The following is a 57,035-nucleotide window of genomic DNA, read 5'->3' as shown; positions in this document are numbered from 1 at the left end:
GACGTTGACGTGTCATAGTAGCACGCTCCTTTTTTTAATAGTCTAAGTTTACAACCCCTTATTTTATCTGTCCAACTTAGTGTAGCCTATCCAGATAGTATTTATAATAGATGCAAGCTTTACAAATATCTCAATTGAAACGAAAAATAATTCCAAAGAATTTATCCATGAATGAGAACCTAATAATGATTTAGAAAATTATATTGTCTCAACTATTATTCAAGGTTTTAAATAAGGTTTAATTAACTGCAGATCCCAATATAGAAGGGAAAATATTAGCCGTTACGAGTAGTACGATTGAATTGTCATTTGCTACGGGGATTAAGCAGTTTTTGACGGATACATGGTTACAGCAAGGATATTTAGAAACGATGGAAGATTAAATGAAGCGTATTCGGGATTTTTTCGAATACGCTTTTATAGTAGTGCTATTTTGTAGGGGGACAGGATCCTCTTGGCCAATGCCACTCTGCATAATCATTAAGTTGTAACTGGTATTATGATTTTAACTTTTATAATCAAAGTTTAGATATTATTTTAAATCATTGAAAACGTTTCAAACAGGAGTACTCATTATTATATTTTATGATAAACAAAGGTTTAAACATGTAATTACCATATGTTATACATTAAAGTGTAAATTACCATATGTTATACATTAAAGTGTAATAGTGGTATTGTATAAAAAGATAGACTTTTCGCTCAATTTAAAAAAGGAAGGAGTTTTCATTATGTTATCTTTTTCTAAACCAGATGTAGAACAGTTTTTACGAACATTTTCGATTGGTGATTTTGCGGTTAGTCCAGATGAAAAACAACTAGTTTTCAGTACAAATTTAAGTGGCAAGTATAATTTATGGGCCATGAATTTACCCAATACGTTCCCGACGCCGCTTACTTTTATTGACCAGAGCTGTCAAGGCCTTCTCTATGATAAACAAGGACGGTTCATCATTGCCGGTTTTGACCAAAACGGGAACGAAAATACGCAATTTTATGGACTTCCACTTCAAGGTGGGACAATGAAGAAAATTATTTATGAAGAAGGAACTCGCAATTCCGGGCCAATTTTATCCGAAGATGGGAACAAGCTTTATTATACATCTTCGAAAGGAAATCCAACGTATTTAAATGCATATGTCTATGACTTGGTGACTGGTGAGGAAGAAACAGTTCTTGAGGGAAAAGATGCGCCCACTTTTTTAATCGATTTTAGCCCAAATGAAGAGGTAGCCCTCTACTATAAACATTTTGCTAATACGTATACACTCCTATACGCCAAACGAGGAGAGGAACATATTCTTCTGACACCGACAACAGATCAGCAACATACGGTCAGTGACGCAGTTTTTGTATCCGATGAGCTCATCTATTTATTAACGAATTACGATGCTGATTTTACCTATTTGGCTTCGTATAATTTAGAGACAAATGAGTTTGTAAAATTGAAAGATTTAGAGAATGAAAGCTTTACTACGTTGAAATATAACAAAGAAAAGCAGTGCCTGTATGTAATTAGTGAAAAAGGTGTAGAAGATCATTTATACATGCTTGATTTGCTATCGAATAATTGGGAAGAACTAGATTCACCGTGCAGTGTCATCGAAAAGCTTATAGTCACAAAATCCGGTAGTTTATATTTATTAGGAAGAAGTGCTACGAAGCCGATTAATATTTATCAATTTAAGGAAAATGGATGGACATCTTTAACGGAATACACAGTTCCAGGTGTAGATCAAAGCGAATTAGTTGAGCCGGATGTGATTACTTATTCTTCTTTTGACGGACTTGAAATTGAGTCCTTATTTTTCAAAGCTAAAAAGGAAAATGATAATGGTGAAATCATCTTTTGGCCGCATGGTGGTCCGCAAGCTGCAGAGCGTAAATTTTTTAGAGCTTCCTTCCAATTCTTTTTAAATCATGGGTATAGCATCTTTGCTCCGAATTTCCGTGGTTCAACAGGATATGGATTGGCATTCACGAAAATGGTAGAAGGAGATTGGGGACACGGTCCACGCCTTGATAATGTAGCTGGTCTCGACTGGCTCATTGATAGTAACTACGCGGAAAAAGGCAATATTTTATTGATGGGCGGAAGTTATGGAGGATACATGGCCTTATTGCTTCACGGTAAACATGCTGATTATTTCAAAGCAGTAGTGGATATATTTGGTCCATCTGATTTGTTCTCATTTATCAACTCGGTTCCTGAAGACTGGAAGCCAATTATGGATCAATGGGTAGGAAACCCTGAAAGAGACAAGCAAAAACTCATTGAATACTCACCATTAACATATCTAGAAACCATGGTCAAACCAATGCTAGTTATCCAAGGAGCGAATGACCCACGTGTTGTGAAAGAGGAATCTGATCAAATCGTACAAGCTTTAAAAGATAAAGGTCGTGATGTCGAGTACATGCTTCTTGAAGACGAAGGACATGGGTTCTCTAAAAAAGAAAATGAAATTGCTGTTTATCAAAAAATCCTCTCATTTTTGAATCAATTCGTTGGATCTAAAGTGAAAGCATAACGGAAATACTGTTTGAAGTTAAATGAAAAAACTGGGTTCTACGATGGTAGGACCTAGTCAATTGTTAATGCTTATCAATATAAAAAATACAAAATTTGACATCGTCACTACTACCTTTATTATTTTCTTTTAGATGACTTCCCATAATAACATTCTTGTTTTATTCGATTTATGCACTATCCAGACGATGGACAAATAGCACTTTCGATAGTGAAAAACGAACATCCGTATTTATTTCTTGTGGAAAGTTCGTTTTTAATCCTCTGATAGGATTTTAGCAAACAATCGTCGCTAACTATATCAGGGTGAATCAAATGCTTTATGATTTTCATAAATGTTCAGATAGAAAAACGAGATTGGTCGCGTTCTAAATAGAAAATAGCTAATGTAGATCCGTTAATGTCATATAAACTGGGAAATTATCATCAGTCTTTGATGATTCAATCCCGTGCGTAAAATCATTAGCAAGGCAGTGTTCTTTTAGATATTATTTAGTAAATGATTTTAGGAAGAAATTTTTCAGTTCACCGAGCGAGTTTTTTCTTTTAATGATCCTAATGGATATTGGAAAAAGCAAAGTATTTGGGTCTTGGTGGTATCGTTTAAACAGGTTGAACAGCCATGATCCGTTAAAAAGTTAAGAAAAGTTGTAAATCGTATTCAAAACTAGTGACTTTATTAACCGAGAAGTTTTTTTCAATCTCGACATACAATACAAATTCATCGATGGGCTGCGTTGTAAATGCAAGTATAAAACCTCTCAATAATTAGGATCTGTACAAAATCATTCTATTATCGAATCGTAAAAGAGGAATGTTATCGTTTACATGAAAAGTAAAAGTATATGGATCTTCACAAGTGCAAGTTGAAAAGTTCTATGGGGAAATGAAATATCCAAGTCCCCCTCCACGCCAAATAATTTTAGTTTACATAATATAAATACCTTGGTCACAACTTATTAATTATCGGATGCTTCTTATAATTTATCGTACAAAAGGGGATTATTCGTTTAAATAATGCTAATTATCGTTTAATGTAGATTTGTCCAATATTCATAAGAATTATTCATAAGAGTGAACAAATAACAAAGTGAAACCGAGATACGGATAGTATTATATATTGCTTATGAGTTATTTAATACATACAAATATTGAAGGAATAAGGAAAAGCTGTAGTCTATAGTTGTAGAAAATCATTGAGGTGTTCACCCTATATTATGTAAAATAAAGAACGCTAAATACTTTTATTGTGCGCTGTGAGAGCGATCGAGATGGGCAACGGTACGTGTTACTGAATCTCGATACGTTTCACAGCGTTAAAGAACAGTAAAGTAAAGAACCTGTTAAGGATTTGGAAATAGCTGAGAAAGAATCTCCTAGAGTAGATAATCAATGCGAGATTGAAACAAGTGATGGTATGCTAGCTATTGGTGATTCTTTAATGATAGCTATTACTTCAAGCTTACAAGAAATATATCCTAACATTACAATTGATGCAAAAATTGAGCGCTGTTATGATATTAGATGGAGGCACTACTGAATTAACGTGTTCAGTAGGTTTACCGAAGAATGTAAAAATTGATGATACTTTGATTCAACATATAGTTGATGATTCTATTAGGAATGTTTCTGAAACAGAAAACGTAACAATTGAAAATACAAAAATAATAATTGAGAACTAACAACATAATAGTCGCTATATGGATTAATGAGGTGGTAATGAGGAAAAAAATCTGCTGAACATTATTGGATCGATGATGGTATCTTCTGGTGTTGGCATCATTAATTCGACCATCATATTAATGATGTAACGTGGCGTACTGAACCAAGCCCACCAACACCAATGTGTTGCTCACTGTTGGTAAAGAAAGTTTAATAGTTGAGATGCATTAGTAAAAATTCTTTTACCTGATGAACTATCGTGCCTGTTAGCGTAAGACTACATGCCATTATTACATAATAGGCAACCATGACAAGATAGAAGAACTTTATGGTTCGAACATTTTGGGAAACCAATAGGTATTGTAGGTTCCTCATCTGACTCGTCTGTAACCCAGTAAGTGTAATAACTCTCATCTACAAATTCTTCATGAAAATTAGTTATTAATAAACATAAATGATTTAAATTCCTTACTACCATGTACTCATTTGGAGTGTAATTTAAATCTTCCCATCTGCATTTATTAATTGCACCATCAATAACAGACAACAAAAATCTTTTTAGCTCGATAAAATCCATTTTCGTCCAAGGCATCTCACTAATGCTAAAACCCACAGTTCCAATACCTACAACTGATTGATCTCTTTGATTCAACCAAACGATAAACTCTTTCTCTCTGGTTGTTACTGCTAAGTCTGACCCACTTAATGCTAGTACATCGAGAAACACATTAGTGGCGCCATTGGACATAGAGAGTGACTCAACAATTTTTTCATCGCAATTGTCACATAAAGTTATTGTGTTTCCCATGTAAATGATCACCTCGTCACTATTACGTACAAATTATATCACGTTATACTGCCCGTTAGAGTCATATGAATCATATTCCTAATTGGAGTCACGGATACTGTCATATGCGTAATTACTCTAAATCTTTCTCGCCGAGAGGAGGAAAAAAACACGAATGTTTAAACGACCTTTTACTTTATCTTGGATTACCAAAAGCGTAATACCCATCTTCTTTATAGTCATTTTCCCAAAACGGTTGCATAAGTGTAACCTCTTTTCTGTAAACTCTCTTAGCAAAGAAATTATAACATGGTAGAATATAGATTGATATATATGGTAAATGGTGTAATGAACTATATTCAATAATCTAATGTAAGGAGCGAAAATACATATGGCGAGGAAGAGAAAAACGTTACCGAAAAATTTTAATGAACTAATTGAAGCAGGTGATATTGCGGCATTACAAGAGGTATTTACAAAGTGCGAGCTAGATGCATATGGTGGTTATAGTAAAACAACAGCCTTAAGTTTTTTTAATGTACCGGATGAATTGGTTCGCTGGCTCGTGGAACAGGGGGCAAATATAAATGCGAGAGACAATTACAAAAGATCGGCTTTACATAATCAGGCAATAAGTTGGCGGGGGAATATTGAATTGCTTCTTGAGTTAGATGCAGATATAGAAGCCTTGGATTATCAAAACGAAACACCTTTATTTGCTGCGGCTGCTTTTTTTAAACCAAATGCGGTGCGCACATTGGTTTCTAAAGGCGCAAATATTAGCGCGATAAATATGATGAATGAGACGCCTTTGGACAAAGCTTTAGCAGTATGTAGAAATATAAATATTGTTGATCTAGTAGAAGTTTCTGAGATTTTTCTGAGCGCGGGTATAGCTGTAACGCCGGAAATGAAAAATTCTATTAAGCGAATTGGAAAAGACTTTGAATTTCACAGAGAAGGTTTTAATAAAGAATATTTGAACGAAACGGATGAGGCACTTTCCCGTCTTTATGAGCTATTTGATGTTCCACCAGTAGAGAAGCGAAAAACGCATGATGGTACGTCTCCAATAACAGTATTTACAAAGGGCTGGCAGGCTCAACATAATGAACTTTGGAATTTATTAATTCCTTCGCAAGGACATGCGCAAACTGTACAAGGAGAGGTTATTCGTATTACTGGTAAAGTCTCATACGAAATTTTAGATAACGGCGGCATCAACTGGGATAATGATTTTCGTAAAATGCTCAAAAGTTTGAACCATTACTTTAGCTTAGGTACGCCATTACATCCCGCTGTACTTCAGGAGTCTATCACATTAGCGAAAGAACTTCACAAAGGCGATGGAGATGAGGAACCTGCGAGACTATGCGAGTTGGCAGTGCAATGGGTACTTAGCAATCCGAATCCGATTATTTTAGAACAGCCCGAATATAAGCGCTAACATATTTAACGAATCCAATAAACATTTTTATAAACAATAATATCCACTTTTCTAAGCACTTAACGGCTAAGAAAAGTGGATATTATGTCGTATGTGATGCAACGTGAAGCGGGTAGGTGGGAGGCCTGCCTTTTTCAACACATCTTTAAAGATGACATGTAAACCCCGCGGATCTAATGCTTTATGATTTTTATTTAGAAAAACAGGTTCTAATGGATAAATTTGATATGATCTTAAAGAAGCTTTATAGGATGCCAGAAGCGGAATTAAGTGTGGATGAAGGGGCAATATACGTTCTTTTTTCCCTTTTCCATCTATTCGAATCGTTTCATTAATCAAACCAATTTGTTCCCATGTTAATGAAACAAGCTCAGAACGTCTCAGAACTGTTGTTGCTAACAAATTAAACATTATTCCGCGTCGAAAAACGTGGTTGGTCGCGTTCTAAATAGCCAAATAGCTGCTTTAGATCCGTTAATGTCATATAGAATAGGAAGTTTATCATCGGTTTTCGGTGATTCAATTCCATGAGTAAAATCATTCGTCAGGTAGTGTTCTTTTAGACAATATTTGGTGAACTATTTTAAGGAAGAAATTTTTCGGTTGACCGAACGAGGTTTTTGTTTTAATGATCCTAATAGATATTGGATAAAGCGACGTACTTGGGTCTTGGTAATCTCATTTAAACAGGTTGAACAGCCATGATCCGTTAAAAAGCTTAAGAAGAGTTGTAAATCTTATTCATAACTAGTGACTGTACTAACCGAGTAATTTTTTTCAATCTCAATATACAATACAAATTCATCAATGGCTGCGTGTAGTTGCAAGTATAAAACCTCCAGATATCGTATTAAACAATAATTATTTTCTATAGAAAATCATCCCATTATCATAAAAGAGGAGCGTTATCGTTCACATGAAAATTATAATGAACTTCAGAATTACAAGTCGAAAAGTACAGATATTATGGGTAGTCGACGTATCCAAGCCCTCCTCCATGCCAAATAATTTTAGTTTACATAATATAAATACCTTGGTCACAACTTTCTAGTTATCGGAAGTTTCCTATAATTTATCGTTCAAAAGGGGATTATTCGTTTAAATAATGCTAATTATCGTTCAATGTAGATTTGTCCAATATTCATAAAAATTATTCAAAGAGTGATGAACATAGCTGGGTGTTTCAGAATCACAATATATGTTCTTTGAGGATCAAAATAATTAAAACCTTTCATTCTACAAAAAACCAATTTAAAAAATTCAAAGTAAAAATTCGATGTTCAGGAATTTAATTAAAATCTAAGAATATGTTAATGAGGTATTCAAAATAATGATGAAAATAGTACCCTCCAAGCTTTTACGGGAGTGTTAGGTAAAAATCAATGAACTGCAATGTATAATCTGAATTTTGTTAAGAGGAATAGAGAATCACTATTAAAGTAACTTGGATAATGTAGGTTTCTTCAATGCTAATGAAGGGAGTGATTATTTGGAAAACGACTGGGACAAAGCTATTGGCTCTCTTTCTAAAATTAAAGTATTTTCAAATCCAAATAACGATCCAGTAACCATAAGTGGTGAAGCTAATGATTTGAAGTGTATAGGTGTTGGGACAGATGCGGCTGTTTTTCAGTCTCTTTCTGCCCCAGCCTATGCATTTAAAATATATGCCAAGGACAAATTACACAAAGTAAAAGTTGAAGCAAATGTTTATCAATTATTAGAAGATTCACCTTTCTTTTCAACATGTTTTGCTTCATATGACGAATATCTTGTTTTAGGCTATGAAGAAGGAACGACTCTCTTTGACTGCATTCTACAAGGTATTCACATTCCAGAACAGGTTGTAAATGAAGTGGAGGATGCAAGAGAATATGTTCGGAATAAGGGCCTCAACCCCCGTGATATCCATTTGAAAAATATTTTACTACAAAATGGAAGAGCAAAAATAATTGATGTCTCTGAATACACATTACAAGGTAATGATTTTCGATGGGAGCATTTAAAAAAAGGATATGAGCAATACTATCATTTAATAGATGGAAATTCTGTGCCGTTTTGGTTAGTAGAAACGATTCGAAAGTGGTATAACCAGCGGGGAAAGAATTCTTCATATGAGGAGTTTACAAAGAATATTTTAAAACTTCTGTTTAAAAAATAATTGAACTAACCGGGGCTTTACTTCATCTATGGAGGAAAAGCCTTTTCTACTTAAACAAACGAAGCAAGTTAGTTGAAGAATATGCTTGTTTAAACATTTAACAATAGGGATCAATGTAAAGCATTAAAAGCTTTACATTGACGTTGAATGGATAGGATATTGTTATGGCATCAAGAGATGTTAGGGATAGGATTTTGAGTCCTAGAAAATCTTGTGTATGGACAAGAATCTACAGACATTAAATATTTTACATATTAATTGATATAGTGAAGAATTGCAAGCCATCCCAAACAGTTTTGGGGTTCAGTTCAACTTTGTTCAAAATGAGATTCATTTTTAGCAGTAAAATCAATTAAAGTATAGCCTTTTTGATTAATTTTTTTATTAAACTAACAAAAATACTTGCAACACCTATTATAGTACTGTACAGTACTAATTATGACAAGGGTAAAACTAATGAATCAAAAACGTGTGATTGAAGTAGCTGCAACATTATTTTTAGAAAAAGGGTTTGCTTATACAAGCATGGATGAATTAGTTCGTGTAAGCAAAGTTTCAAAGTCTAATGTGTATTATCACTTCTCTAATAAGGAAGAATTGTTGGAAGGGGTCGTTGATTATTGGATTGAAATGTATCAATCTGCAATTGATGGCATACTATCTCAAAACCAATTATTAGTTGAAGATCGTATCCAACTGTTTTTAAAGCAATTATCACAAGGAGTTCAGACGAGAGAATATAAGGGGAGCTGTCCATTTATTACGCTTTATATTCAAAGCCCTATAAATGCCACAAAAGTAAAAGAAAAAATAGCTCTTTTTTTTCAAGGATTACAAACGAAAGTTTCTCTATTACTTAAACAAGGGGTAGAGAATGGTGAATTTAGAAAGACAATTAATATTGACGAGGTTGCATCTCTTTTTATTACAAATCTTGAAGGAGCGCTATTTATTTCAGAAACACTGGAGGATGCAACTGTAATCATGAAAACAGTAGATCATTTTTTTAACTTGCTTCGATAAAAGAAGCATTTTTTTTACATCAAATTAGTACTGAATAGTACTAAAAGGAGGATTTATATGAGAACAGTATTTTTAACTGGTGGAACAGGTTTTATTGGAAAGCAATTAGTGAAGGAATTGGCCAAAGAGCATGTTACAATTCTTCTATTAGTGAGATCGAAAAGTAAAGCAACACGCATTTATCAAGAAAGAGGCATCTTAAAAGAGGCAGTTATGCACTTTATTGAAGGTGATTTGACGAAAATAGACTTAGGTCTAAGTGCTGAAGATAAGGAGTTGGTATTGAAAACGGATGTGATTATTCACGCAGGAGGCCCCATGGATATTCAAGCGACAAGCAAAGAGGCAGCTTCCGTATTTTTGAATGGTGCCCAGCATATTAGTGAATTCGCAAAAAATATTCATCAATTGAAGGGATTGCAACAATTTATTCATGTTGTAGGCTATATGAGTCCCTTTGATGATAAAAATAGCAAGATTGCGATAGATGTGTTTAAAGAAGGAAACAATTATTTGAAAATAAAAAATCCATATGAGAGAACAAAGTTTTTAGCAGATCTTTATATCCGTCAACAGGCATCCACAGTAGGTTATCCGCTTTCAGTAATTAATCCACCAACTGTAGTTGGTAGTAGTAAAACAGGGAGTACGGAGCAAACAGGAGGCTTAGGCTTGCTTGTGAGGAGTATGCGAAAAGGGCTCATGCCAGTGATCCCTGGAGGTAAGGAATATAGATTACCACTTATTGCAAACGATGAACTAGCAAAGTTTATTGTGCAGGTTTTCAGATTGGAGCAACCAACTATACAAACATATACACTTGTTGAAGATAAACAACATGATCAGAATATTTCAGAATTATTGGATGCTATGTCTGAAAGTATGAATATGACTGCACCTAAAATTTCTGCCCCAATGCCATTTATGAAAGCACTTATGAATAGTGGCGTAAGCAAAATAACCCAAATTCCTGCTGATGGGCTAAACTTTATTACAAATCGAACATTTTCAAATGGTTCTGCGAAAAAGATTATGGGAGAAAATTGGTTTAAGGAGACAAATGTAATGAAATTTTTCCCAGCCGTAATAGCTGATCTGGATTATCGCATGATGTATCAAAATGGCCAGTACAGTCATTTATTTAAACGAACATTATGTAATAATACTACCATTTACCAATCACAAGGAGAGGGTAAACCGTTTATTTTATTACATGGTTTATTAAGTGATGGAGAGGATTTATTTCCTTTAGGGAAAGAGCTTTATGAAAAAACGGGTCGACCTGTATGGATCATGGACCTTCCAGGTTTGGGACGTTCTCCTTTTAAACGAGAGAAAAATCTTTTAAATATCTATTTGAATGTAGTGAAAAAGTTATTAGAGAAAGCTACTAATGGTGCCCATCTAATTGGCCATTCATTTGGTGCGTATATTCTTTTGGAAGCATTAGTACAAAAGTATATAGATAAGAAGTATACAATTACTTTACTTCAGCCACCTGTTGCTAAAAAAAATGCTAAATCGATAAATGTTCCTCAATTTATGAACAAATGGACATTGAAATTGGCAACTACTAATTTGATCGAGCGTTATTTATTAAGTAATGGTTTATTTGAAAGTACGGAGAGCATCCCTAAACATTATATTGAAAAAATAAGTAACAGTTTTACTTCTCCTAGAATTTTAAATACTACGGTTCAGCTTAACAGTTTACTATTGAAAAACGTTCAAGGTGATTTCAATGAAGTAACAAAGTATAATCTTCGCATTATTTGGGGGGATTGTGACAGAGGCTATTCTGCTCCTTCGCATCTGGGTAAGGTTGATTTTGTTCCATATGGTCATCATTTTCCTCTTAACCATCCGAGTGAAACGGCTAATTTGGTAATAAAAAATAGTAGTACTAGCAGATGAGAGTGTAGGATAAATAAAAAGCGTGTAGTAAAATCGTTGTGTCTTTGAAATAAAGTCGTACTGTTTGAAAAAAAAGATTGTCTACTTGAACGCTGGATATATTTACTTAAGAATCTAAAAGCTAATCAATTACAGCGTACATATGAGTATCCTGAGGTAGTAAAATGCGAATTGAACAAAGTATTGCTCCTTACGCATGGCATGTAATCACCTTGTGAAAGTGGAGAAGAATGCAATAAGATTTTGTATTATTTAAAAGTAAGCGCTAAATACAACACACCTTCTACTAAAAGTCTGGGCATGAGATAAACTAGTCATTTTAGGACTTTTTTTAGTAGATAAGAAAGGAAGAAAGGACATCATTTCGCTCTAAAATGGGCGAGATGTGTCCTTTTAATCTTCTACATTACCGAACGGGCTAAATACATTAACATGTGGAACTTTTCATCCTTAACATGATAATCAAAAAAAGGTCCAGGATCTGTACAATAACCGATATTATCGCTTTGTGTTATTTGAAAGTCATTGACTAGTAAATTCTCCTCTATGTAATTTGGATATAAAATGTGTTGGTGAGAATCTGGATATATGGATGAAATATTTTTCAATGAATTGGACGAACTTTCGTAATAAGAGTAACCCCCAACGATAATTGAATCGCTGTGGAAACGGTCTTTTAGAATAGGTATAGGAAACTGTGGATTGAGTAATGAAAAATCATTGGTTGTAAAACTGTCCACAAAAACATCGATACTAAGTGGTTTTAATGGCAGGTTTAAATCGGAATTCAAAATATAAAGTACGTTAAGTAAAGGATTGATACATTCAATCCTTTTTCTAACCTTCTTGAGCATCTCAAGTGAGTAGCCACTGAATACATAGGATGCACTCAAGTCAAAATTATCACTATATTTGGGAAGTGTCACAAAAGCATCGATGTTGGTTTCCACAATTAATTTGTTTTTCAAATCTATATTTTGCAGTGTTTTTTGAAACCAAAAGTTACTTTTTTCAAACAAATTTATCATCCCGTGATTCATCTCTTTAATTGTTTGTATGTCGTAAAAATAGGACGGGTATGGAGAAATCTCATACAAGTTAGCGGTGATGATAATACCTTCTTCAATAACTGCTTCGTAATCACAAGTACAAGTTAAATAACCTTTTTGAATGGAATTATTACTAATCGACACATCTTTCATTTCAAGTGGGATGTGGCACTTTGGACAATAGAGAATATTTACAAAGGATAGCGGGACACCTTTTAAATATTCCTTTTCGGACGCAGAATTTTTAGTGTGAATCGATTTATCAATTAGTTGGATTGCCTTTGATAACTCGTCTTTTTTCTGGATTAACTGGTCCTTTTTATCGATTAGCAAGGTATTGTAGTAGACGAGATCTTCAGGGTCCATGAAATTTGTAACACGCTGATACGATAGAATTTGTTGTATTTCTAGCAGTGAAAAATGGAGCTTTTTTAGCTTAGCAATAAAAATCATATCATCGTGGCTCGATTGATTCATTTGATATTGAGTGTTTTTTTTGTCTGGAAGTAACAAACCAAGTTCGATGTAATAACGAACAGTATCGATTGAAACATTGTAAATCTTTGCAAATGTACCGATTTTCATAGATTCCCCCCAGTAAAAAAGTGGAGTAACTCCACTTTTTTTTTGAAATGTGTCTAAAAAGTGAAAAAAAGACTATTGACCTTGAGTCAGCTCCAAATATTATGATAGCTCTAATAAGTTTAAATAATCAGAATATTGTTAGGGTAATTTTAACATATCAGTCAACAAAGGAGAATTACTATATGAATAAAATGGATCGAATGGATACGCTTTCATTGTGGAAAGCAACTGAAAACAGCTATAAAAAAGAGAATTCTCTTGAAGGAAATCAAGAGGCAGATGTCGTTATTATTGGCGCAGGATTTACAGGTCTTTCTTCTGCGTATCATTTACAAAAATTAGGGCGAAGCGTTATTGTGCTTGAACAAGAATCGATTGGATATGGTGCTAGCGGTCGTAACGGTGGAATGGTCTTACCAGGCTATAAACCAACAATGCAGGAGCTTTCTAAAAAATATGGGTCTGTCGAGGCGGAACAACTAAATAATCTTTCATTACTTAGTGTTGAGCTAGTAAAAGAAATTATAGAAGAGCATCAAATTAACTGTGATTTTAGAAGGACAGGTCATATTGTAACAGCTTTCAAGGCGAAACATTTTGAAGGATTGAAAGTTGAAAGCGAATACTTAAATAAAAATTTCGGTTATGAATCAAGTGTACTTGATAAAAGTCAGTTACATGAAGAGATTGATTCTCCAATTTATCATGGTTGCTTAGTTGACAATTCAAGCTACTCATTCCATCCGTTGAACTATGCAATTGGTTTGGCAGAAGCCGCTAAATCAGTTGGTGCAAAAATCTTTGAGTTTTCGAAAGCGCTATCAATTGAATATGACCAATCAAGTGTGAAAGTTGTAACAGCAAATGGGGTTGTTACTGCGAGGGATATTATTGTGGCTACAGATGGATACTCCGGGAAAATCGTAAATGAGTTAAACAAAGGTGTACTCCCTATTTCAGCACGTATTATTGCTACAGAACAGCTTCCGGAAGCACTGTTAAATGCCGTTATTCCTAAAGATCGTATGGTTTTCGATACAAGCAATTTTTTATACTATTTCCGTCGTACACCTGATAATCGAATGATTTTTGGAGGGGGGGATATCCGACCCAACTTAGGAGATAGCGTCTACCAGAGTGTTTATAATGCTATGGTTACAACTATGCCAAAATTGGCTGGAAGCAAGATCGATTACCAATGGGGTGGATTTATTGGAGTAACTATGGACACTTTTCCGGTTATAGGTAGATCTAAAGAAGGTGCCTATTTTGCAACAGGTTATTCTGGACATGGAGCATCGCTTAGCACTTTGTTCGGTAAGTTATTGGCTCAATGGATTGTTACGGGAGATGCAGGAGGATATCGTTTTGAAAAGGAACGTTTAAAAACAATCCCATTTTATAATCAAAAAACGATGTTGGTAAACCTCGCACATATCGGATTCAAAGTGCTAGATAAAATTAGATAAGGGAGAGATACAAATGAAAATTGATATGTTTATTGATGGGAAATGGAGAGAATCGTTATCAGGTGGAAGAAAAGACATTTTAAATCCAGCAACTGGAGAGGTAATGGCTTCGGCTGCTAGTGGAACAGTAGAAGATACAAAATTGGCAATCAAGGCAGCTCGTGTAGCGTTTGATAGTGGCATCTGGTCAAATTTATCAGCAGATGAAAGAGCGAATTATCTTTATAAGATAGCAGATCGTCTTGAAGAAAAGGCGGCAGAAATAGCACTCTTGGAAACGGAAAATAACGGTAAGGTTATCCGTGCAACGACAAATGTGGATATTCCCGCTACTATTCAAATCTTCCGCTATTATGGAGACCAGATCAAACTTATTAAAGAGAAATCCTATAACCGCGAGGATTCTTCGGAAACGATTATTACTCAGGAGCCGATAGGTGTTTGTGGTTTAATTGTCCCATGGAATTTTCCACTTATGATAGCTGCTCAGTCTATTGCTCCGGCCCTTGCTGCAGGAAATACAGTTGTGCTTAAGCCTGCTGAAGTCACTCCTGTAAGCGCATACAAATTATTTGAAATTTTCGAAGAGGTCGGTCTTCCAGCAGGTGTGGCCAATTTGATTTTAGGACCTGGATCCAAAATGGGGAACGAGCTTGCTGAGAGTTTTGAAGTTGACCAGGTAACCCTTACCGGCGGAACAACAGCGGGACAAAGCATATTGCGAGCTGCTGCTGGCAATATGAAAAATGTCACGCTTGAGCTGGGGGGGAAATCACCTCTGATAGTATTTAATGATGTGGATTTTGAAACGGCAGTCGAAAATGCAATGTTCGGCATATTCCACAATGCAGGTCAAGTTTGTACAGCCGCTTCACGTTTACTAGTACATGAGACTATTTATGGTAGGTTTGTAGAGAGATTGGCAGAACGTGCAAACAAAATTGTAATTGGCAATGGGGAAAGTGAGGTCATTGAAATGGGGGCACTTACAAGTGAGGCCCATATGAATGAGGTTTTACAATACATTAAAGTTGGGATTGAAGAAGGCGCAAGATTAGTATGCGGTGGTAATCGCATAACGGAAAATGGGCTTGATAAAGGATTTTTTGTCGCTCCAACGATCTTTGCAGATGTAAATTCGAACATGCGTATTGTTAAGGAGGAAATTTTTGGCCCAGTTCTTGTAGTAGAGAAATTTAAAGATGAGGAAGAGGCCGTCCAAAAAGCGAATGATTCCATTTATGGATTAGCGGCTGCTGTATTTACGGAAGATATGGATCGCGCAAGACGTGTGGTTAGTAAATTGCGGGCAGGAATTACTTGGATAAATAGTTATCACTTAGCTTATATTGATAGCCCTTGGGGAGGGTATAAGCAAAGTGGAATTGGCAGATCATTGGGTGTTGCTGGACTAGAACACTTTATGGAATTGAAGCAGATTAATATTCATCAGAAAGCTAAGCCTGTAGGTTGGTATGAAAATTAGAGTTAACTTGCTAATAAAATTGAATATTAGGGGGATATGCCTATGGGGGATAAAGAAAATCGCCCTTCTCTAAAGAAAGATCAAGGAGAAGTATTAAATAACTTGGAAAAGGATTCAATACTAGGAACAAAAAGTATTCCTTCACTGTATTTTCGGTTTGCTTTAGCGGGGATCATGGCTAACTTGATTCTGGGGGTTTTTGCCCTTATTGATGGTCATTTCGTCGGCTATTTTTCGGTTTTAGAAATTGAAGGGATCGGAATTGGTTTCACAGTCATGGTTATTACTCGTATGGTAGGGATTCTTTTTGGAGTAGGAGCAGGAGCAGTTATTTCTCTCCGACTAGGTAAAGGGAAGGTAGAAGAAGGTAGATCAATAATGGGTCAAACCCTATGGTTCACACTATTCGTCTCTACTTTGATAGCTGTATTAGGATTGATCTTTGAAAAAGAATTGATGCTATTATTTGGTGCGAGCAGTGAGTCTCTTCCTTATGCGATAGAATACAGCCGCCTATTATGGATTTCACTGCCATTAACGATATTAGCTGTTGTACTTAGTATTTTAACTACTATCGATGAAAAACCTATATTATCCATGAACAGTTGGTTAGTGGCTGCTGTTGTTGCAGTAGTTGTAGAATGGGTAATGGTTACGAAACTTGACATGGGAATGATGGGGTCATCATGGGGCAACACAATTGCTCAATCAATTCCCGCCCTACTAATATTATATTTTTGGTTTGGTAAAACAAAACTGAAGCCAAAAATGAAAGATATTAAGATTCAACTCAAAAAAATCGGTGAAGTGGCTTGGACGGGATTTGCCTCTTTCTCGGGTCTAGTTATGATGTTTTTTGTCATAATATTCACGAATAATTTACTTCAAGAACACGGTGGTGGGTTGCACGTAGCCGCTTTCACTATTCAAAACGGCTATATTACAAACCTGCTTGCCTTAGCAGCGCTCGGTGGAATGACAGGACTTCAACCAATCATTAGTTATAATTACGGTGCCGGTAATTTTGATCGTGTTAAAGAGGCCATCAAGTTCGGACTCATTTTTACGACAATATTCTTTGTAATTTCTACTACTATGCTTATCATTTTTGCGGATCCAATAGTGGCGTTTTTCGCCAGCGGAGATCCAGAATTACATCAACTAGGTGTTTGGACAACTATCGTCTTTAATTTATTGTTTACATTTAATGCGATTAATACGCTTATTTCTGGCTATTACGAAGCACAGGAGCGAAACTGGACGGCAACATTTATTGTAGCAAGTAAAATGCTAGTGTTTATGATCCCGTTAATGTTTATACTTCCGAAATTCTGGGGTGTTGAAGGTGTTTGGTACTCAGCCCCTGTTGCAGAAATACCTGGTGTACTCATCGCCCTTTATTTTATAAGAAAAGAATTTAAATATTTAAATGGAATGAGTGCGAATAAAGAATTCAAATATTTAAATGAAATGAATACGAATAAGCTAAGTTTATAGAACTCTGCTAATCTATCAAATGAAAGAGGGATGTTAAAAATGTTTTTTGCGAAAGAAGTAACAGAGGAAGAAGCTAAACAACTACGTGTTGATACGTGGGAACCATGGGTAGGTGAAACGGATAAAGGAATGTGGCACCTAGAAGAACAAGAGGTTTTCTATGTAACAGATGGAGAAGTGTTCATTACCGTTGACGAAAAAAAATATCATCTTACGAAGGGATGGGTAGTTTCTTTAGCTAAAGATCTTGTCTGTGAATGGGATTGTCCTGTCCTTGTAAAAAAGAATTTTATATTAAACCAAGAAATTGATTTGAAATAAATATTGGAGGTGTACTATGGGAGTAACAAAAGTGGAAGCTGAAGTTGTATTTATTAATGGAGAAGTAATCACAGTAGATCAAAAGAATACAGTAACAGAGGCTGTAGCTGTTAAAGATAATCGCATTATCTTTGTAGGTTTAAATAGTGAGGTTAATAGTTTTATAGGAGAAAAAACGAGTGTCATCGATTTGCAAGGAAAAACACTTCTTCCTGGATTTATAGATTCTCATATTCACTTAACGTATTATGGATTGAATCAGTTGGCGATAAATTGTAAAGCTGAGCATATCGATTCCATTAAGGTTTTATTAGATGATTTGAAAAAGAAATCCTTAGAGACGCCTAAGGGTGAATGGATACGGGCTTTTGGATTCAATGAAACCGCTGTAAAGGAAATGAGGTATCCAACAATCGATGAACTGAATTCAATTTCAGTAGAACATCCAATTATGATATCGCGTACTTGTAACCATATCAGTGTTTTAAATAGTAAAGCACTTGAACTAGCGCAAATAAACGAAAATACACCAGATCCTGACGGGGGAGTTATTGAAAGAGATCTTGAAGGGAAATTGACAGGAAAATTAATTGAAGCAGCAAATATGGAAATGAGCGATGTTGCAAGACATACAGAAGATGAACAAAGACAGGCTGTAAAAATTGCTTCAGATCATTTCATTGCTTCGGGCTTAACAAGTGTACATGATGCTGGGGGACAAGGACCTGATAGTTTCCGCATACTGCAACAGGCTGTGAAAAGCAGGGATATTCGCGTCAGAGTATACGCAATGATATGTCAGATAAATAACTCCCAAGAATTTGTCCATAAAATGATGGAATCTGGTGTAGTAACTGGTACGGGAGATGAAAGATTTAAAGTAGGACCGGCAAAAATGTTTACAGATGGAAGTAGCACTGGGCCTACCATTGCGACCCGTAAGCCATACGACAGTGACCCAAACAATTATGGCATTCTATATCAAAGTGAGGAAGAAATTTATGAAGTTTTAGGAGAAGCACATAAAAAAGGATATCAACTCACTGTACATGCACAAGGTGATAAAGCCATTGAAATGTATTTAAATTGTGTGGAAAAGGCGATTGAGGAATCACCAAGAACAAACCATCGCCATCGAATTGAGCATGCAGGAATCTCATCGCCAGATTTACAAGAAAGAATGAAAAAACTTGGAATTATACCGATTCCAAATCCTCCATTTCCGTATGAATTCGGAGAGATTTATGTAAGGCATTACGGTGATCGCGTTCAACATATGTACGCTGCCCGTGATTATATTGATCAGGGGATCATAGCAGCAGGTGGATCAGATGCGCCAGTTACTGATATTAACCCTTTATTAGGAATTCATGTTGCTGTTAATAGAAAAAGCCAGTCGGGTATGGATATTGGTTCCAGTCAATGCATAAGTGTTATGGAGGCTATAAAACTATATACATGGAATGGTGCTTATGCGAGTTTTGAAGAAGATATAAAAGGGAGTATCGAGGTTGGTAAGTTAGCCGATTTAGTAGTCCTTAATGACAGCATTTTAAATGTCAGCCCAGACCAAATTAAAGATTTAAAAGTAGAAAAAACTATGATCGATGGTGAAATTATCTATTCTAAAGAAAATTTTGTGGAACTAAATCGAGTATAGATTATTAAATGATAGTATGCTGAATACTCCTATACGCCAGTTTGTATGTATAAAAATCTCGTGATTTATACCTATTAAATTATCACGGTGAACCTTACTATGAACGGAACCCCGAATGGTGGACCTATTCGGGGATTTTTGTGTTATTAAAAGGCAAAATCCCATTATACTTTCATTTGAGAATTTGTGGTTTGCGTCCTGATTTAGACCTTGTTTTTTTGATCTCCCTTAGTTTTCAGTGACATTTTATTAGTGGAAATTGAAGCCTACTTGATTCAGAATGTAGATTTATAAAAGAGTTTGATCATTTATAATAAAGATTGAAAATTTGTAATAAAGTTTGAAAAAAAACCTCACCTCATTTAATTTTCTATCGTTGAATTCTGCATAATCCATATCAGCTAAAATTGTTTGGAGTAGATCTAGTAATGCAATATCATGTTTGTCTAGTTTATAAATGTAATCGATGATATTCTCGTGTATTTTTGTAAATGTGTATCAACTAGTTGTCCTTGTACATAGAAGCAACAATGCAAACATTTTCACTAAATTTTATGAAAACGATACGTAATTTACTATCAGAACAACATAAAGTTCGATAATAAAAACAGCCTGTATAGAAATCACAATGAAAAGCAGCAAGAGTTAAAAATAATTTTGCTGCTTTTCATTGTGGTGATGTAGCAATTTAAAGACCTGAAGTTCTTGTAATGAATTCGAGATGTTTAGTACAAAAATGGGGTGACCCGAGGTTCATGTAATAACAGACCAGAAGTTCTCGTAAGTTTACAGTTGTCTATTATGGGGAGCGTATACAAGCCCTCCTCTACGCCAAATAATTTTAGTTTACATAATATAAATTATAGGAAGTTATGTTTCATTGAAAAGTATACTAATAATATTGAGACGGAATGATAAAAATTGGTGGAATATTAAACAGTTTTGGATCTCGAATTTTAACAGCATGTCAATCGATGAATCGACTCCATTAAATATACAATACATATTGGTCCATCGATAAGTCCTCATTCGTCTACATATTCTCATGGCAATTCATTGAAACATCTATATCCATTTTTTATCTAATCTCTGACTTATATAGATCTTTTTCTAAATCCATTAGTACACACCGAATTTCTCTTCGATTTCTAACGCAGTCTCAAGAACTGTTCCCAGTAAACTCTCTGTGCCTACGAAGCTGTTTCAATTCTCTAGAAGATCTTAACATATAGTTATCTAAAGCAGTTTTTATGTATTCTCCTAATAAATTGTGTTTCATTATTAATGCGTTACATCCTTAATCAGTAAAGAAATTACTAATATATAATGTTCGTGTTTTATTCATTTTATGAAGTCTCTAGCTGATGGACAAATAGCATTTTCACTAATAAAATACGAACATTATTAATTATTTATCAATAAATAGTTCGTTAATTATCTTTTCAGGATTGATTACGAACACTCGTCTCTAACAATTCATAGCTTCAATCCCCTTCTTTTCAATTGCCGCTTCCAGAATTTCCACATAGCTTCCATTACTGAAAGACGAGCATATGTTGATTACCCGTGGTTCCATCCAAATCCTCTCACACAAATACATCAGTAGCTCATTGAATGCAGATAACGCCTGTACACGTTGCTAGTTCCTTAGCACAGCTCAAATGTCATGAATCATTACGCTCAATTAGGAAACTTTCAACCGGCGATTTCCCTCCAATCAAATTTTCTCTGAAATGATCCGTGTTCTCTTCTTCGTTTTAAAATTTCTGAAACAACAATTATTATGGTGTTAAAAAAAGCATCGGTTTTTACACCGATGCTTTATCCATTTAACGAATGTTTATAGTTTTTGTTGCAACTGTTTGTTGAAATGCCTGATCATGTTCAACAATCACCATTGTGGGATTAAATCTTTGAATAAGCTCTTCAATTTGCATCCGTGAATAAATATCAATAAAATTTAAAGGTTCATCCCAAATATATAAATGGGCTTTTTCACATAAACTTTTGGCTATAAGCAGCTTTTTCTTTTGTCCACCAGAATAATGAGATATATCTTTCTCAAATTGAATTCGGTCAAAATCCATCTTACGTAAGATGGATTTAAACAACGTTTCATCAATCTCATGCTCTTCAATAAAGTCCGATAGCAGTCCCTTCAAATGAGAAGTATCTTGTTGGACATAGGAAATAATGAGGCCTGAACCTAAATGTATTGAACCTGTATGCTGTATCGGATTTCCTAGAATTAGTTTTAGGATACTACTTTTACCGCTTCCATTCTTTCCATCCAGGACAATTCGGTCACCTTGTTCAACTTTAAAGCTAATTGGCTTATTCACAATTTGGTCATCGTACTTAACAGACACATCCGCCAAAACAATCAATTCCTTTGAATGTAATTCCAATGGTTCTACTTTTAATGTCTCCGTTTTTTCCACATTTTTTAGTAATTTTGACTTTTCCTCAATAGCTTTTTGTTGCCTTGATTGAATGTTCTTTGCTCTTTTCATCATCTTTGCCGCTTTATGTCCTACAAAACCCTTATCCAACTTAGAACCCGAATTCGTCGTCCCATTCTTGGAAGCTTCCACTTGATTAGACCAACCTGCTGAACGCTTCGAAGACTGTGTTAATCTCCCAATGTCTTTTTGTAGACGCTGATTTGTTGCCGATTCGTGTTCCTGTTGTCTATCAAAATTTAACTTCCAAGAAGAATAGTTACCACTTTGCACTTCAATATTTGCCCTATTAATAGATAAAATATGGTCAACGCATCCATCTAAAAAGATTCTGTCATGTGAAATTAAAATAAACCCTTTTTTCTTCCTTAGATAATCAGAGACCGTCTTTCGTGCATCCGTGTCTAGATGATTAGTTGGCTCATCAATTAATAGAAATTGACCCTCAGTCAAAAAAAGTGCAGCAAGCAACACCTTTGTTTGCTCTCCGTTTGATAATGTATTAAATGGTCTGTACATGATCTCGGCATCAACATTTAGATAGGATATTTCACGAAGATATTCCCAATCTTCTGCTTGAGGACAAATTTCTTCAAAGATTTCATAAGTATACTTGTTTTTATCCGAAACTGGATAAGGAAAATAATTAAATTCTACAGAAGAAGTGATTTTCCCGCTATACTCATAATTCCCTAATAATAAATGAAAGAATGTTGTTTTACCTCGTCCGTTTCTACCAATAAATCCGAGTTTCCAATCCGTATCTAGTTGAAAGTTTACACCTTCAAAAATATTGTCAAAGCTACCTGGATAAGAAAAAGTTAAATCTTGAACTTTAATCATTGACATGATAATTCCTCCTTTGTATATCAACACTTTTTACTCTTTATACAAAGTCGGCACATCCATCTATTCTAAATTTCTCCGTATAAGTTTGATGGATATTAACGACTTATACGGAGTACTACATGCGTAACAATCGTGTCTGATTCGCTCATTTCTCTACCTCCTTTATTTATTAGATTTAAGTTACTATGAGAGAATAAAAAATCCCCCCAATTTGTCATTGGAAGGATTAGTCTTTCACTTATATTAAATAAGTTCTTTTTTGCCATTGGAATCATGACAACAAAGTATAAACTGATTTATAAAAATGGACAGACTAATCCTATATTTTGTAGTTTGAAGTTATTCATTTCAAATAAAATATAGATTAGTTAATCATTGTCCATCCATCAGTCCTCTCATAATTGTATTTTTATCTTAACAAATTTTTTTATGGAATACAATTGACCAAAAGCCTATCAATTCCAAATTGACTTTTAATTGTCGCATTAATATCTGATGTTTATGCCTCATGATCTAATTTTGCAAATTCTATAACTGCTAAACCAATTGCATAAGTTGCTTGCGGTGTATAAGCGTCCATAAAGACGTAGACACCTTTATCAACATGCATCCATTCGTTGTCTACGTTATACATACCTCGCCCTCTTAAAACGTAAGACCATGTTCTTGAACGTGTGTTTCAATGTAACCATATGAGCACCTGGTTTGAATGAAAGAATACGAATGTTCATCTCCTATAAGTCTTGGATTAATACTTCTATCATACCTCCATATGGTTCTTGTTTGATGTCTTTCTCATTACCTGTAACAACTACTGATGTATGCACTTTAATAGAAAAAGACACTTTAAGCAAATTTATTTATCTACATTAATTAATTTGCTCCTATGGTAGTAATAGAATGTTCGATTTTTGTTTTATCAATTACAGCAAAAAAAATAACTCAGAGGCCCTTCAAACCTCTGAGTTATCACTTTTTACTTAGTTAACGCCTTCATATCTGCCACAATCGTCTCAACTGGTACTTCTGTGTTACCGCTATAATCCTTCACAACAATCCCATCAGCATTGACTAAGTAATAACTTCCCATATGTATAACTTGGTCAGAATTAGGATCATTTTTTACGTGTGAATTAAACGATTTCTTTGCAAACTGTTCAATGAACTTTTGATCATAGCCAGTTAAAAGCTGCCATTTACTTGCATCAGGCACTGAATATGATTTTAAGTAATTTGTTAACACATCTGGCTTATCAACCTCAGGGTCCACACTAAAAGCTACGATTTGATAGTCTTCTACGCCTTCATCCTGAAGTGCCTTTTGTACCTCTGTCATGTTAAACGTCATTGGTGGACAAATGGTAGTACAATTAGTAAAGATAAACATGGCTAACCATGGCTTACCTTTAAAAGTATCAAGACTAACCTGTTCATTTTTTTGATTTGTTACCGAAAAATCTTGTACTTCTATATTCATTTTTGGTTCAAATTTATAACTACCACAAGCAGTTAACACGCTACTTAATGCTAGTATCAAAACAAGCATGACACTATTCTTTTTCATTAATTTGCTCACTCCCCTTCAATTTACCATCGTTGTTTATTGTATAAATTATAGTAACCAAATACAAGATTATGACCATATCCTTTCATTTTTTTATGTCAGATCTTTGTTCATTGTATGATTTTGGCATAAGAATTCATGTTTTTTAAAAAATTTTTTTGAAGCTTTTTTTACTATTTCGATTATTTCCCAAGACATCACATTCATTGTTGTATAACAAAGTTTTTTTATGTTTTATGAGCTTCCGTTATTTAATGACACAATAACAATTTCCACAAAATTCTCTTTTATGTTCTTTTTTTCTCCCACATTCGAAATTATTATCATTAAACTATTTTAATAATATTATTCTTATAGATAATTCCGTTCTCTTTTATACGGATTATTTCTATTAAATCCTTAATATTTCTATGTTATTTCCACAATCCGAAAGAGATTAAAAATTATAAAAACTCAAAATATAGTATTGCATTATAAGAATCTACCCCATAAAATAAGTGAATATAACGACGACTTAAAAAGAAATTTGTCGTTTAAAACAGAAATATAACACTTTAGGGGGAATAATAATGGCTAATGTTTCTAGGAACAAACATATAGAATCAGTTGATTATCATGCAATTGAAGCTATGGAATCGTTCAACAAGTTCGTGAAAAAGAAGAATACCTTCCTTTTCTCGATTACAGCAGGGTTTTTAATACTTTATATTTTGCTACCAATCCTTGCTTTCCAACCTGTACTACAACAAAAAGTCTTCGGAAATATTACGGGTGTTTGGATTTATTCAGCAGGATTATTCATTATGACAATTGTTCTTTGTACAGTCTATGTGAAAAAAGCTTCTTCATTCGATAAAGCTGCGGCGGCGGTGCTTGCAGAGTATCACGCGAAAGGTGGAAAATAAATGAACTTAGTATCCGTTGGTTTCTTTTTAGCAATCGTTAGTTTAACACTTGTTGTTACATATATCGCAGCAAAGCGTACGTCTTCTGCCGCTGATTTCTATACTGCTGGCGGAGGCCTTAAAGGTTGGCAAAACGGCTTTGCGATCGCTGGTGACTATTTATCCGCTGCCGCATTTCTTGGGGTGTCTGGCGCGATTGCTTTAACTGGTTTTGATGGTTTCTTCTTCTCTGTAGGCTATGTAGTAGCTAACTTAGTGCTTCTTTATGTAATTGCAGAGCCAATGCGTAACTTAGGTCGTTATACTTTAGCTGATATGCTTACTTCACGATTCAACGAAAAACGTATTCGTGGTGTTGCTGCGTCAGGAACAATTATCATCGTTATCCTTTATATGATTGCGCAATTAGTAGGTGCAGGTGCCCTTATTAAACTATTATTTGGTATTGAATACTGGATTGCTGTTTTAATCGTAGGTGTTATGATGACTACTTATGTATTATTTGGTGGGATGACAGCTACTTCTTGGGTGCAAATTATTAAAGCTAGTCTTCTATTATTCGGAACAGGCTTATTAGCTACATTAGTATTAGCTAAATTCGATTTCTCTCTTATAAAAATGTTTGATACGGTTGCTGTGGAACATGGTGAAGAATTCCTTGTACCAGGGATGAAATATACAAGTACAATTGACTCTGTTTCGATGATGATGGCGCTTGTTTTAGGGACATCTGGTTTACCACATATTTTAATGCGCTTCTTTACAGTGAAAGATGCCAAAACTGCTCGTTCTTCTATTTCATGGACGACTTGGATTACAGCTATTTTCTTCTCATTAACTATTTTCTTAGGTTTTGGAGCATTAAACTTTGTAGGATTAGATAAAATTCTTGCCGAAAGTAAGGCAGGTAACACGGCTGCCCCACTTCTTGCCCACTACTTGGGTGGTGATGTGCTAATGGCATTTATCGGTGCAGTAGCGTTCGCAACTATTCTAGCTGTTGTTTCAGGCTTAGTTTTAACAGGTGCTTCTGCCATTTCTCATGATATTTATGGTGAAATTATTAAAGGGGGTAAATTAACGGAAAAGCAACAAGTTGTAGCAGCACGTACTGGCTCTATCTCTATTGCCATTGTTTCTATTATCCTTGCGTTATTTGCGCAAAACTTGAATGTATCGTTTTTAGTATCCTTTGCATTTTGTATTGGTGCTTCTGCAAATTTACCAGTTATTCTTTACACAATTTATTGGAAGAAATTCAATTCAACTGGTGCTATTACAGCAATGGTAACTGGTTTAGTATCATGCTTAGTTTTAGGTGCTATGGGACCGAATGTATGGAGTCCTGTTGAAGGTGCAGCAATCTTTGTTGGTAACCCGATCGTGCCTTTAGCAGTACCAGCAGTCATTACGATTCCTCTCGGCTTTATCGCGGGTTACTTAGGCTCTGTTCTATCTTCAAACAAAGTACCACAGGAAGAAGCAGATCGCATTTATAAAGAAATTCGCGTTAAAGCAAATACAGGTGTATCTGTTTCTGACGTTTCTCATTAATAACCATATTATTACAATTATGTCTATCATTTTTCTTATCCATTTTAATAAAAATATCATGTTAAAAAACTCGATTTTTGGTCGAGTTTTTTATATTTTTATTACAAAAAATTTACCAATTAACTTATTGAACAATACTATTCACTTTTAAAAAAAACGAAGAAAAAACAATTCTCACAAAGTAAATAGTGTTTATTTTTTTAGAAAAAAACATTCTTTTTTTCAAAATGCAACCCTATTTTTTGCTTTAAAATCTAGAATTGACCTAACTTGTTTAGTTATCTGAATTTTCTATAACCCTTTAATTTCTAGGCTTTGTTGTATATTTTCTCTTTCAAGACTTTTTTTCTGGAAATTATTTTTTCATAATTTTTCTGAAATGTATTGCAATTTTGTGAACTCTCTCATAAAATGAAGATGTGAATTCACTAAACTAGCATATTTTAGCATTTAAGCAGTAAAAATAAACACAAAATGGGGAATGTTAATGGCGAACAATCAAACAAACAAGGCCGTCGTGATTGACTATGATGCAATTGCTCATCAAGAATCATTTAAATCACTGGTACGAAAAAAGAATTCATTTCTTTGGTCAATAACTGCAATCTTTTTAGCAGCTTACATGTTACTTCCAATTCTTACTTCGTACACGACGATACTACACCAAAAGGCATTTGGGGAAATTACTTGGGTGTGGGTATATTCAGCAGGATTATTCATCATGACTTGGAGTTTATGTCACTTATATGTAGCAAAAGCGAATAACTTTGATAAAGAGGCAAAGGCGATTATCGAAGAATATGAAAACGGAGGTGGCCGCCGATGACTAACGGAATGAGCTTTACAGCGATCTTCTTCTTCGTAGCTATTGTTGGTTTAACATTAGTTATTACATGGTGGGCATCTAAACGCACTTCTTCTGCAAGTGATTTCTACACTGCAGGTGGTGGATTAACAGGCTGGCAAAATGGACTAGCCATTGCTGGTGACTACTTATCAGCAGCTTCTTTCTTAGGGATTGCCGGAGCAGTTGCATTATTTGGATTTGATGGATTCTTCTTCTCTATTGGTTATTTAGTAGCATACTTAGTGGTATTATACATCGTTGCTGAGCCATTACGTAACCTTGGTAAATTCACATTAGCTGACATGATCACTGCGCGTTTCGACAGCTCTAAAGTTCGTGGTACAGCAGCTTTAAGCACTATTACAATTGTTTTATTCTACATGATTGCACAACTAGTTGGTGCAGGAGCACTTATTCAATTACTTTTAGGAATCGATTATTGGATCGCTGTATTAATTGTTGGTGTTATGATGACAACTTACGTATTATTCGGCGGTATGACGGCAACATCTTGGGTACAAATTATTAAAGCTTGTCTTTTAATGTTAGGTACTGTCATTATTTCATTCTTAGTATTAAAAGAGTTCGGCTTTAGTATTACGTCAATGTTCAAAGAAATGGGAACTGCTACTGATAGCGGTGCAGCTTATTTGAATCCTGGTCTTAAATACACAAATGGTATTGATACAATTTCAATGTTAATCGCTTTAGTTTTAGGTACAGCGGGTCTTCCACATATCTTAATGCGTTTCTTCACGGTAAAAGATGCGAAAACAGCTCGTTCATCAGTTATCTGGGCTACTTGGATTGTAGGTATCTTCTACATTCTTACAATCTTCTTAGGCTTCGGTGCAGCTTATTTCGTTGGTAAAGAAGATATTATTGCTGCAAACGCTGCTGGTAACATGGCGGCCCCACTTCTTGCGGAAGCACTTGGTGGCGACATTCTATTCTCATTCGTATGTGCAGTAGCATTCGCAACAATCTTAGCGGTAGTAGCTGGTCTTGTACTTTCTGGCGCATCTGCCCTATCGCATGATATTTACGGTCAAATTATTAAAAAGGGCAAAATTACAGAGAAAGAGCAAGTACTTGCAGCTCGTATCGGTTCAATCACAATCGCTATTATATCAATCCTTTTAGCACTTGGTGCACAAACATTAAACGTAGCGTTCTTAGTATCACTTGCATTCTGTATTGCAGGTTCAGCTAACCTACCTGTAATCATCTATACAATCTATTGGAAACGTTTTAATACAACTGGTGCAGTTACAGCAATGTTAACAGGCTTAATCTCTGCATTAGTACTAGTTGCAGTTTCACCAAACATCTGGAATCCAGTTGAAGGAAAAGCAATTTTCGTTGGTGAACCGTTAATTATGTTAACGAATCCAGCTATTATCTCTGTACCACTTGGCTTCCTTGGAGGTTTCATCGGAACTTTACTTTCTAAAGAATCAGATGCCAAAAAATATCGTGAAGTGGAAGTTAAAGCAAACACAGGTATTTCTGTACAGGATGTATCTCACTAATCATATGACAACCACCTCGTAAGTTACATACTTACGAGGTTTTACTTTTTCTTCCGTATTAGGTACTATTTTTATAAAACCAGTTGGAGGTAATGATCATGACACAATCAAAAGCAAAAAAGAAACGCATGCATGTGAAGCGCACGAAAGGTAAGGACGTTGAAAAAAATCGTCAGTTCTCCCCTTTCAGCACACATGAACGACTAACAAAAACGAAAAAAGAAAGCATCGATCAAAATTATACAAAGCATAGAAAACCCAACCACTCTGAGGATTATTAGTGGTTGGGTTTTGTTTGTAGTGAGACATCTTGGTGATTATCAGTAATAAGTTCAGCAGAAAGTACAATGGATATAGTAAAAGAAAACGTTAGGTATCCACCACATAAGATCAAAATCAAGCTTTATTGTCCAAAAAGTAATCGGCTGTAGTCCTGAGCAAAATGTTAGTACCAGAGATAATAAAGCAAATGCTCCCCACTATTCATTTTAACTTTAAAAAGATAGAGACTTATAAAACCAGTAAATGAAATTAAAATATCTAGCGGAAAAAACGACCATTTCCAGCGTATATCGCCGCTATATTGAATATTCCTTAACTTTTTTTCTCAAAAAGGTTCTTTACACTCATTTATAAGTAACAGTTGTTCAATTACTGTGCCCGATAGCAGAATTTTAATATGAAATTACTTTTTGCATTTGATCATTAATATTTACCTTACTTAATCCCCCGTGGTAACAAACCACAGATTCAATGTCGAGATCAAGGTATTTCTTCAAAGAGAGTCGAGCCTCTTTTAAATCCAGTACGGTTGGGACATGAATTCCCCTAATTATTCCGTCTACACTGTACATCGAATCTCCGGCAATTAGTGTTTTACTTTGTTTCAAATATAGGCTGATATGGCCAGGAGTATGCCCCGGAGTATGAATGACACGAATCCCGCCACAATACGACAGTTCTTGGCCGTCAATCAAGGTATCATTCACTTTTCCCTTCGGCGGATTCTCTATGTGCCCGTCTTTCAAAAGAGGTAAATCCCCCTGGATATAAGGCTTATCTAGTTCGTGAGCATAAACTTTAATATTCCTTCCACATTCCTGTAATATCTCAGGAAGACTACCTATATGATCTATATCCTGATGCGTCAAAATGACAACTTTTAGTTTGTCGAACGACACTCCTACCTTTTCCATTGCCACGCGTAAATCTTCAATTTGACTAGGGAACCCCGTGTCAATTAAAACAGCCATTTCTTGATCCCATAAAAGAGTGGGATGAATAATATTTCTGTGAAACTCAAGCTGGAGCATCTCTACTCCCTTAGAAATTTCCATAACTTTAGCTCCTCTATCATTAGATTTTATTGATGTAAAAGAGTGGGTTACATAAGATCGTCGAAAAAATAAAGCTAATTTTGAAGTCTAGTAGGTTCATTTTTAACATCCTGAAGAACAGTCCCCTTCTTCCAAAGCAGCTTCCGTAATGTTTCGAAATTGACTAAAACTGTGCCTACAATAATCGTCAAAGTTCCTATGCCTGTTAGCCAAGAAATATATTCATGATAAAAGGTAACACCTAACATAACGGCAATTAATGGTGAGATATACAGCCATGTAGAAGGAAAAACAGGATTTGTCCGTGAGACAAGCCAATAATAAATGCTATGGCCGATCATTGAACCAAAAATAGTTAAATAAAGAAGAGAGCCAATTGAAGCTGGGCTTAAAAGATAATCAAGCTGAATGTTCTCGGTGAAAAATGACAAAATGATTAATAAAATCCCACCATGCATCATTTGCGCTGCATTTAAAGCAATCGGTGATGTCGTTTCAAATTTTCGGATGACATGCTTCGAATAAATCGTTCCAGATGCGTAAAAAACTTCACCCAATATAATAGCGAAACAACCAACCATCCAGTAGGGACTAATCTCAATCGAAAAACTAGGTAGGATCAAGAGCATGACACCAATAACTCCGACGACACAACCAATGAATGATTGCCAATTTCCTTTTTGCTTCAATATGAATGTCTGAATAACTATGATCATCATTGGACCTGTAGCAGATAAGACAGCTGCAATTCCTGATGTCACATACTGTTCTGCCCAGTATAATGTGGCAAACGTCCCAAAGGTTAAACCTACTCCTGTAAAAAACATCTCTTTCCGAAATAATAACGATATTGTCGTTTTTTCTCTCCAAATCATAAAACTAAATAGCAGCAAACCAGCAATGAAAAAACGAAGTCCAGCTGATAAAAATGGAGGCACTCCTGCATCAACACCAATTTTAATCGCTAAAAATGTCGTTCCAAAAATCAAACACATAAAGAAATAATTTATTATAACCATATAAACTCCTCCTCTTTTTCCATCATAAAAGAAAGACAGTAGAACAGATTGAGAAAGATAGAACAGATTAGATTGGACGTGGTACAATCGTTTTTGAATAGGAGGAAACGATGTGAGCAAAGTGATTCAAAATGGAGATTATCTTTTTAAGAAAGTATATGATTATGTACTGCACCGCATAGAACGTAAAGAATGGAAAGAACACGAAAAGATTCCTTCCGTCCGGCAATTAGCATCTGAAATGAGTGTTCATCGATTAACTGTTTTAAAGGCTTATCAATTACTGAAACAGCATGACAAAGTTTATGTAAAAGATAAAGCTGGCTATTTTGTCCAATCAAATGTGACGAATAATCTTGAATATCTAGATCTAGACAATCCAATTGTTTCTGCATACGTACAAAAAAATCATTTATCTGAAATACATCAATCACCAGTTTCCTATCAATTTTCTCAGGCGTTAATTGATCCAAACCTTTTGCCTAACCATTATTTTTCAGATTACGTGAAGAAAGTGTTTGATCTTTATCCAAAAGTACTTGCAACCTACTCAACTGTGCAAGGTGATTTAGAGTTACGTGAAACACTTACTCAATATTTTATCAACCAGTATAAAACTCATCTCCATGTAGATGATCTTTTAATCACTTCTGGCTCACAGCAAGCGATTCACTTAATTGCTCAAACTTTCATTAAGCCAAGAGACGTCGTATTATTTGAACGTCCAAGCTATAGTGCTGCGATTGATACTTTTAGAGCACAAGGAGCACAGATTGTAACAGTTGATATCCATCCAGACGGGTACGATTTACAGCAGGTCGAATTATATATGAAACAATATAAACCACGCCTATTTTATCTCAACCCAACATTCCATAACCCGACTGGTTATACTGTATCAGTTGAGCAGCGCAAACAATTAGTAGAATTAGCTGAACGATATCGATGTCTATTAATTGAGGACGATGCCTATCACGACATCTATTTTGATCATGCCCCTCCACCACCAATTTACACATATGATACTGCTGGGACAGTCATTTATATCCGAAGCTTTTGCAAATATATCTCACCTGGTTTGAGAATTGCGGCTGTTATTTGTCAATCATCGTTAATGAATTCACTACTAGCAGTAAAATCGTTAGCTGATAATGGCTCACCACTCCTCAATCAGAAAATTTTTCTCCATTACTTTTCATCACTAAGATTGCAGCAGCACTTGGAGAAAATCCGGATCGCCCTACAAATTCGAAAGGAAATCATGGAGGAAGAGCTAGCAGTAACAGGTTGGAAATGGACCAGTCCAGAAGGCGGTCTTAATTTATGGGTGCAACTCCCAGATACACTTCCAACTGAATTATTATTAACCAAAAGTATCGAACAATCTATATCCTTTGTGCCAGGTCAAGTTTGTGATCCATTAAAACAACTATCATCCTGGATACGTTTAAGCTATTCTTACGCAAATGAAAAACAACTAAGCGAAGGGGTAAAAAGGTTTATTTCAGTGGCAAATTCTCTTTCTAAGTGAGCGGTGGGACTTGGATTAAAGGTTTGCAAAGCTATATAGAGCCTGTCTTCCTATTTTGCTCTAAGGCTATCGTGATTCTAATATTTTTATCAGCGATGTTCGAGGGTTTATCAGCGATTCTGGCACTTTTATCAGCGATGTTCGAGATTTATCAGTGATTCTGGCACTTTTATCAGCGATGTTCGAGATTTATCAGCGATTCTGGCACTTTTATCAGCGATTCTATTACTTTAAAAAAAACACAGCTACTCTTTAAAAAAACAGCTGTGTTTTTTGCTATAAATTATAAAATATTCTCGTATTTCTCGTGATGATACAGGCCGCTTCCTCCGTTGTAAGCCCCTTGATTGAAGCAATAACCTCAATAGAATGATTCATCATCCAAGGAGACGTCCGTTTATTGTTAAAAGGACCTTCAAACGGCCATGGTCCATCGGTTTCTACCATCATCAGCTCGATTGGGTATCTTTTGATAAGCTGTTGAATCTCCGCTTCATACGTACAATCAGGCGTGACAGAAATGAAATACCCATTAGAAATCATCCGTTCAATCACTTTGTCATCGCCTTTAAACCAATGAAAATGTGCTTTCGTTACATGATGCTTTTCCAGCAAATCACAAGCAATAGCCGCATCCTCATAAACGGCATGTAAAACAACTGGTTTATGTAAGTCCTTCGCCAGCATAATAAAACGTTCTAACAATGCCACATACGGACGATTATCAATAGCCTTCTCTTGTTTCAAATAATAAGGTAACCCGATTTCACCAACCGCTACCATATCATGAGCATGTTGGCGTATCCAAGCAAATAAAGCCTCTTCCTCCTCAGCACTCGGTAACGCTTGTTCAGGATGAAAACCAAATGCAGCCTTGATCTTTGCATAGGTTTTCGACAACTTCAACGTTTTTTCACACGATTGAAGGTTCATGCTCACGGCAATCACATGGTCAGCTTCCTCTAGCAAAGCCGGTATAGCACTTTCCTTATACTGCTCTAAATGAATATGCGCATCAATCAACATTTACGTCATCCTTTTCTTCTTTTAAATACATAAATAACTGTTGCTTTAAAGCAGTAAACGTTGCGGAATGGCGAATTTCCTCTGTTCGCGGTCTAGCAAAAGGAACGAGTATCTCTTTTTTAACCGTAGCTGGTCGTTTCGTTAAGACAATGATGCGATCTGCTAAAAAAAGCGCTTCCTCGATACTATGCGTCACAAATAGAATTGATTTTCGGTATTCCTCCCATATCGATAAAAGCCACGCCTGCATTTCAAGCCTTGTCAATTCATCAAGTGCAGAGAACGGCTCATCTAGGCATAATATGGGCTTATCACTGACGATAGCACGAATAAATGATACCCGTTGTTGCATACCGCCAGATAGCTCATTTGGATACGCATTTTCAAACGATGCAAGTCCCACTTTGTCTAACCATTCCTTGGCTCGATCTATATTCGGTTTTTGATGCAACTCCTCAACAATCGTGACATTTTCTACTACCGTACGCCACGGCAGTAAGCATGGCTGCTGAGGCATATAGCCAATCGTCCCTCTTTTTCGCTGGAAATCTGTACCGTTTAATAAGATAGCTCCCTTATCAATGGAAGACACACCACCAATTAATTGAAAGAGTGTACTTTTCCCACTTCCTGACGGACCAATAATCGCAACAAATTCCCCATCTTTCACTTCAAAAGATAAATTACGAATAACTTGAAGAGAATCAAATGATTTATCAATATTTTGAATGCTGAGCATGTAATCCTCTCCCCTTCACGACAAGCTTTTCTATTAATCGAATAACACTAAATAATAGTAAACTTAAAAAAACAATGGCAAAAATCGCTACAAATACGCGGTCTGTTCGAAATGAAGACTGTGCCAATGTCATATAGACACCAATCCCCTTTTTCGCACCTAGCCATTCGGCAATAACAGCTCCCATAACGCTATAGGTTGCCGCAATCTTAATGCCTGAAAAAATCGCTGGATATGCGTACGGCCATTCAAGCTTCCAAAAGGTTTGTGCTTTCGTCGCACCAATCATCTCAAAATAATACTTCAGCTCTGGCGAGGTTTGACGGAAGCCATCCATCGCCGAGATCACAATGGGGAAAAAGCACACGAGACAAATAATAATAAGCTTTGGCAATAAACCAAACCCAAACCAAATGATTAATAACGGTGCTAGGACGAGCACAGGAACATTCTGTGACATAATGAGAATAGGATAAAATAGCTCCCGAATAAACGTAAAACGATGTAATATCACAGCAACCGTCAGCCCGCACAATATCCCGATGGCAAGACCTAGAAGTGCTAATTGAACAGTTGCTAACGCATGCGGCAAGAACGTATCATACGATTGAAAACCTTCTTTCAAAATGGCACTCGGTGCAGGCAATAACCAATGAGGAACGTCTGCAAAACGGACAATTAGTTCCCATATGAATAAGAGGAAGGCGATAAAAATTATCGTCCTTCCTTGTTTTATTGCCGACTTCATCAATGGTATTTCTCCGTTAACGTCTCCATTGTAATACCTGATGGCTGAAATAAAATTTTCACTTGTGTAATAACATTGATCGCACCAAGTTCAATCATTTTAACATTCATTTTTTCAATGATTTGTAGCAAAGTCGATAGCTCACCCTCCATCGTCGTTTCGAGCGGGTGTACTTCATATTTCACTCCTGAAGCGTCAATAATAGCAATTGCTGCATCGACATAAGGGATCACATCTTCATATTTTTCAGTTTTCGGGATAATTTGTACGCTTACTAATGAGTTTGCCATGCTATTTTGTCTCCTTTTTCGGTAAAAAGTCGTTTGTAAATGCTTGTTCTGCGTTAAATTCGCCCTCTAAAACTTTGTTGCTAGCCATCCATTTAGCGTAGTTTTCCCAAACAGTCAGCTTTTGCTCACCCCATTGAGCGGCATCGTCTTGATATTTATTTGCTAGCCATTCCTGACTTTTATGCACAAGCTCTTTATCTAAGTCAGGTACCGCTTCTAATAAAATATCAGCTGCCTCACTTGGATGACTTATCGCATATTCATAGCCCTTTGTAGTAGCAGCGACAAATGCTTTTACCGTATCTGGATCATTCTTAATCATTTTTTCATTCGTAGCAAGTACAGGCGTATAATAATCAAGCTGATCGCTATAATCTGTTAAATAAAGCATGTTCAGCTTTTCACCACGAAGTTCTGCTTCAATGCCTGTCCACGCATAATAAATCCACGCAAAATCAATATCCTTTTGCATCATTGTGAAGAAATCTAAATCGCCTGCATTCACAATATCTAGCTTATTAATATCCGCATTTTCTGTTTGCATAAGTGATTGTAGGACAGCCTGTTCAACTGGTGCACCCCAACCACCATATGTTTTCCCTTCAAAATCTTTAGGTGACTTAATCCCTTTAGATGCTATTGACGCAAAGCCAGAAGTATTATGTTGAATAATCGCTGCAATTGATACTAAAGGTACACCCTGCACACGTGCCTGTGTAATTCCTTCCTGATAGCTTACACCAAACTGTGCCTTACCAGACGCCACTAGCTGATCTGCACCCGTTTCGCCAGGTAATAAAATCTCAACATCTAAGCCCTGTTCCTTAAAGTAACCAAGTTTTTCCGCTACATATAATCCTGTGTGATTTGTGTTTGGTGTCCAATCTAGCACGACCGATACCTTTTTTAATGCATTCGCATCGTTTTTATCCTTAGTATCCTTTGTCTCCTCTTTTTCGCTACAGCCCACAAGTGTTAAAAGCGCAGCCACTAGGATCAATAACCATTTTTTCATGCTGAATCCTCCTAGGAAGTAATTTGAAAGTGTTCATGAACGAATGTTTTAACCAGAAGAAAGCGTATCCACAGTCAGTATGCACCCAAGGTTATCGCATATAACAAAAACATAAAAAAACGCCTAGGATTCCCCCAGACGTTTTACAAACAGTATCAAAAATTTTCTTTTTTTGAATAGATGTTCCCTACGCTGGTACGAGCCAAATCAGGTTCAAAGGGTCAGCGTCTATCGGACACAATCTCAGCTGGCAACTACCAGCCCCCCTACATTCTTTCCATATGAACTTTTCGTGATTATTATAACCATATCTATCTTTAAAAGACAAGGCTCAATTTCATATTTAATGTAATGTCATTTCAGAAGGCAATGTGAAACACAGCCTTTATTCTATAATAACTTTATATGTAAGTGTATACATTTGTGATTACTCATTCGTTGTATAAGTGTAAGGAGGACCAACAATGAGAAAAGAAAATGAACTGACCTCCTATCTAATCCATTTAGGAGAGGAAGTGTTCAAACTATTACGAATGAAAGGAGCTAATAAAGAAGATGCAGAGGATATCATTCAAAACACCTTTTACAAAGTTTACACACTATTGGATGACCTAACTGAGACTAATCTGCGTCCATGGTTTTTTAGAGTAGCACTCAATCAATACATTGACTTGAAAAGGAAAAAGGAGCATAAGAACATTTACATCACTGAGGAAATATATTCAAAGCTCCAACACATCGATGATCACTTTGATAAATTGCTAAATAAGGATGAAATTTTCTATTTATTAAAAGACATAAAAAAAGAATATAAAGAAATATTCTTTTTAAAGTATTACTATGATTTTTCATATGAAGAAATTGCTAATTTGTTAGATATTCAAGTAGATAGCGTCAAGCAAAAATTATATCGCGCACGTAAATGCATTCACTCAAAAATAGGAGGTACATATTAATGGAAACTTCGTTAAATGACGCTTTAAAAAAAGCTAAGCGAAAACAATTATTAAAAATTATCATCACTTCAATTATTGTAGTACTACTTCTCTGCCCTATTTTTTATAAAACCGGTAACTACTTTGCAGCAAAAAGTTCTAACAGACTGCACGAACAGCTTTTTTTACATAATGCTATTGCTGAACCTAATATTCAAATCGACTCTCAAGTAACGAGTAATTCTTCCATGTTTGGTGGAAACATTATCACAAACCGTTCGAAGAATATTAATGGTTATGTCGTTCCATGGAGCACGCTTACAAGTTCATATGGTTGGCTTCGCCTCAATATTGATACGAACGAGTTAGTACCAGGGTTTTATTGGTCTGATACAGAGTACTATGAGTACGATAAACAGACAAAAACTAAATCAGCGACATTTTATCATCCATCCATTCAAAAATACTTTGACGATGTACCAAACGAACTAGGCGAAATTTCGCAACTGGAGAAACACGTTGCAGAAGTTGCCGTTTCTTTCAACAAACCTTATACATTACAAGAAATACAAGGGAAAATTCCTAGCAATTTAAACATCGTATGGTTATATATGACTTCCCGAATTACGGATGAAAGTAATGGACCTGCTGGTTTAGAGGTTTATGGCTTTGATCCAGCCGATTCACCGAAAGAGGCCTACGATGACTTTATTGATACACTTCAAGAATATGATGCCAATAAAAATGACGAAACCATCCAAGAGTTTTTAAATTCAAATAAAGATAAACGGTTTGAGGAAGTGAAAATTTTAGGGGTCATGCTCACTGGCAAAACAAATAATTTTAAAGCCTTAGAGAATCAAGATTTTATCCGTGGTGCTTCAGTAGGCGCCACTGCACCAATCGTTCCTTATATTAAGCCAGAAAAATAAAGTAAAGAGACCAGATATCAAAGGTCTGATCGATCCCTAGATTATTCTAAAATAAATCTAGAGTGAAAATTTTACTGTTATAGTATGATAACGTTAAAGTTTATTCAGCATTTAGAAGATGATATTGAACTACGGAAAGAGGAAAGTATCTTTTTCTTTTATCTGGCGTCTTATAATGCTAACGTATATGTTATTTCTGTAGGAATGTGATAAAAAAGTGTTAACGGCACTTCCCTTGATTTCTCAAAAATATTTAGCACAGCATCATCAAATTGTCTTTGTAGATTTATTGAGAACAAGTATAAAAAAGGGACCTTTCTGATTTTAGGAAAGGTCTTTATTGTTCTCCATAATTGTCACAACTTACTATTAGCGGGTTCGATTTACAGGTAAAATACTAATTAGCATACTAATCAGTATTTGTTTGCCTGTTGATTACTTGGTATAGTAGCTTCCTTTAAAATGTTTACTTTCCAAGAAATTATGGTAGTACTATCTCTGACATTATTTTCTTGGATGTTTTTCAACATTGATTTAATGTTTTCTTCATCTTTAGAATGAAAGAAAGCATGATCAATTGTTGTTGGGTTTAAATATGGTTCATTAGGGCATTCAATTAGACCATCTGTAGTCAGAAATAAGCGGTTTTCCCCTTGTCTCAATTCTTTTATTCCCACACTGTAACAAGGTACTTCTTGTTCAAAAGTATTAACTTGTCCTATCCATTCATAGAATTGTCTTTGATTGATTTGGTATTGACCTAGTGCAGATAGTTCTGGATGAAATAAATAAAGAACACAATCCCCAACAGAAAACCACCAAATATATTTCTCTTTTCTAACAACAATTAAACAAGCGGTTTCTCCTTTAACATTTCGACAAGTAGTTAAGAATTCCTTAGATTGAAACATACATAATACCTTTTCTTCTAGCATCTTAAAAGTTTTTTGAGTTGTCGGCATAGACAATAAATGCCCTATATGAGATTTTTCATTTTCGAACAATGCTACTACTCTTTCGGCACTCTCGGATGTGTTATGCGCATCTAAAACAATAACGAATTCCCAATCTTCTCTGTCGTTAAACCATACTAGGCATCCATCTTCATTCTTATATTGTCCTGCATTCGAATTGCCGCCATATCGACCCACAATTATATGATCTATATGCTGAATGTTTACTTGATCTACAAAGTTTTCTTGGCTTCCAACCCAACTAAAATCTTTGAAGTGATCATTCATATTGATTGTTCTCTAAATATGTTTTAATACGATGACAAAGTTCAATAACATCATTGTTGTCACCCATAGGTGCATCTTCCCAATCGTAAACTTCCATCGGTCCCCAATGTTCTTTTGGTGTATTAGGATAACGAGCAACTAGGTGCATATGAAGATGCGGAACAGAATTTCCTGAAACAAGTGAGTAGATATGCTCTGCGTTTTCGGCTTCCTTTAAAGCTTTGCTGACTCTAGCCATTATGACACCAAATGCTTTTGCTTCTTCTACTGTCATTTCAGCAAGTGTCGGTATGTGTCTTTTTAGGTCAATCATAATATGACCTAAATAGTTGGGTTTACCATTTCGATCAATGTGTCCTACATATACATATTCGTCTTCATAAATCATAACTCCAGAAGTTTCAATATTTCCAACGTGTTTATTGCAAATAAAACAGTCTTTCATATGAATGACCCCCCTTTTTTTGGTAGTTATAGAATTATAATATAAAAAGCGTTACATTTGCGCAATTTTCTAAATATTTTTTCTCCATGAAAAAACACCACCAAGTATGGTGATGTTATCTCAAATGAAATCAATAATGCCTAGGCATTATTGCGTCCGAAATTGGCTTTGTACTTAGGCCTGCAGGATGCAGGTCAGTTAGCCGTTATCGCATGGATGCGATGATTTTAGGCTAACATCCTTTAAAGAACTCCTTTCCGATTCCTTGACATCCGCCTGTAAATGACAAGGCTCTTTTTACTGAAAGCGCTGTAAATATAATTTAACTGCCTCATCTTTATCTTCAAGAGTTCCATCTTCTGAAATATATTTTTCATTTACCCCACATAACTGCAATGTCCCTTCTTTTGTAAAACGCGGCGCTATGAGAGCGAATTGAACATCTTCAAAGTCGGAAAGCGATGTTAAAGAGCCATTGTTTACATGGTATAATCTAAACAGAGATTTGCCCTCCTTCGGTATAAACTCATTAATAGCAAGCTTATTATTGTAGGCAGCTAAAGAAAAAGCCTTTTTATCATCAATCTTATGGTAAGAGCCGTCTACTAAATCAACATAACCCGTCTCTAAGCTTTTTCCATTCTTAAAGGAAGCATAAATTTTTTGGTCGGTAAGTGCAATGTCCAGCGTTCCTTTAAAAGGTAATTCGTATTGCTTCTCTTTTGCTGTTCCGACATCATAGAGCGTAAAGCGCACCACTTCTTCACCATCTTTTTTAACGACTTCTGGTATAAGCAACTTATTGTCCTGATAAATCGGCTGACTTACTGAACTATTATCAAAGGATTGTTTATATTGTTTTATCTCGTTTGTTCGTAAATTCGTCATGCGATAAATGGTATGACCTGAATGTGTATTATCATTATCTGTCAGCAGTATATCATCATCTAAATCTATAAAGGAACTAGTAGAAAATTCTTTGACCTCTAACGTCTTTCTATTTTTAACAAAAACATCCTCTTTATCATCACACATCCAAACAAGCCAATTTTCATTCACGAGAATCTTTGAAATAGGCAGTTCACCCTTCACCTCAACTGTCTCAATCTGTGTATCGATCGCATAAGAATAAACGTTACCACCTTCGAAGTAAAAGAAAGAGTTTGTTGCATCATCAAATATAGCTGTAAATAACGTTTCAGCAGAACGTCCTGGTATACTAATTTCTTCATAGGATTGTTCAGTTACTTGCGAAACAATCAATTGTTCTTTAATGTCTTCTATAAATGGATAACTAAGCAAGATTGTAAGTGCAAATGCTGAAACTCCAACTGCTACTGGCTTCCACACATGTTTTTTTACAGGCTGTTGCTGCTGGACAAATCTATCATGCGCCGCTGAAATAATTTCTTCTTTTTTCTGGGTGGTTAATTCTAAATTGTCGGGTATTATTTCCTTCAATCGTTCATGTAAATTCGTTTCCATTATAAAATCCCTCCTTTTCCAATTGAATACCTACCCTTTTTCTTCCCCTTGCTAGCCTTGTCTTCACTGTGTTTACGGAACATTGTAAAACTAATGCGATGTCGTTGACAGATAATTCATCATAGTAATAAAGCCAAAGTACTTCTCGATATTTTGTTTCTAATGTAGTAATAGTGTCAGCAATAACATCTATCTCTTCTTTCTTTAAAATTTCTGACTCCACTGAAACTGAGGTATCATGCTTTTTAAAAAGACTCGTTAATTCCGTTTTTCTATACGCCCAACTTTTAAAGTAATTATGACATTCGTTCACAACCATACGATATAAGTATGTTTTTACACTAGAACGCCCTTCAAATTGCTCCATTTGAATGTAATAACGTATAAACACTTCCTGCACAATATCTTCTGCCTTCTCTTTACTTTTTACATATGTATAAGCAAGCCGTAATAAGTAATTACCGTATAAATCCATAGCTTCTCTTAGCTGTGTATCTCTTTGTTGTTTCTCCAAAATATAACCTCCCTTCTTTAGATTGTATAGGTTAGACAAAGCACAAAGCTTGTTGGTTTCAATTTACATAAAAAAAGCCCAACTCTCAAAAGGAGCATGGGCTAGAAAATTAATTTTATTTTTCTTCTTTTTTGGATGTTAGTACATGTGAAATGGCACCGTCTGTAGCAATATCTACTTTAAAGGAGCCGTTTGAATGGCGATCTGCTCGAGTAAGTGCTTGAACATCGAGAATCTCTTGCACACCTTTTTCTGTTTCAATTATAACTTGTTCCTCTTCAGTCGCCTTTACAACAGAGACGATACGGTGAGGATTCGCTTTTAATTCTGTTAACACTTTTAAGCCGCGTTTCGCACGACTTGTCATCTCTACTTCAGCTACATTCATTTTCTTCACAGCACCACGTTGCGTCACAATGACAACATATTCAGTGTTATTTGGCTGCAAGATGTTGACCCCAATTAAAGCTTCTCCCTCTTTTAGCGTAATCCCTTTAACTCCGCCTGTTTTGACGCCTGTTACTGGTAGCTCCTCAATCGGGAAGCGAATCGCATAAGCTGTATCTGTCGTTAATAATAATTCCGCTTCATCAGTGACGAAATCCGCAAAAATCATTTCATCTCCTGCTTTGACATTCATCGTTTTAATCGGCTTCGAATAACGAGTTACAGCATAATCTGCTAGAGGTGAGCGTTTAATTTGTCCATCTTTCGTAGCTGTTAAAATATACGTATTGGCCTGTTCGAATGTCTCAAAACCGTATACAGCAAGAATAGATTCGTCTTCTCCGGTCGGCACAATACTTGAAATATGCTGACCAAGATCCTTCCAACGAATATCTGGTAGCTCATGGACAGGCTGATAAATGTAATTGCCTCGATTTGTGAACAGCAGTAAGTGATGCTGCGTATTTAAGTTTTCTTCATATAATAAATAATCGGAATCTTTCATCGCAAAATCCTGGCCATTCGATGCTGCGTGTGAGCGTGTAGATGTACGTTTAATATAGCCATCCTTTGTGACAGTAACAACGACTTCCTCACTTGGTACAAGAACATCTAATGTAATTTTGATTTCTTCAATTTCTCGTTCAATTTTCGAACGACGTGGCTCTGTAAAACGTTTTTTAATATCGAGCAATTCTTGTTTAATGACACGCACAAGCTTCGCTTCACTATTCAGAATGCCTTCAAGCTTGGCGATGAGTATATTTAACTCATCCTGTTCATGGCGAAGCTCTGTAATATCCGTATTCGTTAAACGGTATAATTGTAAGCTCACAATTGCCTCTGATTGCACTTCTGTAAAATCAAACTTCACCTGCAAGTTCGTTTTCGCATCTCGTTTATCGTTGGAAGAACGAATCGTTGCAATGACTTCATCTAAAATGGACAGCGCCTTAATTAAGCCATCAACAATATGTGAGCGATCTTTAGCTTTTTGCAAATCATAAATGGAGCGGTTCGTCACGACTTCCTTTTGGTGGGTAATATACGCGTCCAATAACAATGGCAATGTCATCATTGTCGGACGACGATTATGGATAGCAATCATATTAAAATTATAAGCTACTTGTAAGTCAGTTGTTTTGAATAAGTAATTTAAAATACCTTGTCCAGGTACATCTTTTTTCAGCTCAATCACAACGCGTAAGCCTGTACGATCTGATTCATCACGAATTTCCGCAATTCCTTCAAGTCGTTTATCCACACGCTGTTCATCAATTTTCTTTACAAGATTTGCTTTATTGACATCATACGGCAATTCTGTAATAACGATTTGCTCTTTGCCACCCTTGATTGGTTCAACAGCTGCTTGAGCACGCACAATGATTTTGCCGCGTCCTGTCTCATACGCTTTCTTAATGCCATCGACACCTTGGATGATACCACCTGTTGGGAAATCAGGTCCTTTGATGACGGTCATTAATTCATCAACCGTGGCATTCGGGTTATCTAAGCGCATTAGAACGCCGTCTAGCACTTCATCTAACGCGTGAGGCGGGATATCTGTTGCATAGCCGGCAGAAATACCTGTCGAGCCGTTAACGAGTAAATTAGGGAAACGCGCTGGTAAAACAGTTGGCTCCATATCTTGATCATCAAAGTTCGGCACAAATTCAACGGTATTCTTGCCAATATCACGTAGCATCTCGGCTGCAATGGCAGAAAGTCTTGCCTCTGTATAACGCATCGCTGCAGGTGGGTCACCATCAACAGAACCATTATTACCATGCATTTCAATGAGCATATGACGTGCCTTCCAATCCTGACTCATACGTACCATCGCTTCATATACGGAGCTATCACCATGTGGATGGTAGTTACCAATAACATTACCGACTGTTTTGGCTGATTTACGGAATGGTTTATCATTCGTATTACCCTCTGTAAACATCGCATATAAAATACGACGTTGTACAGGCTTAAGACCGTCACGTGCATCAGGCAACGCGCGGTCTTGAATAATATATTTACTATAGCGACCAAAGCGGTCACCCATTACTTCTTCTAAAGGTAAATCTTGAAACTTTTCCGTACTACTCATGCTTGGCCCTCCTCTTGTTGGATGAATTCATTGTCTAAAATATTAGAATCATCCTCCATACCGAAGTTGACATTGGCTTCGATCCATTTTCGGCGTGGTTCAACTTTGTCGCCCATTAATGTTGTGACACGTCTTTCAGCACGTGCACCATCTTCAATTGTTACGCGAATTAATGTCCGCGTTTCCGGGTTCATCGTCGTATCCCATAGCTGGTCAGCATTCATCTCTCCAAGACCTTTATAACGCTGTAATATGTAACCCTTTCCAACTTTTTTAATGGCTGTTTGTAAATCACTTTCGGTCCAAGCATATTCAATCACTTCTTTTTTACCAGTACCTTTTGACACTTTATAAAGCGGCGGTAATGCGATAAATACCTTTCCTGCTTCAATTAATGGTCGCATATAACGATAGAAGAACGTTAGTAGCAGCACTTGAATATGCGCTCCATCAGTATCCGCATCGGTCATAATCACGACTTTATCATAAGATGAGTCCTCAACAGAGAAATCTGTTCCAACGCCTGCACCAATGGCATGAATGATCGTTGAAATCTCTTCATTTTTCATAATGTCCTGAAGCTTCGCCTTTTCCGTATTAATAACTTTACCACGCAATGGTAAAATCGCTTGGAACGTACGATCTCGCCCTTGTTTAGCAGAACCTCCTGCAGAATCACCTTCGACTAGATACAGCTCGTTTTTTGCAGCATTTCGAGATTGTGCAGGTGTTAGTTTTCCAGAAAGAATCGTACTGCCTTTTTTGCTTTTCTTGCCATTTCGTGCATCTTCACGCGCTTTACGAGCCGCTTCACGTACTTGCTGTGCACGAATAGCTTTTCGCACAAGAGATGCAGACAATTCAGCATTTTCTTCAAGTACATATAAAATTTGCTCTGAGACAACACTATCTACCGCCGAACGGGCCTCACTCGTCCCAAGCTTACCCTTCGTTTGGCCCTCGAATTGTAGTAAGTGCTCTGGAATGCGAACAGAAACAATCGCTGCTAAGCCCTCTCGAATGTCTGTCCCTTCAAGGTTTTTATCTTTATCTTTTAACAGACCAATTTTTCGTGCATATTCATTAAAAACACGCGTTAACGCTGCTTTGGCACCCGTTTCATGTGTCCCGCCATCTCGCGTACGAACATTGTTAACGAATGAAAGAATTGTTTCTGAATAGCCGTCATTGTACTGGAAGGCGAACTCTACTTCAATTTCATCTTGAATCCCTTCCACATACTTTACAGGGTGAAGTACATCTTTCTCCTCATTCAAATACGCAACGAAAGCTTCAATGCCGTTCTCATAAAAGAAAACATCACCTTTGCCTTCCTCGCGTTCATCGATTAACTCAATTTTTAAGCCTTTTAATAAAAATGCTGACTCGCGTAAACGTTCTGCAAGCGTATCATAATTATATTTTGTCACAGAGAAAATCGTGTCATCCGGTAGAAAATGGACGTGTGTTCCTGTCTGTTTTGTTTGTCCGATTTCTTCAAGTGTCGTCACAGGATGTCCACCGTTTTCAAAACGTTGTCGATACTTTTTACCGTCGCGGTGAATCGTCACTTCTAAAAAGGTAGATAAAGCATTAACAACTGAAGAACCTACACCATGTAAGCCACCGCTCGTTTTGTAGCCGCCTTGTCCGAATTTACCACCAGCGTGTAGGACGGTAAAGATAATTTCAGGAGTTGGTTTACCCATCTTATGCATCCCCGTGGGCATTCCACGGCCGAAGTCTCGAACGCTAATACTTTGGTCTTTATGAATAGTGACGATGATATGAGAACCAAAGCCAGCCAGTGCTTCATCCACCGCATTATCTACGATTTCATATACAAGGTGATGAAGTCCACGGCCATCTGTAGAACCGATATACATGCCAGGTCGCTTTCGTACCGCTTCTAATCCTTCTAATACTTGAATGGCGTCATCATTATAGACGCTTGGTGACTGTTTATTCGCCAAATATTTCCCCTCCAAAAAAAACAAACGCATGTTCTATTCATGTTCTCTTCCTAATAATAATAGCATTTCCTGTCAATAGCTAGTGGCAGGTCCAAAAAAATTTTAAAAATCCTTCACAACTTTTACTTTTTTATAGAATCATTTGCCATTATTGCTTCAGCTGTCCTATTTCCTTGACGCAAGGCATTAAGTTTTAGTTGCAGAAATACCGATGACTAATTGCTAACTGTCAACCGCATAATGGTTTTAATATCTTCATGCAGAAGCTTTTCAATACCCACTGTAAAATATTCAGGCATGTTAATAAAAATGTACTTCTTCCATTCCGCGAAATTAAAGATAGACTTCTATTCTACCAAAGGAACGGGTGAATGACAAAATTGCCATTTTACCTATATTTTAAGAAAGACGCTCGGGCTGATGGAAATACTCATGTCAAAAAGCCTAACTTATGTTCGATAAACCGATAGAAATCTTTAAAATATATTTATCTTTTGTATTGAATTCAAGATACACTAGGAAATCTCCTTCATTGCATTGTAGATTAAAGAGAAAAAGTGTAAAATACTTGTTACATATTATTAGTACCAAGTTATAAATGAAAGGAGTCCAGCTATGCTAAATGGACTTATTATTTTATGTGCTTATCTAATCGGCTCTATACCTTCGGGATTATGGATAGGCAAAATTTTTTATAAAACAGATATTCGTGAACATGGTAGTGGGAATTTAGGGGCGACGAATACATTCCGTATTTTAGGAAAAAAAGCAGGAATAGTTGTCACAATTATGGATGTTTTAAAAGGAACAGCTGCAGTATTACTCGTATCTCTTCCTGTTTTTTCTGAAGTATCCATTCACGCATTAATTCTTGGACTTATAGCGGTTGTTGGTCATATGTTCCCTGTCTTTGCGAGTTTCCGCGGAGGGAAAGCTGTGGCAACATCAGCAGGAGTTCTCTTAGGCTATTCATGGCCTCTATTTGTTTTACTATTTATTACTTTTTTCGTTACATTAAAACTAACGAAAATTGTCAGCTTAACTTCCATGATTGCCGCTTTAGTAGCACTAATTTATTCAATCGTATATTATTTTGTTACAGGTGATATTGCGTTAGGTTTTTTAGTAGCATGTTTATTTAGCTTTATCATTTATCGTCACCGAGCAAATATTGTCCGCATTAAAAATGGGACAGAGCCTAAGGTGAAATGGCTGTAACGAAGAGAGGAGCATTCTATTGAATATTGCACTAACAGATGAAGCCCTACAATGGTTTAAACGAGAGATGGAAGTAGAATCCGGAGATACTATTCGTTTTTATGCAAGATATGGTGGTTCCAGTCCCTTTCACGAAGGCTTTTCACTTGGAATGACTCGTGAAGAACCAATCGAAATTGGTGTAAAGACAGTTCTTGACGATGTTACCTACTACATCGATGAAAAAGATTTATGGTTTTTCAATGATCACAATTTACATGTAGATGTGGATACTACTATAGATGAATTAAAGTATGATTACCGCAAATAAAGCAGTGTTTCCTTCGTTTACCGAGGGAAACACTGCTTTTCTTTTTTCCAATGATTTATTTGAATTCAATTCCACCCTTGGTTTATCTCTTCTGAAAGTTGTACATTCTAGAGGTAGTGAACGCAAACTTGAGGAGGAAAGAAAATGTCCATTTCTAATGTTACAAATACCTCCCAATCCAATTCAAACAATGACCTATTGTATAGCTCACTTTCTCAAAATATGAAGGTGATTAAAAATACACTTGGGAATAGTAATGACATTATCATACGAGAAATTACGATTGGTAAAGCTGAAAAAAATACAATATCAAGTGAAATTACGATTGGTAAATCTGAAGAACATGCAATGATGATGATCTATATTGATGGTTTATCCGATAAAACAACTATTTCTGATTCTGTGATTGATAAGATGATGCAAGAATTTGAAGAAGCTCAAGACACAGATGTAGAGACCATAAAACAATATGTAAAAGAAACTTGTTTAACAGTCGGCGATGTCAATGATATTTTGAATTTCACAGCACTGTACAATTCTATTTTGAATGGAGATACGGTCATCCTTTTAGATGGTGTTACAACTGGCATCGTCACTAGTACAAAAAGTGCAAAAGATAGAGCTATTACTGAGCCATCAACAGAATCCGTTATTAGAGGTCCACGGGAGTCCTTTACAGAAACATTACGTACCAACACCGCCCTAATCCGTCGGAAAATTAAAAGTCCAAATCTTTGGATAAAGTCTCGTGTGATCGGAGAGGTCACGAAAACGGATGTTGCGGTTATGTATGTAAACGGTATTGCTAATGACAAAATCGTGGCCGAAGTTCTTTCTCGATTAGATCGCATTAATATTGATGGAATTTTGGAAAGTGGCTATATCGAAGATTTTATTCAAGATTCTAAATTCACTATATTTCCAACTGTCTTTAATTCTGAACGACCTGATGTCATTGCGGGAGAACTATTAGAAGGTAAAATTGCTATTTTAGTGGACGGTACACCCTTTGTATTAATCGTACCTGCTCTTTTTACATCCTTTTTACAATCTGCTGAAGATTACTATCAGCATTGGTTCATTAGTTCTTTTGTACGCATATTAAGATTTTTTGGTGTTAGCCTTGCGTTAATGGCGCCTTCACTCTATGTGGCCATAACAACTTTTCATCAAGAAATGCTACCAACAGCGATGCTCATCAGTATCGCATCTCAACGAGAAGGAGTCCCCTTCCCTGCAGTTGTCGAAGCACTCATTATGGAGTTAGCCTTTGAGATATTACGAGAAGCGGGTCTTCGAATGCCAAGAACTATTGGACCAGCAGTATCCATTGTAGGAACTTTAGTCATTGGTCAAGCCGCTGTAGAAGCAGGGATTGTCTCAGCTGTAATGGTTATTATTGTAGCATTAACTGCTATTTGTAGTTTCTTATTTCCCGCTTATGGCTTATCTAATACAATCCGTTTTCTACGATTCCCATTAATGATATTAGCAGCAATGTTAGGCTTATTCGGCGTGATGTTTGGGATAATGATGATCATTATTCACTTATGTAGCATCCGAACTTTTGGTGTTCCTTATTTAAGTCCATTTGGGCCATTAATCTTAAAGGATCAAAAAGATGCCTTAGTATTGTTTCCTCGCAGAGCTCTATTGACTCGACCACGTTTAATTAGTCAAAAAAACAATGTTAGAGGGCATAAATATTTTAGTGTTAAAAAAAGGAATTAACGAATGTGCAAGCGAGGAATGAATCATGTCAAAAATTAAAACTATATGCTTACTTTTGATTGTTACTATATTTTTAAGTGGTTGCTGGAGTAAACGTGAACTCAATGAATTAGCAATTGTCTCTGCACTAGGAATAGATAAAGTAGACGATGAATTTGAAGTCACTGTTCAAATTGTGGTTCCTGGTGAAATTTCATCAAAAGCCCCTACTAGTGGGCGATCACCTGTTACTACCAATTACGCAAAGGGCAAAACGATCTTCGAAGCTATTCGAAAAATGACAACATTATCGACTAGGAAGATTTATTTTGCCCATACACAAGTAGTTATTATTGGGGAAGAATTAGCGAAAGAAGGAATTAGTGAGGCATTAGATTTAATCTCTAGAGATCATGAATTCAGAAATGATTTCAATGTCATTATCGCTCACGAGGCAACTGCAAAAGAAGTCTTAAATATATTAACACCCATTGAAAAAGTGCCTGCTAATAAAATGATCAATTCACTTAATACATCTGAAAAAGCTTGGGGTTCAACGATTTCCATTAATATTGATGAATTAGTAAGTACTTTAAGTAGTCCTGAAACAAGTCCAATCCTTTCTGCCATTGAAATAAAAGGAGATGCGACCTTAGGAATGGGTGCAACCAATGTTGATAAAGTAAAAACGCCAGTGGTATTAAAGTATGCCGGATTAGCAGTATTCAAAGAAGATAAATACATTGGGCTTTTAACAGAAGAAGAAAGTAAAAGCGTAAGTTTTTTAAGTGACAAAATACAAAGTACGATTGAAATTATTGCTTGTCCTAAGGGAGGTACATTAGCAACAGAAATTACGAAATCCAAGACAAAAATAAAGGGAAAGTTTGAAAAAGGTACGCCAAAAATTAATGTTCATATAGATGTTGAGCAAAATGTCGGAGAAGTTGAATGTAATATTGACCTTACTTCCCATAAATCGATTGATTACGTAAATAAAAAAACGGAAGAAGTGATCCAACAACAAATCGAAAAAACAATCAGTACAGTTCAGCAAACTTATCGAGCTGATATTTTTGGATTTGGTGAGGAATTACATCGCACAGATCCTAAAAAGTGGAAAAAAATCAAAGAAGACTGGCCAACCATATTCCAAGAGCTACCAGTTAACGTTGAAGTACATGTCAAAACAGAAGGATTAGGAACAATGCAAAATTCATTATTGAACAAAAAAAAGAAGGAATAAGCTATGGTAATAACATTTTTCATACTCATTATTTCAATTGTTATTGCCTTTGCTTTTATTCCTAAACTTCAAAAAAATAACGAAACGAAAACGATTGTTATTTTTTCAATTTTTTTATTGATCGGTACTGCCTTAAATATTGGCATTGCTTTAAATCTCAAAATTCCAAGCCCAACAGACTTGATTACCTTTATCTTTACTCCAATTAGAGAGTTCATCGTTTCACTGTCAAAATAAATGAAGTAACTTTAAAAAGAAGGGGTAGTTCATGTTGGAAAAAGAAATCATTAGTTCAAGACAATTTACAATCATTACCCTTCTTTTTACAGTTGGTACAGCCATATTAATTATCCCTTCAAGTGTAACAAGTGCAGCAAAGCAAGATGCATGGATCGCAACAATCATCGGTGTCGGTTTAAGTTTACTCTTAGTGAAGCTACTCGTTACTTTAGGAAATCAGACTCCCACACTTACATTTACAGAGGCGAACGAAAAAATACTAGGTCGTTTTTTTGGAAAACTGACCGCAATTGGCTTTATCCTTCTTACCTTTTTGGCTACAGGTGAATTATTATATTTTATTGGAAGTTTCATGTCTACGGAAGTGATGCCAGAGACGCCTTCTATGGCTTTTTCATTGCTGTTTGGCATAATCATCATTTATGCTGCATTCCAAGGAATCGAAGTCTTTGCGCGTTCAGCAGAAATACTTTTTCCGGTGTTTATCTTGGTTTTTATCATTTTTGTAGTTTGTATATCACCATTAATCAATTTTGAAAATGTACAGCCCATATTGGAAACTTCAAAAAAATCATTATTTATAAGTGTTATTCGATTTATGAGTATTTGTTCATTTCCCCTTGCCGTGCTATTAATACTTTTCCCTTCCGCTGTCAATGTTCATAAATCAGCACAAAAAGGATTTTATATTGGCACAGCTATTGGAGGCATTGTTTTAATAACCATCGTCACACTATGTATCCTTGTCCTAGGTCCATCACTTACCTCTAATCGGACATTTCCTAGCTATGCATTAGCGCAAAGAGTTTCAATCGGGAATTTTTTGCAGCGTGTTGAAGTGGTTATGGCAGCCATGTGGATCTTATCTATTTTTATTAAAACGTTTATGTATTTTTATGCCTCCGTTATCGGCATAGCGCAAATATGTGAAATCAAAGATCATCGTCCGCTCATTTTGCCAATCGGAATGACTGTTATTGGCCTTTCGCAAATCATTCATCCAGATATCGTTCATTCCAATACTTATAATAAAGAAATCTTTCCTTTGTTTTCTGGTACTGTTGCAATTTTGTTACCGATCGTTCTACTAATCGCCGCGAAAATTCGCAATATTAATGGTAGTCAAGGGAATGAAAATGTTACAAACTGTAATTGTTGTCCACAGAATGCAAGTGGTAGTAATAACGGAAATGCTTCTAATAACGCAAGTAATAGCAACAGTAAAAATGCTGTACAAATTGGAAGTAATTGCAATTGCGGTAATGCTTCTAATAATGCAAGTAATAGCAACAGCCAAAATGCTTCTAATAATGCTAGCGATAACAACAGCCAAAATGCTTCTAATAATGCAAGTAATAACAAAAGTCAAAATGCTGTACAGAATGGAAGTAATTGCAATTGCGGTAATGCTTCTAATAACGCAAGTAATAGCAACAGCCAAAATGCTTCTAATAATGCTAGCGATAGCAACAGCCAAAATGCTTCTAATAATGCTAGTAATAACAACAGCCAAAATTCTTCTAATAATGCAAGTAATAGCAACAGCCAAAATGCTTCTAATAATGCTAGCGATAGCAACAGCCAAAATTCTTCTAATAATGCTAGTAATAGCAACAGCCAAAATTCTACTGCTAATGCTAGTAATAATAACAACCAAAATGCTTCTAATAATGCTAGTAATAGCAACAGCCAAAATTCTACTGCTAATGCTAGTAATAATAACAATCAAAATGCCACTACTAATGCAAGTAATAATAACAACCAAAATGCCACTACTAATGCTAGTAATAATAACAACCAAAATGCCACTACTAATGCTAGTAATAATAACAATCAAAATGCCACTACTAATGCAAGTAATAATAACAACCAAAATGCCACTACTAATGCTAGTAATAGCAACAGTCAAAATGCTGTACAGAATGAAACTAATAGCAATTGCGAAAATACTACAAAAGGTCAAAATGAATCTACCAATGAAAACCCGTCAGAAAACTAACAACATATTTGGATTTAAAAAATGATGCCCCTGATATGATCAAGGTCATCATTTTGTTTAAGTGTTTACAGAACCCATGAACTAGATATGATATTCAAGTTCATCAACGAAATCCCATTCATATGGTGTTTCTTGGTAAACATAATAGTTCAACCAGTTTGAAAATAATAAATGAGTATGGGCACGCCACGTATTAATCGGTTCATTTAATGGATCATCACTTGGGAAGTAATTCACTGGAACCTCAATATCCAAACCTTTTGCGACATCACGACTATATTCATCTGCTAATGTAGTCGCATCATATTCAAGATGTCCTGTAATCATAATGTTTTTATTATCCTTCGATTGCACAATAAAGACACCGGCATCTTCTGAGTAAGATAGTAATCGTAAATCAGGATGGTTGCGTACTTCGTCAATAGAAACAGAAGTATATCGTGAATGTGGGGCCGTAAATAAATCGCTAAAGCCTCGAACTAAATCCACGGTTAAATCCGTAATGACATGAGAATAAACACCTGAGCATTTAGCAGGGAGCTCAATTTTGCCAATACCGTAATGATGGTATAATGCTGCTTGTGCGCCCCAACATATATGAAGGACCGATGTCACGTTTTCCTTGGACCAATCCATAATTTCTGCAATTTCCTGCCAATAGTTCACGTCCTCAAAAGCCATTTTTTCAACTGGCGCACCCGTAATAATCATGCCATCATAGCGACGATGGCGAATTTGATGAAAAGTTGTGTAAAATAGCTGTAAATGCGATTTACTGACATTTTTCGATTCATGTGTGGCTGTGTTTAAAAATGTAATATTAACTTGTAATGGTGTGTTACCTAATAAACGTAGTAATTGCAGCTCTGTTTTTTCTTTTTCAGGCATTAAATTCAAAATTAATATATTTAACGGACGAATTTGTTGGGTTTTCGCTCTATCCTCTTCCATGACGAAGATTTTTTCCTCACGTAAATGTTCTCCAGCTGGTAAATTTTTTGGAATATTAATTGGCATCTTGCATTCCCCTCTCTTGTATTTCTCTACATATAAAGAATTTTATAAGTCCATCTAAATTAAAAAAATCCCCCTCATTCCATTTGAGATAGAATGAGAGGGATTTTAACCACGTTCACTCTTATCTCTCAAAGGACAAATCCTTTGGTGGAATTAGCACCTTTCTAACATTTGTTAGAGGTTGCTGAAGCGTCATCGGGCCAAATCCCTCAGCTTCTCTTGATAAGATTATTTAATTAAAAAGAATTGTAACATGAACAATTAAGAATATCAATAATACATAGAATATTTTGTAATTAACATGCATGTTCTTCTCTAAATTGATGAACACTAATCCTGATGCAAATCATGTTGACGCTATGAAATATTATGGTAAACAAGCCGTAATTATGTTACCATATATCTTTAGTAATAGAGAGGAACGTGAAAAGTTTGATTAAAATTGAATTTCCAAAACCAGATTTAGTGATTCGCCAACGCGAACAAGATTTAAAGCCAGGTGATGTACCAATCACACCGTACCATGGTTTTATTGATTTCCATAAAATCACACGTGAAAACGGTGGCATTTTCTTATTCTACAACGAAGAGAACGAGCTATTATTTGTAGGTAAAGCACGTAAAATTCGTCAACGTATTAAAAAGCATTTTGAGGACAATGTGTCACCGATGAAAAATCATCGTAATGAAATTTTCAAAATTGAAGTGTATGAAGTGGAAGATCCAATGGAACGTGAAATTTACGAAACATACGCGATTAATTCATTCCGTGCTAAATACAATGTTGATAAAGTATTTTATTAATCTTTAGCAAAAAGACCGAAATCTCTTTAAGGGGGTTTCGGTTTTTTTCGTTAGGTTTATTCTTCCTATAAACCTGTTATTACATGATCAAAATGTGTGGACTTGCCGTTTATATACACCTCGATAATTTCCTGCTCAGGGTCTTTTGTAATTTTATAAACATATTGTTCAGCAACATCATTGGATGGATTCATTTCTTCGAATTTTATTTTTAATATATCACCCTGTATCTCCAAATCAGCATGTGCAATCCCTTTCGAATAAAAAACAATGTAAAAAGTATCTTTTCCATCATTGATTAATTGGAGCTTATCATCGGAAATTATTTTCTTTTGCACTTCATCTGGAACAACAGCAATTTCACTAATACTTAATGTGGAATTATTACATGCTCCTAAAATAGTTAAGGTCAACATGAATAAAATGATGATTTTTTTCACTATTTATTCCCACCTTCATGTAGCATCCATAATTATTTTTATTTATTATATTTTAGGCTCATTACCATAACGTGTGGTTGATTACCGTTCCTACTGGGCGCTTTCCTGGGGGCGTCCGATAAGCCCCAAGGAGTCGCCCAGCCTCCACTCTAATCAACTTATATACAAAACATACGTCTTTACAAATGTTGTAGTTTTATAAAAAAGATTGATCATTTATAATAAAGATTGATTAAAGATCCTGTGTTGATATGCAGGATCTTTTCTTATTCCACAATCGGGCCAGATTGTGGAATAACATTCTTAAAAGAACTTTACTAACATTTGTTGAAATATTTCCTTTAGCTTTTATATTTAAGTAGTGAGTTGTATTTATATTGTAAAATGTCATATGTAATTTAAACGGGTTATGAAGAAATTTTTATTGACAAAATAATTTTTTTCTGTAAAATGAAAAACAATTCAAAAATATTTGTATAGAACAAAGGCTATGAAAAGAAATAGTATCAATTATTTTTACGAACAGAAAGTTACCGGTTGATGAGAGGTGCATGTAAAACGATTGAGAATTCATCTTGGAGCTGTGTACCGAAAAGATCATTCTAAGTAGGCTACGCCGGTAAGCACCCGTAATCATGTGCGAGAGTATCGTCAAATGACCGTACTTCTTGAGGTAAGTAATGTGAATTGCTTATAAATTAAAGGTGGTAACACGAGTTGAATCGTCCTTTTGGTTAATCCAAAAGGACGTTTTTTTTATTCCTTTTTTGAGCAAAGTATTTGAAAATCTAAACGTATTAGGAGTAAGACATTATGAAAGACAATCATCAAGATTCACAGCTGAAGCGCGAATTAAGTACTCGTCACATGCAATTAATTGCACTTGGCGGATCCATTGGGGTCGGTTTATTTTATGGCTCTAGTTCAACAATTCAAATGGCTGGGCCATCTATTTTACTAGCTTATTTA

Annotated in this window: 46 protein-coding genes, 3 pseudogenes, 2 riboswitches and 1 other annotated feature; of the genes and pseudogenes, 27 read left to right on the top strand and 22 right to left on the bottom strand. The window is 35.8% G+C overall.

From position 1 onward, the window contains the following. The first annotated feature begins 731 nt into the window (after nucleotides 1-731). Nucleotides 732-2,531 (top strand): S9 family peptidase, encoded by a 1,800-nt coding sequence (locus ACVWXS_RS18940; protein ID WP_456959663.1) that lies wholly within the window; start codon nucleotides 732-734, stop codon nucleotides 2,529-2,531. Nucleotides 2,532-4,032: 1,501 nt separating this feature from the next. Continuing rightward, nucleotides 4,033-4,212, top strand: a complete 180-nt coding sequence (locus ACVWXS_RS18935) for a hypothetical protein (protein WP_139114405.1) — start codon at nucleotides 4,033-4,035, stop codon at nucleotides 4,210-4,212. Between the two features lie 257 nt (nucleotides 4,213-4,469). Here the strand turns inward: ACVWXS_RS18935 and ACVWXS_RS18930 are convergent, their stop codons facing one another. Continuing rightward, nucleotides 4,470-5,000, bottom strand: coding sequence for a hypothetical protein (locus tag ACVWXS_RS18930; protein WP_456959662.1), 531 nt, complete (start codon nucleotides 4,998-5,000; stop codon nucleotides 4,470-4,472). A 370-nt stretch (nucleotides 5,001-5,370) separates the two neighbouring features. Between ACVWXS_RS18930 and ACVWXS_RS18925 the strand changes: the two genes are divergently transcribed. After that, on the top strand, nucleotides 5,371-6,426 hold the full coding sequence (locus ACVWXS_RS18925) for an ankyrin repeat domain-containing protein (RefSeq protein ID WP_456959660.1): 1,056 nt from the start codon (nucleotides 5,371-5,373) through the stop codon (nucleotides 6,424-6,426). A gap of 66 nt (nucleotides 6,427-6,492) precedes the next feature. Here ACVWXS_RS18925 and ACVWXS_RS18920 read toward each other — a convergent pair whose 3' ends face one another. Further along, the gene (locus ACVWXS_RS18920) at nucleotides 6,493-6,837 is read right to left on the bottom strand and encodes a tyrosine-type recombinase/integrase (RefSeq protein ID WP_456959659.1); all 345 of its coding nucleotides are present in this window, start codon (nucleotides 6,835-6,837) and stop codon (nucleotides 6,493-6,495) included. Between the two features lie 1,078 nt (nucleotides 6,838-7,915). Here ACVWXS_RS18920 and ACVWXS_RS18915 point away from each other — a divergent pair. From ACVWXS_RS18915 to ACVWXS_RS18905, 3 genes are all read left to right on the top strand, one after another. Further along, the gene (locus tag ACVWXS_RS18915; RefSeq protein WP_456959667.1) at nucleotides 7,916-8,587 is read left to right on the top strand and encodes a serine/threonine protein kinase; all 672 of its coding nucleotides are present in this window, start codon (nucleotides 7,916-7,918) and stop codon (nucleotides 8,585-8,587) included. 456 nt (nucleotides 8,588-9,043) lie between these two features. Further along, complete coding sequence (locus tag ACVWXS_RS18910) at nucleotides 9,044-9,610, top strand: TetR/AcrR family transcriptional regulator (RefSeq protein ID WP_456959658.1); 567 nt, start codon at nucleotides 9,044-9,046, stop codon at nucleotides 9,608-9,610. A gap of 57 nt (nucleotides 9,611-9,667) precedes the next feature. Next, nucleotides 9,668-11,524, top strand: a complete 1,857-nt coding sequence (locus ACVWXS_RS18905) for an alpha/beta fold hydrolase (protein WP_456959656.1) — start codon at nucleotides 9,668-9,670, stop codon at nucleotides 11,522-11,524. A gap of 401 nt (nucleotides 11,525-11,925) precedes the next feature. Here ACVWXS_RS18905 and ACVWXS_RS18900 read toward each other — a convergent pair whose 3' ends face one another. Beyond that, entirely contained in the window at nucleotides 11,926-13,158 is a 1,233-nt protein-coding gene (locus tag ACVWXS_RS18900; RefSeq protein ID WP_456959655.1) for a MerR family transcriptional regulator, read from the bottom strand. A 182-nt stretch (nucleotides 13,159-13,340) separates the two neighbouring features. Here ACVWXS_RS18900 and ACVWXS_RS18895 point away from each other — a divergent pair, with 182 nt between their 5' ends. The 5 genes from ACVWXS_RS18895 to ACVWXS_RS18875 are packed head-to-tail and all read left to right on the top strand — an operon-like array spanning nucleotide 13,341 to nucleotide 19,591. Further along, entirely contained in the window at nucleotides 13,341-14,627 is a 1,287-nt protein-coding gene (locus ACVWXS_RS18895; RefSeq protein WP_456959654.1) for an NAD(P)/FAD-dependent oxidoreductase, read from the top strand. Nucleotides 14,628-14,640: 13 nt separating this feature from the next. Then, nucleotides 14,641-16,113, top strand: coding sequence for an aldehyde dehydrogenase family protein (locus tag ACVWXS_RS18890; protein ID WP_456959653.1), 1,473 nt, complete (start codon nucleotides 14,641-14,643; stop codon nucleotides 16,111-16,113). A 42-nt stretch (nucleotides 16,114-16,155) separates the two neighbouring features. Further along, on the top strand, nucleotides 16,156-17,610 hold the full coding sequence (locus ACVWXS_RS18885) for an MATE family efflux transporter (protein WP_456959651.1): 1,455 nt from the start codon (nucleotides 16,156-16,158) through the stop codon (nucleotides 17,608-17,610). Between the two features lie 39 nt (nucleotides 17,611-17,649). After that, entirely contained in the window at nucleotides 17,650-17,931 is a 282-nt protein-coding gene (locus ACVWXS_RS18880; protein WP_068984293.1) for a cupin domain-containing protein, read from the top strand. 31 nt (nucleotides 17,932-17,962) lie between these two features. Next, nucleotides 17,963-19,591, top strand: a complete 1,629-nt coding sequence (locus ACVWXS_RS18875; RefSeq protein WP_456959666.1) for an amidohydrolase — start codon at nucleotides 17,963-17,965, stop codon at nucleotides 19,589-19,591. 1,829 nt (nucleotides 19,592-21,420) lie between these two features. Here ACVWXS_RS18875 and ACVWXS_RS18870 read toward each other — a convergent pair. The 3 genes and pseudogenes from ACVWXS_RS18870 to ACVWXS_RS18860 all read right to left on the bottom strand — a co-directional run bounded on the left by ACVWXS_RS18870 (nucleotide 21,421) and on the right by ACVWXS_RS18860 (nucleotide 24,466). After that, the gene (locus tag ACVWXS_RS18870; protein WP_456959649.1) at nucleotides 21,421-22,902 is read right to left on the bottom strand and encodes an Lsa family ABC-F type ribosomal protection protein; all 1,482 of its coding nucleotides are present in this window, start codon (nucleotides 22,900-22,902) and stop codon (nucleotides 21,421-21,423) included. 499 nt (nucleotides 22,903-23,401) lie between these two features. Next, nucleotides 23,402-23,726 (bottom strand): annotated as a pseudogene (locus tag ACVWXS_RS18865) (cupin domain-containing protein); the annotation flags it as partial. A 152-nt stretch (nucleotides 23,727-23,878) separates the two neighbouring features. Next, nucleotides 23,879-24,466: an SCO family protein gene (locus ACVWXS_RS18860; protein WP_456959648.1), complete on the bottom strand. Its 588-nt coding sequence runs from the start codon at nucleotides 24,464-24,466 to the stop codon at nucleotides 23,879-23,881. 569 nt (nucleotides 24,467-25,035) lie between these two features. Between ACVWXS_RS18860 and ACVWXS_RS18855 the strand changes: the two genes are divergently transcribed. The 5 genes from ACVWXS_RS18855 to ACVWXS_RS18835 all read left to right on the top strand — a co-directional run bounded on the left by ACVWXS_RS18855 (nucleotide 25,036) and on the right by ACVWXS_RS18835 (nucleotide 29,585). Then, nucleotides 25,036-25,371 (top strand): DUF485 domain-containing protein, encoded by a 336-nt coding sequence (locus ACVWXS_RS18855; protein WP_456959647.1) that lies wholly within the window; start codon nucleotides 25,036-25,038, stop codon nucleotides 25,369-25,371. Next, nucleotides 25,372-26,925: a solute symporter family protein gene (locus tag ACVWXS_RS18850; RefSeq protein WP_427497537.1), complete on the top strand. Its 1,554-nt coding sequence runs from the start codon at nucleotides 25,372-25,374 to the stop codon at nucleotides 26,923-26,925. Between the two features lie 487 nt (nucleotides 26,926-27,412). Further along, nucleotides 27,413-27,751: a DUF485 domain-containing protein gene (locus ACVWXS_RS18845; RefSeq protein WP_368634858.1), complete on the top strand. Its 339-nt coding sequence runs from the start codon at nucleotides 27,413-27,415 to the stop codon at nucleotides 27,749-27,751. A gap of 8 nt (nucleotides 27,752-27,759) precedes the next feature. Continuing rightward, nucleotides 27,760-29,304: a solute symporter family protein gene (locus ACVWXS_RS18840; RefSeq protein ID WP_456959665.1), complete on the top strand. Its 1,545-nt coding sequence runs from the start codon at nucleotides 27,760-27,762 to the stop codon at nucleotides 29,302-29,304. A gap of 98 nt (nucleotides 29,305-29,402) precedes the next feature. After that, nucleotides 29,403-29,585, top strand: a complete 183-nt coding sequence (locus tag ACVWXS_RS18835) for a hypothetical protein (protein WP_068984303.1) — start codon at nucleotides 29,403-29,405, stop codon at nucleotides 29,583-29,585. 55 nt (nucleotides 29,586-29,640) lie between these two features. Here ACVWXS_RS18835 and ACVWXS_RS18830 read toward each other — a convergent pair. The 3 genes and pseudogenes from ACVWXS_RS18830 to ACVWXS_RS18820 all read right to left on the bottom strand — a co-directional run. Further along, nucleotides 29,641-29,893 (bottom strand): annotated as a pseudogene (locus ACVWXS_RS18830) (DUF5360 family protein); the annotation flags it as partial. 85 nt (nucleotides 29,894-29,978) lie between these two features. Further along, on the bottom strand, nucleotides 29,979-30,641 hold the full coding sequence (locus tag ACVWXS_RS18825; RefSeq protein WP_456959644.1) for an MBL fold metallo-hydrolase: 663 nt from the start codon (nucleotides 30,639-30,641) through the stop codon (nucleotides 29,979-29,981). Between the two features lie 74 nt (nucleotides 30,642-30,715). Further along, nucleotides 30,716-31,660 carry a DMT family transporter gene (locus tag ACVWXS_RS18820; RefSeq protein ID WP_456959643.1) on the bottom strand — a complete coding sequence of 315 codons (945 nt, stop codon included), beginning with the start codon at nucleotides 31,658-31,660 and terminating at the stop codon, nucleotides 30,716-30,718. 112 nt (nucleotides 31,661-31,772) lie between these two features. Between ACVWXS_RS18820 and ACVWXS_RS18815 the strand changes: the two genes are divergently transcribed. Beyond that, the gene (locus tag ACVWXS_RS18815) at nucleotides 31,773-33,191 is read left to right on the top strand and encodes an aminotransferase-like domain-containing protein (RefSeq protein ID WP_456959641.1); all 1,419 of its coding nucleotides are present in this window, start codon (nucleotides 31,773-31,775) and stop codon (nucleotides 33,189-33,191) included. 276 nt (nucleotides 33,192-33,467) lie between these two features. Here ACVWXS_RS18815 and ACVWXS_RS18810 read toward each other — a convergent pair whose 3' ends face one another. The 5 genes from ACVWXS_RS18810 to ACVWXS_RS18790 are packed head-to-tail and all read right to left on the bottom strand — an operon-like array spanning nucleotide 33,468 to nucleotide 37,009. Then, nucleotides 33,468-34,217: a TatD family hydrolase gene (locus tag ACVWXS_RS18810; protein WP_456959640.1), complete on the bottom strand. Its 750-nt coding sequence runs from the start codon at nucleotides 34,215-34,217 to the stop codon at nucleotides 33,468-33,470. Next, complete coding sequence (locus tag ACVWXS_RS18805; RefSeq protein WP_456959638.1) at nucleotides 34,207-34,956, bottom strand: ABC transporter ATP-binding protein; 750 nt, start codon at nucleotides 34,954-34,956, stop codon at nucleotides 34,207-34,209. The genes ACVWXS_RS18810 and ACVWXS_RS18805 overlap by 11 nt, the downstream gene beginning before the upstream one ends. Next, the gene (locus ACVWXS_RS18800; protein ID WP_456959664.1) at nucleotides 34,934-35,704 is read right to left on the bottom strand and encodes an ABC transporter permease; all 771 of its coding nucleotides are present in this window, start codon (nucleotides 35,702-35,704) and stop codon (nucleotides 34,934-34,936) included. The genes ACVWXS_RS18805 and ACVWXS_RS18800 overlap by 23 nt, the downstream gene beginning before the upstream one ends. Beyond that, entirely contained in the window at nucleotides 35,704-35,994 is a 291-nt protein-coding gene (locus tag ACVWXS_RS18795) for a thiamine-binding protein (protein ID WP_402991780.1), read from the bottom strand. Before ACVWXS_RS18795 ends, ACVWXS_RS18800 begins: the two co-directional genes overlap by 1 nt. A 1-nt stretch (nucleotide 35,995) precedes the next feature. After that, nucleotides 35,996-37,009: an ABC transporter substrate-binding protein gene (locus tag ACVWXS_RS18790; protein WP_456959635.1), complete on the bottom strand. Its 1,014-nt coding sequence runs from the start codon at nucleotides 37,007-37,009 to the stop codon at nucleotides 35,996-35,998. Between the two features lie 167 nt (nucleotides 37,010-37,176). After that, nucleotides 37,177-37,287, bottom strand: a riboswitch (TPP riboswitch). 186 nt (nucleotides 37,288-37,473) lie between these two features. Here ACVWXS_RS18790 and ACVWXS_RS18785 point away from each other — a divergent pair. Both ACVWXS_RS18785 and ACVWXS_RS18780 read left to right on the top strand, forming a co-directional pair. Then, complete coding sequence (locus ACVWXS_RS18785; RefSeq protein WP_456959634.1) at nucleotides 37,474-37,965, top strand: RNA polymerase sigma factor; 492 nt, start codon at nucleotides 37,474-37,476, stop codon at nucleotides 37,963-37,965. Then, on the top strand, nucleotides 37,965-38,876 hold the full coding sequence (locus ACVWXS_RS18780; RefSeq protein WP_456959633.1) for a sigma factor regulator N-terminal domain-containing protein: 912 nt from the start codon (nucleotides 37,965-37,967) through the stop codon (nucleotides 38,874-38,876). The genes ACVWXS_RS18785 and ACVWXS_RS18780 overlap by 1 nt, the downstream gene beginning before the upstream one ends. Before the next feature lie 413 nt (nucleotides 38,877-39,289). On the opposite strand, the gene ACVWXS_RS18775 is transcribed toward ACVWXS_RS18780, so the two are convergent. From ACVWXS_RS18775 to parE, 6 genes are all read right to left on the bottom strand, one after another. Further along, on the bottom strand, nucleotides 39,290-40,117 hold the full coding sequence (locus ACVWXS_RS18775) for a protein phosphatase 2C domain-containing protein (protein WP_456959631.1): 828 nt from the start codon (nucleotides 40,115-40,117) through the stop codon (nucleotides 39,290-39,292). Continuing rightward, nucleotides 40,110-40,562 carry an HIT family protein gene (locus tag ACVWXS_RS18770; protein WP_456959629.1) on the bottom strand — a complete coding sequence of 151 codons (453 nt, stop codon included), beginning with the start codon at nucleotides 40,560-40,562 and terminating at the stop codon, nucleotides 40,110-40,112. Before ACVWXS_RS18770 ends, ACVWXS_RS18775 begins: the two co-directional genes overlap by 8 nt. Before the next feature lie 297 nt (nucleotides 40,563-40,859). Then, nucleotides 40,860-42,047, bottom strand: a complete 1,188-nt coding sequence (locus ACVWXS_RS18765; protein ID WP_456959628.1) for a hypothetical protein — start codon at nucleotides 42,045-42,047, stop codon at nucleotides 40,860-40,862. Next, the gene (locus tag ACVWXS_RS18760; RefSeq protein WP_456959627.1) at nucleotides 42,028-42,561 is read right to left on the bottom strand and encodes a sigma-70 family RNA polymerase sigma factor; all 534 of its coding nucleotides are present in this window, start codon (nucleotides 42,559-42,561) and stop codon (nucleotides 42,028-42,030) included. The genes ACVWXS_RS18765 and ACVWXS_RS18760 overlap by 20 nt, the downstream gene beginning before the upstream one ends. Nucleotides 42,562-42,676: 115 nt before the next feature. Further along, nucleotides 42,677-45,109: a DNA topoisomerase IV subunit A gene (parC, locus tag ACVWXS_RS18755; RefSeq protein ID WP_456959625.1), complete on the bottom strand. Its 2,433-nt coding sequence runs from the start codon at nucleotides 45,107-45,109 to the stop codon at nucleotides 42,677-42,679. Further along, complete coding sequence (parE, locus tag ACVWXS_RS18750; protein ID WP_456959623.1) at nucleotides 45,106-47,112, bottom strand: DNA topoisomerase IV subunit B; 2,007 nt, start codon at nucleotides 47,110-47,112, stop codon at nucleotides 45,106-45,108. Before parE ends, parC begins: the two co-directional genes overlap by 4 nt. Before the next feature lie 585 nt (nucleotides 47,113-47,697). Here parE and plsY point away from each other — a divergent pair. The 6 genes from plsY (at nucleotide 47,698) to ACVWXS_RS18720 (ending at nucleotide 53,805) form a co-directional block, all read left to right on the top strand. Next, entirely contained in the window at nucleotides 47,698-48,300 is a 603-nt protein-coding gene (gene plsY, locus ACVWXS_RS18745) for a glycerol-3-phosphate 1-O-acyltransferase PlsY (RefSeq protein ID WP_068984314.1), read from the top strand. Between the two features lie 19 nt (nucleotides 48,301-48,319). Further along, nucleotides 48,320-48,610, top strand: a complete 291-nt coding sequence (locus ACVWXS_RS18740; protein ID WP_423490244.1) for a HesB/YadR/YfhF family protein — start codon at nucleotides 48,320-48,322, stop codon at nucleotides 48,608-48,610. 144 nt (nucleotides 48,611-48,754) lie between these two features. Further along, nucleotides 48,755-50,341: a spore germination protein gene (locus tag ACVWXS_RS18735; RefSeq protein WP_456959621.1), complete on the top strand. Its 1,587-nt coding sequence runs from the start codon at nucleotides 48,755-48,757 to the stop codon at nucleotides 50,339-50,341. Between the two features lie 25 nt (nucleotides 50,342-50,366). Next, nucleotides 50,367-51,566 carry a Ger(x)C family spore germination protein gene (locus tag ACVWXS_RS18730; RefSeq protein WP_456959619.1) on the top strand — a complete coding sequence of 400 codons (1,200 nt, stop codon included), beginning with the start codon at nucleotides 50,367-50,369 and terminating at the stop codon, nucleotides 51,564-51,566. A 3-nt stretch (nucleotides 51,567-51,569) separates the two neighbouring features. Further along, nucleotides 51,570-51,803 carry a hypothetical protein gene (locus ACVWXS_RS18725; protein ID WP_423490241.1) on the top strand — a complete coding sequence of 78 codons (234 nt, stop codon included), beginning with the start codon at nucleotides 51,570-51,572 and terminating at the stop codon, nucleotides 51,801-51,803. Between the two features lie 34 nt (nucleotides 51,804-51,837). Beyond that, nucleotides 51,838-53,805: a GerAB/ArcD/ProY family transporter gene (locus ACVWXS_RS18720; RefSeq protein WP_456959617.1), complete on the top strand. Its 1,968-nt coding sequence runs from the start codon at nucleotides 51,838-51,840 to the stop codon at nucleotides 53,803-53,805. 81 nt (nucleotides 53,806-53,886) lie between these two features. Here the strand turns inward: ACVWXS_RS18720 and metA are convergent, their stop codons facing one another. Further along, nucleotides 53,887-54,822, bottom strand: a complete 936-nt coding sequence (metA, locus tag ACVWXS_RS18715; RefSeq protein ID WP_068984321.1) for a homoserine O-acetyltransferase MetA — start codon at nucleotides 54,820-54,822, stop codon at nucleotides 53,887-53,889. 118 nt (nucleotides 54,823-54,940) lie between these two features. After that, a riboswitch (SAM riboswitch) is annotated at nucleotides 54,941-55,051 on the bottom strand. 203 nt (nucleotides 55,052-55,254) lie between these two features. Here metA and ACVWXS_RS18710 point away from each other — a divergent pair. Beyond that, on the top strand, nucleotides 55,255-55,626 hold the full coding sequence (locus ACVWXS_RS18710; RefSeq protein WP_370044156.1) for a nucleotide excision repair endonuclease: 372 nt from the start codon (nucleotides 55,255-55,257) through the stop codon (nucleotides 55,624-55,626). Between the two features lie 65 nt (nucleotides 55,627-55,691). Here the strand turns inward: ACVWXS_RS18710 and ACVWXS_RS18705 are convergent, their stop codons facing one another. Continuing rightward, a complete protein-coding gene (locus ACVWXS_RS18705; protein ID WP_456959615.1) occupies nucleotides 55,692-56,066 on the bottom strand; it encodes a hypothetical protein in 375 nt (124 codons plus the stop codon). A gap of 481 nt (nucleotides 56,067-56,547) precedes the next feature. Then, nucleotides 56,548-56,799 (top strand) — a binding site (T-box leader). A gap of 80 nt (nucleotides 56,800-56,879) precedes the next feature. Between ACVWXS_RS18705 and ACVWXS_RS18700 the strand changes: the two are divergent. Next, a pseudogene (locus tag ACVWXS_RS18700) lies at nucleotides 56,880-57,035 on the top strand (aromatic amino acid transporter AroP); the annotation flags it as partial.

The sequence above is a fragment of the Lysinibacillus sp. TE18511 genome (assembly GCF_054062295.1).
This window is presented reverse-complemented; position numbering and strand designations above follow the sequence as displayed.

What these genes read in the sequence shown, in the direction of transcription:
- ACVWXS_RS18800 (WP_456959664.1), bottom strand. Translation starts at nt 35,704, where the DNA reads ATGAAGTCGGCAATAAAACAAGGAAGGACGATAATTTTTATCGCCTTC.
- ACVWXS_RS18930 (WP_456959662.1), bottom strand. Translation starts at nt 5,000, where the DNA reads ATGGGAAACACAATAACTTTATGTGACAATTGCGATGAAAAAATTGTT.
- ACVWXS_RS18840 (WP_456959665.1), top strand. Translation starts at nt 27,760, where the DNA reads ATGAGCTTTACAGCGATCTTCTTCTTCGTAGCTATTGTTGGTTTAACA.
- ACVWXS_RS18770 (WP_456959629.1), bottom strand. Translation starts at nt 40,562, where the DNA reads ATGAAAGACTGTTTTATTTGCAATAAACACGTTGGAAATATTGAAACT.
- ACVWXS_RS18735 (WP_456959621.1), top strand. Translation starts at nt 48,755, where the DNA reads ATGTCCATTTCTAATGTTACAAATACCTCCCAATCCAATTCAAACAAT.
- ACVWXS_RS18940 (WP_456959663.1), top strand. Translation starts at nt 732, where the DNA reads ATGTTATCTTTTTCTAAACCAGATGTAGAACAGTTTTTACGAACATTT.
- ACVWXS_RS18880 (WP_068984293.1), top strand. Translation starts at nt 17,650, where the DNA reads ATGTTTTTTGCGAAAGAAGTAACAGAGGAAGAAGCTAAACAACTACGT.
- ACVWXS_RS18905 (WP_456959656.1), top strand. Translation starts at nt 9,668, where the DNA reads ATGAGAACAGTATTTTTAACTGGTGGAACAGGTTTTATTGGAAAGCAA.
- ACVWXS_RS18765 (WP_456959628.1), bottom strand. Translation starts at nt 42,047, where the DNA reads ATGGAAACGAATTTACATGAACGATTGAAGGAAATAATACCCGACAAT.
- ACVWXS_RS18885 (WP_456959651.1), top strand. Translation starts at nt 16,156, where the DNA reads ATGGGGGATAAAGAAAATCGCCCTTCTCTAAAGAAAGATCAAGGAGAA.
- ACVWXS_RS18925 (WP_456959660.1), top strand. Translation starts at nt 5,371, where the DNA reads ATGGCGAGGAAGAGAAAAACGTTACCGAAAAATTTTAATGAACTAATT.
- ACVWXS_RS18790 (WP_456959635.1), bottom strand. Translation starts at nt 37,009, where the DNA reads ATGAAAAAATGGTTATTGATCCTAGTGGCTGCGCTTTTAACACTTGTG.
- parE (WP_456959623.1), bottom strand. Translation starts at nt 47,112, where the DNA reads ATGCGTTTGTTTTTTTTGGAGGGGAAATATTTGGCGAATAAACAGTCA.
- ACVWXS_RS18870 (WP_456959649.1), bottom strand. Translation starts at nt 22,902, where the DNA reads ATGTCAATGATTAAAGTTCAAGATTTAACTTTTTCTTATCCAGGTAGC.
- parC (WP_456959625.1), bottom strand. Translation starts at nt 45,109, where the DNA reads ATGAGTAGTACGGAAAAGTTTCAAGATTTACCTTTAGAAGAAGTAATG.
- ACVWXS_RS18795 (WP_402991780.1), bottom strand. Translation starts at nt 35,994, where the DNA reads ATGGCAAACTCATTAGTAAGCGTACAAATTATCCCGAAAACTGAAAAA.
- ACVWXS_RS18910 (WP_456959658.1), top strand. Translation starts at nt 9,044, where the DNA reads ATGAATCAAAAACGTGTGATTGAAGTAGCTGCAACATTATTTTTAGAA.
- ACVWXS_RS18920 (WP_456959659.1), bottom strand. Translation starts at nt 6,837, where the DNA reads ATGTTTAATTTGTTAGCAACAACAGTTCTGAGACGTTCTGAGCTTGTT.
- ACVWXS_RS18895 (WP_456959654.1), top strand. Translation starts at nt 13,341, where the DNA reads ATGAATAAAATGGATCGAATGGATACGCTTTCATTGTGGAAAGCAACT.
- ACVWXS_RS18855 (WP_456959647.1), top strand. Translation starts at nt 25,036, where the DNA reads ATGGCTAATGTTTCTAGGAACAAACATATAGAATCAGTTGATTATCAT.
- plsY (WP_068984314.1), top strand. Translation starts at nt 47,698, where the DNA reads ATGCTAAATGGACTTATTATTTTATGTGCTTATCTAATCGGCTCTATA.
- ACVWXS_RS18730 (WP_456959619.1), top strand. Translation starts at nt 50,367, where the DNA reads ATGTCAAAAATTAAAACTATATGCTTACTTTTGATTGTTACTATATTT.
- ACVWXS_RS18775 (WP_456959631.1), bottom strand. Translation starts at nt 40,117, where the DNA reads ATGAATGATCACTTCAAAGATTTTAGTTGGGTTGGAAGCCAAGAAAAC.
- ACVWXS_RS18780 (WP_456959633.1), top strand. Translation starts at nt 37,965, where the DNA reads ATGGAAACTTCGTTAAATGACGCTTTAAAAAAAGCTAAGCGAAAACAA.
- ACVWXS_RS18835 (WP_068984303.1), top strand. Translation starts at nt 29,403, where the DNA reads ATGACACAATCAAAAGCAAAAAAGAAACGCATGCATGTGAAGCGCACG.
- ACVWXS_RS18890 (WP_456959653.1), top strand. Translation starts at nt 14,641, where the DNA reads ATGAAAATTGATATGTTTATTGATGGGAAATGGAGAGAATCGTTATCA.
- ACVWXS_RS18860 (WP_456959648.1), bottom strand. Translation starts at nt 24,466, where the DNA reads ATGAAAAAGAATAGTGTCATGCTTGTTTTGATACTAGCATTAAGTAGC.
- ACVWXS_RS18820 (WP_456959643.1), bottom strand. Translation starts at nt 31,660, where the DNA reads ATGGTTATAATAAATTATTTCTTTATGTGTTTGATTTTTGGAACGACA.
- ACVWXS_RS18900 (WP_456959655.1), bottom strand. Translation starts at nt 13,158, where the DNA reads ATGAAAATCGGTACATTTGCAAAGATTTACAATGTTTCAATCGATACT.
- ACVWXS_RS18805 (WP_456959638.1), bottom strand. Translation starts at nt 34,956, where the DNA reads ATGCTCAGCATTCAAAATATTGATAAATCATTTGATTCTCTTCAAGTT.
- ACVWXS_RS18785 (WP_456959634.1), top strand. Translation starts at nt 37,474, where the DNA reads ATGAGAAAAGAAAATGAACTGACCTCCTATCTAATCCATTTAGGAGAG.
- ACVWXS_RS18825 (WP_456959644.1), bottom strand. Translation starts at nt 30,641, where the DNA reads ATGGAAATTTCTAAGGGAGTAGAGATGCTCCAGCTTGAGTTTCACAGA.
- ACVWXS_RS18845 (WP_368634858.1), top strand. Translation starts at nt 27,413, where the DNA reads ATGGCGAACAATCAAACAAACAAGGCCGTCGTGATTGACTATGATGCA.
- ACVWXS_RS18810 (WP_456959640.1), bottom strand. Translation starts at nt 34,217, where the DNA reads ATGTTGATTGATGCGCATATTCATTTAGAGCAGTATAAGGAAAGTGCT.
- ACVWXS_RS18725 (WP_423490241.1), top strand. Translation starts at nt 51,570, where the DNA reads ATGGTAATAACATTTTTCATACTCATTATTTCAATTGTTATTGCCTTT.
- metA (WP_068984321.1), bottom strand. Translation starts at nt 54,822, where the DNA reads ATGCCAATTAATATTCCAAAAAATTTACCAGCTGGAGAACATTTACGT.
- ACVWXS_RS18850 (WP_427497537.1), top strand. Translation starts at nt 25,372, where the DNA reads ATGAACTTAGTATCCGTTGGTTTCTTTTTAGCAATCGTTAGTTTAACA.